This window comes from Nocardioides donggukensis, from assembly GCF_014842875.1.
GTDB classification, from domain to species: Bacteria; Actinomycetota; Actinomycetes; order Propionibacteriales; family Nocardioidaceae; genus Nocardioides; species Nocardioides donggukensis.
The window spans coordinates 677,331-734,023 of record NZ_JACYXZ010000003.1 but is presented as its reverse complement, the minus strand read 5'-3'; the positions used below and the strand labels follow the sequence as shown (position 1 = coordinate 734,023).

Genomic DNA, 56,693 nt, shown 5'->3' with positions numbered 1-56,693 from the left:
TTCGGGCTGTTCATCGACGGCCAGCAGGTCGACGCCCTGTCCGAGCGGACCTTCGAGTCCCAGAACCCCTACGCCGGCAAGCCGTGGGCGGTCATCGCGGACGGCGGACCGGAGGACGTCGACCGCGCGGTGGCCTCCAGCCGGGCGGCGTTCGAGGAGACCTGGCGGCCGATGTCGGGCTTCCAGCGCGCGGCGATCCTGCGCGACGTCGCCCAGGCGATCACCGCGAACGCCGAGCGACTGGCCCTGCTCGAGGTCCGCGACTCCGGAAAGCTCATGCGCGAGATGCGCGGCCAGCTCCAGGGTCTGGGCATCTGGTACTCCTACTTCGCCGGCCTGGCCGACAAGCTCGAGGGCCGAACGGTCCCGGCGCTGGCTCCCACGACGTACTTCGGGTACACCCTCCGCGAGCCCGTCGGTGTGGTCGGCGCGATCACCCCGTGGAACAGCCCGCTGCTCCTGCTGACCTTCAAGCTCGCCCCTCTGCTGGCCGCGGGTTGCACCTGCGTGGTCAAGCCGTCCGAGCACTCCCCGGCATCGACCGTGGCGTTCGCCGAGGTGCTGCACGAGGCCGGACTCCCCGCCGGAGTGCTCAACGTGGTGACCGGGTGGGACCGCTCCACCGGCGAGGCGCTCGCCGCCCACCGGGGGGTGGACAAGGTGGCCTTCACCGGCAGCACTGCCACGGGTGCCAAGGTGGCACAGGCGGCCGTGGCGAACATCAACCGGGTGACCCTGGAGCTGGGCGGCAAGTCACCCCAGGTGGTCTTCGCCGACGCCGACCTCGATGCCGCCGCCAACGGGTTGGTTGCCGGGGTGTTCGCCGCGACCGGCCAGACGTGCATGGCCGGGTCGCGCCTGATCGTCCACGAGGACGTGCGCGACGAGCTCGTGGCCAAGGTGGTCGCCCGGGCCGAGCAGATCAAGCAGGGTGACCCCACCGAGGCCGAGACCGAGATGGGACCGGTCGCCAACCGCCCGCAGTACGAGAAGGTGCTCGGCTACCTGCAAGGAGCCCGCGACGAGGGCTGGACGATCGCGACGGGCGGCGAGCCCAACGAGGACCTGGGTGGCCTGTTCGTCCGGCCCACCGTCGTCCTGGCCGAGCCCGACGCCACGATCGCGCGGGAGGAGGTGTTCGGCCCAGTGCTGACCGCCTACACCTTCCGCGACGAGGAGGAGGCCGTCCGGCTGGCCAACGACACGCCGTACGGCCTGGCCGGGGCGGTGTGGACCAAGGACGTGCACCGGGCGCACCGGATGGCCGCGGCCGTCCGGGCCGGCACGGTGTGGGTGAACGCCTACCGCGTCGTCGCCCCGAACATGCCGTTCGGAGGGTTCGGGCTCTCCGGCATCGGGCGCGAGAACGGCTCGTCCGCCGTCGACGAGTACCTCGAGAACAAGTCGGTGTTCGTGGAGCTCACCGGAGGCACGCGGGATCCGTTCAAGCTGGGGTGAGCGGCTCCGCGGTGCGGCCCTGGAACTCCAGGATCCGAGGATTGACCACCCGGCCGTCCCGGATCTCGATCGCGCGACTCAGGGTCTCGTCGGCGTCCCACGAGGCGGCGCCCTCGAGCACCGGCCGCAGGAACGGGATCAGTGCGTTGCTGTTCTCCCAGGTCGCCGAGCTCCACAGGTACGACGGGCTGTGGTCGACCGCGTAGTAGAGGACGTTGTCGCCCACGACGAAGGCCGGGTCGTCGAAGGTCGTCGGCCGAGCCCAGCTGAACCCCATGTCCAGGTCGCAGGACACGTCGACGATGACGCTGCCGGAGCGGAACGCCGCCAGGTGCTCCGAGCGCAGGTAGACCAGTGGCCGGGCGGTGTCCTGCAGGGTGCAGTTGACGACGATGTCGTTCTCGGCCAGGTAGGCGGCCAGCGGCTCGCGGCCCCGCTCGGTGATCACGTGGCTCAGGTGCTCGCCGTCCGGGTCGTGGTCGAACTGCCGGATCCGCACCGAGTGGATCGGTGAGCCCACGGCGGCCACGCCGCGGTTGGTCAGCACCGCCACCTCGTGCACGCCGTGGGCGTTGAGGGCGGTCACCGCGCCCCGTGCCGTCGCGCCGAACCCGATCACCACCGCGCTCAGGCGCCGGCCGTAGTCACCGGTCAGCCCCGCCAGCTCCATGGCGTGCAGCACCGAGCAGTAGCCGGCCAGCTCGTTGTTCTTGTGGAACACGTGCAGGCCGACCGCGCCGTCCCGGGTCCAGTGGTTCATGGCCTCGAAGGCGATCAGGGTCAGTCGACGGTCGATCGCGAGCTGTGTCAGCTCCGTGTCCTGGACGCAGTGCGGCCAGCCCCACAGCACCTGCCCGGGCCCCAGAGCCGCCACGTCCGAGTGCTGCGGCTTGGGGAGCAGGACGACATCGGAGTCCGCCAGGATCTGCGCACGCGAGGCGAACCCGGCGACGTGGGTGGCAAGGGAGTCGTCGCTGACGCCGAACCGGGCGCCGTACCCGTGCTCGAGGGTGATCCGCGCCCGCAGGTCGGCGTCCAGGTGCGGCAGGTGGTCGGGGTGCAGCGGCAGTCGGCGTTCGTTCTCCTTCGACGACGACCCGACCACACCGAGCCGCAGCAGCGTCACTTCTTCTTCGCCGGGTGGATCTTGTCCGAGAAGGTCTCCTCGGAACCCTTGTTGCGCTTCTCGGCGCGCTTCTCCTTGATGGACTTCCCGGCCTTCTTGGACATGCTCTGCCGTGGCGACTTGTCGCTCATGGGGATCTCTCTGAGAGGAAGCCTGAATGGCTCCGTGCTCCGAGACTACGCCCGTGCCGGCGCCGCGAGGTGGTCCGTGCGGCGGCGGACGCCGCACCGGAGGCCACGGGAGTCTGCGCCCGCGACCGTCGGGCGCTAGACTCGGGGCAGCACCGACTGCCGGTGACGTGTCCCGTCGGGTGACGGGCCCACGCCGACCGGCCCGGTGCCGCGGTCATCAGGGGGAGGCCGCGGGTCCACCGCGTGGACGGGCTGTCGGCCCGGCACACCGGTCCCGTGCGGACCGGGTGGACCGAGTCGCGACGTGGGGTGCCCTCCGGGCGCCGCACCGCGCGGCGTCACAACGTCTCCCGGGCCAGGACCGGGGACGGTGTCGCAGGACCCGCCACGGCCAGCCGCCGCGGCACTCCAGAGGAGGAGTTCTTTCTTGGCTCGACGAGGCCAGCGTCAGTCCGGTGCCACCCGGACCGCCCCCCGCAACCGTCGCCGCAACCGCGACTTCGACAACGAGGGGATCATCCCGGTCCTCGCCCGCGCGGTGCGCGAGGTGGAGAACGAGGTGCAGCGCGGCCCGGTGAGCCGCTCGGGTCGGACCAAGTTCCAGGTCGTCGCCCTGCTGGTCCGCGAGGAGCGGGCCCGGGTCAAGGCCGACCAGGAGAGCACCGAGGCGCAGCGCGCCGAGCAGCTCAAACGACTCGACGGCGTCGCCACCATCCTCGCCAAGACCGCCGCCCGCGACACCTCCCTGCTGATGCTGCTGGCCGAGGACGCCGAGGTCTCCGACGCCGCCAAGAGCCTCAAGCGCCAGATGCTCACCACCGCCGGGGCCGAGGTCCCGCCCGAGGAGGAGCCCGCACCCAGGACGGCCGCCGACCAGGCCACCACCGAGCGTCGCGTCGTGCCGCAGTCGGTGGTCTCCCGGCAGCTGGCGAACCCGTTCCTCGCACCCGACTTCTCCGTCGCCGAGCAGCGCCGCTCCACCCCGCGCCGGCTCGCGACCTGGGAGCTGCTCGGCCCGCTGCTGCGCTCCTTCGAGTACGGCGGCGACTCGTCGTGCCTGCCGCTGCCCGAGCCGGCGACCGTCAAGCTCCCCGACGACCTCGAGCTCATGCGGCACCAGGCCCAGGTGGTCGCGGCCGCCGCCGAGGGGCACCGGACCTTCCTGCTCGCCGACGAGCCCGGCCTCGGCAAGACCGCCCAGGCGCTGCTCGCCGCGGAGGCCGCCGACGCCTACCCGCTGCTCGTGGTGGTGCCCAACGTCGTCAAGACCAACTGGGCCCGCGAGGCCGAGCTCTGGACGCCCGGCCGCCCGGCCACCGTGATCCACGGCGACGGGCACACGATCGACGGCTTCGCCGACATCGTCATCGTCAACTACGAGGTGCTGGACCGGCACGTCGGCTGGCTCGGCGACTTCGGGTTCCGCGGCATGGTCGTCGACGAGGCGCACTTCATCAAGAACAAGACCTCGCAGCGCTCCCGGCACGCCCTGGAGCTCTCCGACCGGATCCGCAGCCGGACCGCGCGCCCGCTGCTGATGGCGCTCACCGGCACCCCGCTGATCAACGACATCGAGGACTTCCGCGCGATCTGGCAGTTCCTCGGGTGGATCGACGACAAGAAGCCACTCGGCGTACTCATGGAGGCGCTGGAGGACATCGGCCTCACCCCGGCCGACCCCGGCTTCTACGCCCATGCCCGCGGGGCGGTCATCAACCAGGGCATCGTGCGCCGCCGCAAGGTCGACGTGGCCGCGAACATCCCGGCCCGCCGGGTCGCGGACCTGCCCGTGGAGCTCGACGACGAGGCCGGCCGGTCGATCCGCGAGGCCGAGCGCGAGCTGGCCCGGCGGCTCGTGCACCGCTACCGGACCGCGCTCGAGACCCGCACCTCCGGCGTCGTCGTGGAGGGCATCGACCACGAGCTGGTACGCCGGGTGGCGACGTGGGAGCGCGAGGACACGACCACCACGAAGACCGGTGAGAACGTGTTCACGATGATGCGGCACATCGGGCAGGCCAAGGCCGGGCTGGCCGCCGACTACGCCGCCCAGCTGGCGCGCAACGTCGGCAAGGTCGTGTTCTTCGCCAAGCACGTCGACGTGATGGACGTCGCCGAGGAGACCTTCGCCAAGCGCGGCATCCGGTACTCCTCGATCCGCGGCGACCAGACCCCCAAGGCGCGGGAGAAGGCGATCGACGCCTTCGTCAACGACCCGGACGTGGCGATCGTGGTCTGCTCGCTGACCGCTGCGGGCGTCGGGCTGAACCTCCAGGTCGCCTCCAACATGGTGCTCGCCGAGCTCTCCTGGACCGACGCCGAGCAGACCCAGGCCATCGACCGGATCCACCGGATCGGCCAGGAGGAGCCGGTGACCGCGTGGCGGGTGATCGCCGCCCAGACGATCGACACCAGGATCGCCGAGCTCATCGACAGCAAGGCCGGGCTCGCCGCCCGGGCGCTCGACGGGTCCGACGAGGAGGTCGGCTCCTCGGCTGACGTCCAGCTCGAGGCGCTGGTGGCGCTGCTGACCGACGAACTGTCACAGTGGGAGGACGAGCCGGCTGGCTGACCTGGAGGGGGTCCGGCGATGGACACGGAGCTGTTGCGGTTGTCGGCCTTCGTCTCCGACGGCGCGCGGGGCGGCAACCCGGCCGGGGTCTGGCTCGGCGACGAGCTCCCGTCGCCCGAGGAGATGCTGCGGGTGGCCGCCGAGGTCGGCTACTCGGAGACCGCGTTCAACCAGCGCCTCGACGAGCGCCGCTGGCTGACCCGCTACTACAGCCCGCAGGCCGAGGTCACCTTCTGCGGGCACGCGACGATCGCAACGGGCGTCGCGCTGGGTGAGCGGTACGGCCCCGGGCGGTTCGTCCTCGAGACCGTGGGCGGCGAGGTGCCGGTCGACGTGGAGGAGACCGGCGACGGATCGTTCCGGGCGACCCTGACCTCGGTCGAGCCGGCGGGTCGGCCGCTGCCGGACGAGCTGCTGGCGGCCGTGCTCGGCGCCCTGAGCTGGCCCGCTGAGGTGCTGGACCGCGACCTCCCGCCCGGCCTGGCGTACGCCGGCGCCTGGCACCTCGTGCTGCCCGTCGAGTCGCGGTCCCGGCTGGCCGAGATGGCCTACGACTTCGACCGGATGCGGGCGGTGATGCTGGCCCACGACCTGACCACGATCCAGATCGTCCACCGCGAGGGCCCGTCGACGTACCACGCGCGGGACCCGTTCCCGGTCGGCGGCGTCGTCGAGGACCCCGCGACCGGTGCGGCCGCTGCCGCCTTCGGCGCCCACCTCCGCGCGCACGGCCTGCTCGACCCTCCGGCCCGGTTCACGATCCACCAGGGCTACGACCTGGGCCGACCGAGCGACCTGCTGGTGACCGTGCCGCCGGCCGGCGGCATCAGCGTCACCGGTGCGGCGGCACCGATCTCCGCCTAGCGGGGCCCGGGCGCTGGACTCGTGTGGACGTCCGAGCAAGACTCGGTCGGACACCCCGACGAAGGAGTTCCTGTGCGCACACCGCTGACCACGTCCCTCACGACCGCACTCGTCATGGCCCCGGCCGCCGTCCTCGGTGCCGTGCTCACGGCGGGTCCGGCCTCGGCGGAGCCGCCCCGGCCCGGGTGCGGCTACGGGGACGACAACCACGCGCACCAGGCCGCCCCGGGGCGGGACCCGCTGGGTCTGCGGCCGGGCAAGGGCGCCGGCGACGAACAGCACCCGCACACGGCGCCGCCCGGGCAGGCCCCGGCCGACGGCGGCGACCAGAGCGGGCCGATGCGCGGCTGCGGCCCGGACCCGCGCGAGTGAGCGCAGCCCGGAGGTGACCTCAGGCGGTCGACTCGAAGACCGCCGCCAGTCCCTGACCGCCGCCGATGCACATCGTCTCCAGGCCGAACCGGGCCTCCCGGCGACGCATCTCGTGGGCCATCGTCGCCAGGATCCGGCCGCCGGTCGCGCCGACCGGGTGGCCCAGTGAGATGCCCGAGCCGTTCGGGTTGAGGCGGGGGTCCGCGGGATCGACGTCCCAGGTCCGGAGGACGGCGAGCACCTGCGCGGCGAACGCCTCGTTGAGCTCGATCACGTCCAGTTCGGCCAGGGTGAGCCCGGCTCGCGCCAGCGCCGCCGACGTCGCCGGCACCGGCCCGATGCCCATGACCTCGGGCCCCACCCCGGCGACGGCCCAGGACCGCAGGGTCAGCATCGGGTCCAGACCCCGCTCCCGAGCGGTGCGGCGGGTGGTGACCACGCACATCGCGGCGCCGTCGTTCTGACCGCTGGCGTTCCCCGCGGTCACCGTCGCCTCCGGGTCCTGGGCGGCCCGGATCGGCGTCAGCCCGGCGAGTCGCTCGGCGGTGGTGTCCGGACGGGGGTGCTCGTCGACGTCCACCACGACGTCGCCCCGGCGGCCGCCGGGCACGGTCACCGGGACCAGCTCGTCGGCGAAGTCGCCGCGCTCGTGCGCCGCCTTCCACGCCTGCTGCGAGCGCAGGGCGAACGCGTTCTGGTCGGCGCGGGAGATCCGGTGCTCGCGGCGCAGGTTCTCGGCCGTCTCCAGCATGCCGCCGGGCACCGGGTGGTGCCGGCCGCCGGCCGTGACCCGGCCGCGGGCCAGTCGGTCCATCAGCTGTACGCCGTCGCCGCGGACCCCGGTGCGCAGCCCCAGGGCGTAGTGCTCGGCCTGGGACATCGACTCCACCCCGCCCGCGACCACCAGGTCGGCGGCGCCGGTGCCGACCTGCGCCGCGGCGTACAGCACGGCCTGGAGGCCGGAACCGCACCGTCTGTCGATCTGGAGGCCGGGCACGCCGGTGCCGAGGCCCGCGTCGAGGGCCGCGACCCGGCCGATCGCGGGGGCCTCGCCGTTCGGGTAGCACTGCCCGAGCACCACGTCGTCGACGTCGCCCTCGCCGAGGCCGGTGCGGGAGACCAGCTCGCTGAGCACGGTGCTGGCCAGCTCCGCGGCGCCGACCCGGGCCAGCACGCCGCCGAACGCCCCGACCGGGGTACGCAACGGTGAGCAGACGACGATGTCGTCGGGGGAGTCGGGGGAGTCGGACGAGCTGGACGAGCGGTGCCGGGCAGTCATGGGCTCAGGCTAGGACGGCACCCTGCGACGGGGTAGCCGCCCCCGCCCCGTCGGGTGGGCAGCCCGTCTGGAGGGGTGCCGGTCGGATTGTCCGTTTCGCTGACCCGGGAGCCGGTCGGTTCCTAGACTGTGCCGTCCTTGCCGTCGGGCCCGAACTCGGAGTCGAAGCTGTGCTGACCACGAAGCGACCACGCGCCGCCCTTGCCGCCGCCCTCGCGACCGCGCTGACCGCCACCCTGACCGCCGGGCTCGTGACCGTGACCGCCCCGGTCGGTGCGGCGGCGGAGGAGGCGCCCGGCACGCTGCGGATCGGCACCTACAACATCCGCTCCGACCGCACCCTCCAGCAGTTCTCCGCGGCCGTCGACGCGTTCAAGCCCCGGGTCGACGTCGCCGGCCTCCAGGAGATCGGCGCCAACGTCAAGAACCACTACCTCCAGGAGGACCGGGACTGGGGCTACTACCGGCCTCCGCAGATCCAGCAGAACCCGGTCATCTGGCGGCGCAGCGTCTTCGACCACCTCGGTTCCCCGGGTCGCAAGGGCTACTACCGGATCGCCCGGGCCCGCGAGATCGAGGGCAAGACCGGTGGTCTGGAGCGCAAGGACCCCACGTTCGCCACGGTGGTCCGGCTCCGGGACCGTGCGAGCGGCACCGCGATGTCGGTGATCAACGTCCACCTCATCAGCGGTGCGGTCAAGGGCGGCCGGCGCAACCCGGAGCGGCCGCGCCGCTTCGAGCTGTTCAAGCGGCAGATGAAGGGGCTGGCCCGGCTCACCCGCGACGAGCGGGCCAAGGGGTACGACGTCTACGCGCTCGGCGACTTCAACGCCGGCTACAAGGCCGACTTCAAGTGGCGGCGCCGGCCGCTGCCGTTCCGCCGGTTCAAGGCGATCGGCTTCAAATCGATGTGGCACCGGGTGAACCTCGACAACGGCGGCACCCGCAACGACGCCTACATCGACCAGGTCTGGAACGAGACCCGGCCCGAGGCCACGACGGTCGCCTACGACATCCGGAACTCCGACCACTTCCCGGCGATCGCGACCTACTCGATGCCGGAGCCTCCCGCGGGCTATGCCCCCGAGCGCGGCTCCATCGGCTTCCGGAGCGCGTCGGTGACCAGCGCGGAGTGCCACAAGCCCTGGCAGGTGAGGGACCGCCCCATGCGGTTCGAGCTGGAGGGGCGCACGCAGTACGGCTACGCCACCGTCGAGACCAGCGGCACCGCCAAGGAGGGGGTGGACTACACCGTCGACGACTCCTCGCTCTACGACGGCGACCCCGACACCAACCACATCGACGTGCTGCGGATCCCCGACGTCGACCGCGAGCCGCACGAGACGTTCACCCTGCGGCTGGTCGGGACCAACACCGACGTCATCGCCGACTCCGGGACCGCCACCGGCACCATCCGCAACGACGACGGCGACGGGATCCGCACCCCCGACGAGTGCCGGAAGTAGCGTCTCGCGCCTCCTAGGATGGCCGGCGTGAGCATCTCTCCCTCCGACGCCTCCGAACCGTCCGACGCCTCCGGCCCCTCCGACCGCTCCGGCCGGGTCGTCGACCTGCGCCGCTACCCCGTGAAGTCGCTGGCTGGCGAGCGGCTCGACGCTGTCGACGTCGAGACCCGCGGCGTCCGCGGCGACCGGCTCTGGGCGGTGCGCGAGCCCGACGGCAGGATCGGCAGCGGCAAGTCCAGCCGCCGGTTCCGCCGGATGGACGGCCTGCTCGAGCTGACCGCGCGCTACGACGGTGATGTGCCGGTCGTGGGGTTCCCCGACGGACGGGAGGTCGCCGGTGCCGACCCGGACGTCCACGCCGCGCTGACGGCGTACGTCGGCCGGCCGGTGACGCTGTCCCGGGAGGATGCGGTCTCACATTTCGACGACGGGCCGGTGCACCTGGTCACCACGTCGGGGCTGGCGGCGCTCTCCGAGGCGCGCGGAGGCGAGGTCGACGTGGCGCGGTTCCGCCCCAACCTGGTGCTCGACACCGGTGAGCTTGCCGGCTTCCCCGAGGACGAGTGGCTCGGGTGCCGGCTGCAGGTGGGCGAGGCGGTGCTCGAGGTCGTCTCGCCGATGCCGCGCTGCGTGATGGTCACGCTGCCGCAGGTGGGGCTGGACGGCGACGAGGCGCTGCTGCGGACGGTCACCGACCGGCACGACACCGACTTCGGGGTGCTGGCCGAGGTCCGCTCCCCGGGTCGTGTGTCCCTCGACGCGCCATGGCGCGTCCTCGGGCACACGACGGATCGGTGACGCCGGAGGATCAGATCCAGCGGGAGAACCAGATCCGGTCCAGCCACTCGTCGCGGGTGAGCAGCCCGTTGGTCCAGATCGGCCAGAACCACGCGAAGTTCAGCAGCACCAGCACGAAGAACGAGCCGGCCACGATGGTGCCGATCGTCCGTCGCGACGACGGCGCCCGGGCCCGGCCCAGCAGGTGGCCCATGATGAGGGTCAGCGCGACGATCGTGAACGGCAGCACCGCGGAGGCGTAGAAGAGGAAGATCGGCCGGTCGTCGTTGAGCTCCCACGGCAGCCACAGCGACACCGCCCCCACCAGCGCGAAGCCGAACCGCCAGTCCCGCATCCCCAGCCACGCCACCGCGGCGTAGGCCAGTGCCAGCGCGCCGCCCCACCACAGCACCGGCGTGCCGATGAGCAGCACCTCGCGCAGGCAGGTGCTCTCCGCCGGCGCCCGGCAGCCCTGGGTGCCGGGCGCGATGTCGCTCTCGACGTTCACCCCGACCGGGCGGGCCAGCAGCAGCCAGCCGGCCGGGTCGGAGGCGTAGACGTGGGTCGAGTCGTCGAGGTCCTCGGTGTGGAACTGGTAGACGTCGCGGTGGTAGTGGTAGAGCGAGCGCAGCGACTGCCAGGTCTCGCCCACGAACCCCTCGGCGTCCGGCTCGACGGAGGTCGGCCAAGGGTCACCGTCCAGGTGGACGGTGTACTGCGACTGCGAGAGGTGCTCCTCGTACTCCCCGGCGTGCAGCAGCCACCCGGTCCACGACACCGTGTAGACCAGCCCGGCCACCACCACCAGGTGCACGAACGCCGGTACGCCGTCCAGGACGGCCGACCTGAGCACCGGCCACCGGACCCCGATCGAGCGGCGGAAGCCGGAGTCCCACGCCCACACCAGCAGCCCGAACGCCGCCAGCGGGTAGATCGCGGACCACTTGGTGCCGAGGGCCAGCCCGAACCAGATCCCGGCGCCCAGCAGCCAGGGACGGAACCAGACCCGCGGTCCCCAGCGGGGGACCTCGCCGGCCGCCGACGCCAGCCGCGCGGACAGCCGGGCCCGGGTCCACTCCCGGTCGGCCACCAGGCAGGAGGCGGCCAGGACCAGGAACATCGCCAGGAAGACGTCGAGCAGCGCCAGCCGGGACAGCACCAGCTGCATGCCGTCGAAGCACAGCAGCAGGCCCGCGACGCAGCCGAGCATCGTCGACCCGGTGAGCCGGCGGACCAGCCGGACCAGCGCGAGCACCATCAGCGCCCCCGCCACCGCGGAGGCGAACCGCCAGCCGAACGGCTCGAAGCCGAACGCCTGCTCGCCCAGCGCGATCAGCCACTTGCCGACCTCGGGGTGGACGATCATCGACGGCTCGTCCTGGAACAGCCCGGTCAGGTCGCCCTCGAGGATCCTCTCGTTGGCGCCGTCGACGTAGTCGCGCACGTAGCCGTGCTGCAGCATCGACCAGGCGTCCTTGGCGTAGTAGGTCTCGTCGAAGGAGAACTCCCTCGGGTTCCCCAGCCGCCAGACCCGGAGGGCGAACGCCAGCACCGCCACGGCGGCCGCGGCCACCCAGCCGATCAGCGGGTCCTCCAGCCTGGCCAGTGGCCGGGCCCGGTCCCGCGCCGGCGGCACCGGCCCGCCCGGCTCGCCGGGCCCGCCCCGGTCGCCCGGGGCGGCCCGCGTCGGCTCTCGGGGACCGGCCCGCTCCTCGGGGGCGACGACGGGACTCACGTCGGCAGACTCTACGGCGGCTGCCATGATCGGGGGCGTGATGACCGACCGTGCCGGCGTACTCGTGCTGGCGGCGACGCCCATCGGGCGGCCCGACGACGCGCCGCCCCGGCTGGCCGGCGAGCTGGCCGGCGCCGACGTGGTGGCGGCCGAGGACACCCGGCGGCTCAAGCGGCTCACCACCGACCTCGACGTCACCCTGACCGGCCGGGTGGTGTCCTACTTCGAGGGCAACGAGGCCGGTCGCACCCCGCAGCTGCTCGAGGCGCTGCTGGCCGGGGACCGGGTGCTGCTCGTGACCGATGCCGGCATGCCCAGCGTCTCCGACCCCGGCTACCGCCTGGTGGCGGCGGCGGTGGAGGCCGGGATCGAGGTGACCGCGGTCCCCGGGCCCAGCGCCGTGCTCACCGCGCTGGCGGTCTCCGGTCTGCCGGTCGACCGGTTCTGCTTCGAGGGGTTCCTGCCCCGCAAGGCCGGGGAGCGCGGCCGACGGCTCGCGGCGCTCGCCGAGGAGCGGCGCACGATGGTCTTCTTCGAGGCGCCGCACCGCACGGCCGCGGCCTTGGCCGCGCTGGCCGAGGCGTTCGGCCCGGACCGGCCGGCGGCCGTGTGCCGGGAGCTGACGAAGACCCACGAGGAGGTGCGCCGCGGCCCGCTCGGCGAGCTCGTCGAGTGGGCGGCGGACGGGATCCGCGGCGAGGTCACCCTGGTCGTGCAGGGAGCCGAGGACCGTCCGGCCGTTCCGCACGACCCCGCCCTGTGGCGGGAGCTGGTGAGCGCGAACGAGGGGGACGGGATGACCCCCAAGGACGCGATCCGGGAGGTGGCGCAGCGCGCCGGCGTCCCCAAGCGCGAGGTGTACGACGCGGTGGTGGGGCGCCGATGACCGACCGCCCCACCCGCAGCCGGGCCGCCACCGAGGAGAAGACCGGGAGCCGCCGGGACCGGACGCCGCCACCGGCCCCCGAGCCGCTGCCGCACCCGGTCGCGGACAACCACTGCCACCTCGACATCGCCGACGGCGACGACTGGTTCGGCACCGAGGAGGCGATCGCGGCCGCGGCGCAGGTCGGGGTCACCCGGATCGTGCAGGTCGGCTGCGACCTGCCCGGCGCCCGGTGGGCGGTCGAGGCGGCCGGGCGGTACGACGCGCTGGTGGCGGCGGTCGCGCTGCACCCCAACGAGGCGCCCCGGCTCGCCGCGGCGGGCGAGCTCGACACGGCGATCGCGGAGATCGCCGAGCTCGCCCGGGACCCCCGGGTGCGGGCGGTGGGGGAGACCGGGCTGGACCACTACCGCACCGGTGCCGAGGGCCGCGACGCGCAGGTCGAGTCCTTCCGACGGCACATCGACCTGGCCAAGCGCCTCGACAAGGTGCTGATGATCCACGACCGCGACGCCCACGACGAGGTGCTGCGGGTCATCGACGAGGAGGGTGCCCCCGAGCGCTGGGTGATGCACTGCTTCTCCGGGGACGCCGACGTGGCCCGCGCCTGCCTCGACCGGGGGGCGCACCTCAGCTTCGCCGGGACGGTCACGTTCAAGAACGCCGATCCGCTGCGCGCGGCGCTGCGGGTCACCCCGGCGGACCGGGTCCTGGTCGAGACCGACGCGCCGTTCCTGACCCCCACGCCGTACCGCGGCCGGCCGAACGCCTCCTACCTGGTGCCGCTCACGATGCGCGCGATGGCGCAGGTGCGGGGGGACGACCTGGCCGGCCTGTGCGCGGCGGTGGACGCCAACACGAGCGCCCTCTACGGCCCCTGGTGAGTCCTCCTGGCCGTTGATCCACGTCACACCGGGGACGAGAGACGCCTCACAATCTCCTCAAGTCGGGGGTCGAGGAGTTGGCGTGTCCCCTTTGTCATGCCTATGGTCGAGCACTGTTGGCCGGGATCGGGATGAGATTCTGCGCCGGCGCAGAGGTGGCCGACCGGTCGCCGAAGCACGATGTTCCCGCATCGTCGGTCCAACAGGACTGTGTGCTGCGGTTTGCGCCGGCCCCCGTGGCCCGGGAAACCCGAAGTCTGGAGACCCGTGCGCAACCGCATCGATCTTCTCGGTAGGAGCACCTCGCTCCTCGCTGTCCTGGCGACCGCCGTCGTCCTCGCCCTCGTGGGCACGACGATGGGCTACGCCGCGCTCAACAAGGAGGTCACCCTGTCCGTGGACGGGGAGGCCCGCACCGTCAACGCCCTCGGCTCGACCGTCGGCGAGGTGCTGGAGAGCGAGGACATCGAGGTCGACGAGCGCGACGTCGTCGCCCCCGGCCTCGACCAGCAGGTGGACGACGGGACCCGCATCTCGGTCCAGTTCGCCCGCCCGCTCGAGCTGAGCGTCGACGGCAAGGAGAAGACCTACTGGGTCACCTCCACCGATGTCGACAGTGCCCTCGACGAGATCGGCCGCCGGTTCGTCGGCGCCGACCTCTCCGCCAGCCGTGGTGCCGACATCGACCGTGAGGGTATGAGCCTCACGGTGGTGACGCCCAAGAAGCTGAAGATCAAGATCGGTGCCGGCAAGCGCACGACGCGCACGATCGCCGGTCAGACCGTGGGCGACGTGCTCGACCAGCTCGACGTCGAGGTGGACAAGAACGACATCGTCAAGCCGCGCCGCAAGGCGACCGTGGAGAAGGGTGACTCGATCACCGTCACGAAGGTGCGCGTGGTGAAGAAGAAGGTCGACGGCGAGTCGATCGCGTTCGACACCGTCGAGCGCTCCGACGACTCGATGCTCGAGGGGAAGACCGACACCGTCCGCGAGGGCCGTGCCGGCGCCCGCGACGTGACCTACCGGATCGTCTTCCGCAACGGCGAGATGGTCGCCCGCAAGGTGGTCTCCGCGAACGTCGTGCGCCAGCCGGTCGACCGGATCGTCAAGGTCGGCACCAAGGAGGAGGCGCCCGCCCCGGCCGCCAACTTCGCCGGCGGCAGCACGGTGTGGGACCAGCTCGCGCAGTGCGAGTCCGGCGGCAACTGGGCCATCAACACCGGCAACGGCTACTACGGCGGCCTGCAGTTCAACCTGCAGACCTGGCGCGGCTACGGCGGCACCGGCTACCCGCACCAGAACAGCCGCGAGACGCAGATCGCGGTGGCGACCCGGCTCCGCGACGCGCGCGGTGGGTACGGCGCCTGGCCGTCCTGCAGCCAGAAGCTCGGCCTCCCCCAGTAGTCGCCGACCCGTCGCTTCTGTCGGCCTGAGCACCCTCGACCCGTCGCTTGTGTCCGGTCCCCACCGGACACGAGCGGCGGGTCGCGGTGTTGTCGGTCGACACTGGCGACGGGTCGCCGGGTGCGTGGAGTGGGGCCGTGCCGGGACCGTCGGCGCGGCGGCACTAGGGTGACGCGCATGCCCGCCGCGGATCCCGACCCGACCGCCGGACGCGACCGCCCGCGGCTGCTCGGGGCGGCCGACGTGCGGCAGATGGCCGCGGCCCTCGACCTGCGGCCGACCAAGCAGCGCGGGCAGAACTTCGTCATCGACGCGAACACGGTGCGCCGGATCGTCCGCGACTCCCGGATCACCGGCGACGACGTCGTGGTGGAGGTCGGACCGGGGCTCGGCTCGTTGACCCTCGGCCTGCTCGAGGTGGCCCGCCGGGTCGTCGCCCTGGAGCTCGACGAGGTGCTCGCCGCCGCGCTGCCGGCGACGATCGCCGAGCGCGCCCCGGCGTACGTCGACGCCGTCGAGGTGGTGCACGCGGACGCCATGCGGGTCGCCTCGGTGCCCGGTCCGGCGCCGACCGCGCTGGTCGCCAACCTGCCGTACAACGTCTCGGTGCCCGTGCTGCTGCACCTGCTCGCCCTGCTGCCGTCGCTGGAGCACGGGCTGGTGATGGTGCAGGCCGAGGTCGCCGACCGGCTGGCGGCCCCACCGGGCTCGAAGACCTACGGCGTGCCGTCGGCCAAGGCGGCCTGGTACGCCGACGTCCGTCGGGCCGGCGCCATCGGGCGCAACGTGTTCTGGCCGGCGCCGAACGTCGACTCCGGGCTGGTCGCCTGGACCCGGCGCGAGCCGCCGGCGACCACCGCGAGCCGGGAGCAGGTGTTCGCCGTCGTGGACGCCGCCTTCGCCCAGCGCCGCAAGACGCTCCGGGCGACGCTCGCGGGCCTGGCCGGGTCGGCCCCGGCGGCGGAGGCCGCGATCGTCCGCGCGGGGGTGGATCCGCGGGCCCGCGGCGAGGTGCTCGGGATCACTGAGTTCGCCCGGATCGCCGAGGGGCTGCAGGAGGAGCCGGGATGACGGCTCGGTCCGCGGGGTCCTCCGTGTCGGTGCGCGCCCCCGCGAAGATCAACCTGCACCTCGGCGTCGGCCCGGTCCGCCCGGACGGCTACCACCCGCTGGCCACCGCCTACCAGGCGATCTCGCTGTTCTCGACGGTCACCGCCACCGAGGCCGACGGCTGGTCGCTCACCTGCTCGGGCCGCGACGGCGTGGTGGTGGACGACGTGCCGCTCGACGACACGAACCTCGCGATGCGGGCGGCCCGGCTGCTGGCCGGGCACGCCGGCCGCGACCGACCCGGCGACCCGGGCGTCGCGCTGCACCTCGACAAGGGCATCCCGGTCGCCGGCGGCCTGGCCGGCGGATCGGCCGACGCCGCCGCCGCGCTGCTGGCCTGCGACGCGCTGTGGGGGCTCGGCACGCCGCTGTCCGAGCTGCTCGCGCTCGCCGGCCGACTGGGCTCCGACGTCCCCTTCGGCCTGCTCGGCGGCTCCGCGGCGGGGCACGGCCGCGGAGAGCTGGTCACCGCCCTCGCCGACGCCGGCCGCTACGACTGGGTGGTGCTCACCCGCGACGCCGGCATGTCCACGCCCGCGGTCTACGCCGAGTACGACGCCCTGCACGCCGGCTCGGTGGTACCGGACCCGGAGATCCCGGCCGCGCTCGTCGACGCCCTGGCCGCGGGCTCGGTGCGCGACCTCGCGGCCGCGGTCGGCAACGACCTCCAGCCGGCGTCGCTGCGGCTGCGACCGGAGCTGGGCGCCCCCCTCGAGGCCGGGCTCGCGGCCTCCGCGCTGGCCGCGCTCGTCTCCGGGTCCGGCCCGACCTGCCTGTTCCTCTGCGAGGACGGTCCCCACGCCGAGCAGGTGGCGGCCGCGCTGGCGCCGTACGGGCGGACGGTCCTCGCGCACGGCCCGGTCCCCGGAGCGGAAGTGATCTAGATGGTGAACCTGGTCAACCTGGAGAAGGTCTCGAAGGCGTACGGCGTCCGGCCGCTGCTCGCCGAGGTCTCGCTCGGCATCGCGCGCGGCGAGCGGGTCGGTGTCGTCGGTCGCAACGGCGACGGCAAGACCACCCTGCTCGAGGTGATCGCCGGCCTGGAGCCGCCGGACTCGGGTCGGGTCTCGCGCTCCCGCGGCCTGCACATCGGGCACCTGCACCAGGGCGACGCCCTCGACGACGACCACACGGTGCGCGAGGCGGTGCTGCGCGGCAAGCAGGACCACGAGTGGGCGGCGGACGCCACCACCCGCGAGGTCGTGGAGGTGCTGCTGGCCGGGGTCTCGCTGGACCGGCCGGTCTCCGGGCTGTCCGGTGGCGAGCGCCGCCGCTGCTCGCTGGCGGCGCTGCTGCTCGACGAGCACGACCTGGTGATCCTCGACGAGCCGACCAACCACCTCGACGTCGAGGCGGTGGCCTGGCTGGCCGGGCACGTGACGACGCTGTCGTCGGCGCTCGTCGTGGTCACTCACGACCGGTGGTTCCTGGACGCGGTCTGCCAGTACACCTGGGAGGTCCACGACGGCGTGGTTGACGCCTACGAGGGCGGGTACGCCGCGTTCGTGCTCGCCAAGGCCGAGCGGCAGCGCCAGGCGGCCGCCTCCGAGACCCGCCGGCAGAACCTGGTGCGCAAGGAGCTCGCCTGGCTGCGCCGCGGAGCGCCGGCACGGACCTCGAAGCCGAAGTTCCGGATCGACGCCGCCACGACCCTCATCGAGGACGAGCCGCCGCCCCGTGACCGGCTCGAGCTGCAGCGCTTCGCGACCCAACGGCTCGGCAAGGACGTCATCGACGTCGAGGACGTGGATCTCTCCCGCGGGCCCCGGCAGCTGCTCTCGCACGCGACCTGGCGGCTCGGACCCGGCGACCGGGTCGGGATCGTCGGGGTGAACGGCGCCGGCAAGACCTCGGTGCTGTCCCTGCTCGACGGCACGCTGCCGCCGGAGAAGGGTCGGGTCAAGCACGGCCGGACGGTGGCGCTGCAGCACCTGACCCAGCACCTCGACGAGCTGTCCGGGCGTGGCCGGGCGGCGGTGGAGGGGTCGCTCGACGCGGATGCCCGGGTGCTCGGGACGGTCGAGTCGATCCGGCGGGTGACGAGGACCGCCGACGGCGAGGTCACCGCGACCGCGCTGCTGGAGCGGTTCGGCTTCACCGGCGACAAGCTGACCGCTCGACTCGGGGATCTCTCCGGTGGGGAGCGGCGCCGGTTCCAGCTGCTGCGCCTGCTGCTCACCGAGCCCAACGTGCTGCTGCTGGACGAGCCGACCAACGACCTGGACATCGAGACGCTGACCGTGCTCGAGGACTTCCTGGACGGCTGGCCGGGGACGCTGGTCGTGGTCTCCCACGACCGGTACTTCCTCGAGCGGGTCTGCGACTCGGTCTGGGCGCTGCTCGGCGACGGGCAGATTTCGATGCTCCCTCGCGGCGTCGACGAGTACCTCGAGCGCCGACCCGTCGCCAGTGTCGGCGCCACAGCCGCCGACCCGTCGCTTGTGTCGGGGGCGGGGGCCGGCGCTGTGGACACGGGGCGGGCCGAGGCGGCCCCGGGGGCCTCGTCCGGAGCCGGAGCCGGAGCGGCGGGTGCCGGGGTGACAGACACCGGAGCGACTGGGGCGCGGGCCGGCAGCGCCGAGGAGCGGGCCGCCCGCAAGACACTGGCCCGGGTCGAGAAGCAGCTCGCCCGGCTGACCGAGCGTGAGGCCTCGCTCAACGCCCAGATCGCCGAGCACGCCCAGGACTACGACCGGCTCTCGTCCCTCGGCGCCGAGCTGCAGCAGGTGCTCGCCGAGAAGGACGAGGTCGAGCAGTCCTGGCTCGAGGCGGCGGAGATCCTCGAGGGATAGTCCCCGGACGTTCGATCCCCTCTCAGGCAGCCGGAGGGGTCCATTCCTCAGGGACTGTCGCGATCGAGCCGGGTTCGGGCCGACACAAGCGACGGGTCGAGGGTCGTGAGGCCTACACCAGCGACGGGTCGGCGGTCGTGAGGCCGACACCAGCGACGGGTCGGCGGTCGTGAGGCCGACACCAGCGACGGGTCGGCGGTCCTGGCGCCGACACAAGCGACGGGTCAGGTGAAGGGGGCCATGAGCCGGCGGAGCGTGGCGGCGAGCTGGGTGCGCTCGCGCGCCGGGAGGTCGGCCAGCAGGCCGCGCTCGGCGTCGAGAAGCGCCTCGAACGCACCGTCGACCCGGCGCCGGCCCTCGTCGGTCAGCCGGACCAGCACCCCACGCCGGTCGTGCGGGTCGGGCAGCCGCTCGACCAGCCCGCGGGCGGTGAGCCGGTCCACCCGGTTGGTCATGGTCCCGCTGGTCACGAGCGTCTCGCGGAGCAGGCGGCCGGGGGAGAGCGCGTAGTCGCCACCGGCCCGCCGCAGCGCCGCCAGCACGTCGAACTCCCACGACTCGACCTCGTGGTCGGTGAACGCCCGCCGCCGGGCCAGGTCCAGGTGCCGGGCCAGGCGGCTGATCCGGCTGAACACCTCGACCGGCCCCAGGTCCAGGTCGGCGCGCTCGCGCTGCCACGCCTCGACCAGGTCGTCCACTTCGTCGCGCATGGCACCACCCTAACCGCCCATCGAGAATCTTGACATCAAGATAAATAGTGCCGCACACTGGTCGGGTGGGGTGCCGACGGCAGCCAGCCGGGCCCCGACCTGACGACGAGGGAGTGGCATGGACTCGACACCCGGGCGGCCGGACCAGCGCGGCACCACCACGCCCCACACCTGGGACCCCGGCCTCTACTGCGAGTACGCCGGCGAGCGCGGCCGTCCGTTCGTCGACCTGGTCCAGCGGATCGCCGCCGAGGACCCCGAGACCGTGCTCGACCTCGGCTGCGGCCCCGGCAACCTCACCCGCCTGCTCACGAGCCGCTGGCCCGGCGCCGCCGTCTCCGGCCTGGACAGCAGCCCCGAGATGATCGAGGCCGCCCGCGCCGCCGACGACCGGATCGTCTGGGAGGTCGGCGACCTGCGCACCTGGGCGGGCGAGCCGCACCGGGTCGACGTGGTCGTCTCCAACGCCACCCTGCAGTGGGTGCCCGGCCACCTCGACCTGCTCGGCCCGCTCCTCGACAACATCACGCCGACCGGCTGGCTGGCCTTCCAGGTGCCCGGCAACGTCGACGAGCCGAGCCACACGCTGCGCCAGGAGATCGCCGAGCAGGACCGGTACGCCGCCCACCTCGCCGGAGTCGCCGTACCCTCCTCGCACGACCCGGCGACCTACCTCGAGCGGCTCGTCGAGCTGGGCTGCGAGGTCGACGCCTGGGAGACGACGTACCTCCACGTGCTCACCGGCGAGGACCCGGTCTTCACCTGGGTCTCCGGCACCGGCGCCCGCCCCACCCTGCAGGCACTGCCCGAGCCGCTCCGCACGGAGTTTGCGACCGAGCTCCGCGAGCGGCTCCGGGCGGCGTACCCAGCCGGCCCGCAGGGCGTCGTGATGCCGTTCCGACGGGTCTTCGTCGTGGCGCACAAGGGGACCGGCGCGTGAGGCTGCACCACGTCCAGCTCTCGTGCCCGCCCGGCGGAGAGGACGCCGCCCGCCGGTTCTGGCGGGACGGCCTCGGCCTGACCGAGGTGCCCAAGCCGACGGACCTGGCCGGCCGCGGCGGCTGCTGGTTCCGTGGGTACGCCGACTCCGGCGGCGAGGCCGCCACCGTGGAGGTGCACGTCGGGGTCGAGGAGGACTTCCGGCCGGCTCGCCGGGCACACCCGGCGCTGCTGCTGGACGACGTGGCGGCGCTGGAGTCCGTGGTGGACCGACTGGGCGACCTGGGCTTCGAGGCCGACTGGGCTGAGCGGCACACCTTCCCGGGCTTCGAGCGCGCGCACGTGCGCGACGCGCACGGCAACCGGGTCGAGCTGCTCGCCCCCTGATCCTGGCGAGGACCGAGGCCCCGGCCCGGGGCACCTGACACCCCGGTGTGGCGAAGGTGACATTCCGCGGACCGGTGTCGCGGCCCTAGGGTCGCAGCCATGCCTTCGGTCCTGGATCTGTGGAAGACGACCACCAAGCTGCCCCAGGGCAAGCGGCTGTTCTCGATCGCGTTCGCACGCCGGGCGCCGTACTTCGCGACGATCCGGCCCCGGTTCGTGGAGATCCGGCCGAACTACGCCGAGCTGGTGATCCCGAAGCGGCGCGCGGTGCACAACCACATCGGCACCGTGCACGCGATCGCCCTCTGCAACGGGCTCGAGGCCGCCATGGGCGCGCTCGCGGAGTCGACCATCCCGAAGGACCGGCGCTGGATCCCCAAGGGCATGGACATCGCCTACACGGCGAAGGCGACCAGCGACATCACCTGCATCGCCGAGACCGACGCCGCGCAGTGGGCCGGGGACGACCCGGACCTGCCGGTCCGGGTCCGCGGCGTCCGCGAGGACGGCGAGGTCGTCATCGAGGGCGTCATCAGGCTCTGGGTGACACCCAAGCCGCCGAGGGCCTGACCCGGCTCAGGTGGCCGGCACGACCGCCTCGGCCGCCGTGGGGTCGTCACCGGCCTGGCTGAGCCGCTTCTCGGTGTAGGTGGCGAGCCGGCTGAGCGCGTAGTTGATCAGGATGAACATCAGCCCGATCATGAACAGGCTCTGGATCGGGTTGTCGAGGATCTGGTAGATCTGGGCGCCGCGGCGGAGCAGCTCGAGGTAGCCCAGCCCGATGACCGCCGCCAGCGAGGTGTCCTTGAGGATCACCACGAGCTGGCTGATCAGGGCCGGCAGCATGATCCGGAAGGCCTGGGGGAGCAGCACGGTGCGCATCACCTGGCCCTCGGTCATCCCGACCGCGCGAGCGGCCTCGCCCTGGCCGCTCGGGAGGGACGCGACGCCGGCGCGCAGGATCTCGGCGATGATCACGGAGTTGTAGAGCGCGAGCCCGATCACGAGGTACCACAGCACGGGCTCGCCGGGCAGCGGGTCGAGGTTGATGCCGAGCTCGATGGTGGCCCGCCAGACGATCACGATCGTGATCACCACGGGCAGGCCGCGGAACAGCTCGATGAAACCGATGAGGGGGACCCGACCGACGCTGCCCAGCATCATCCGCCCGACGCCGAGCAGCACGCCCAGCACCATCGACAGGGCGATGGCGAGGGCGGCGGCGATCAGGGTGGCCAGCGCGCCGCGTCCGACCAGGGACCAGACCTGGCCGAACTCGTCGGTGGAGGGGTTCAGCCATGGACCCCAGAGGTCCGCGTCGAACTGGCCCTGGTCGGCCAGGCGGCGGATGGCGACGAAGGCGAGGAAGGCGAAGGCGAGCAGGGCGAGGATCGTGCCGATCCGGGCGCGACGGCGCGCGCGGGGGCCGGGGACGTCGTACAGGACGGACTGTGCGCTCATCGGGCGATCGCCACCTTCCGCTCGATGACGGCGAGGAGTGCCCCGGCCGACAGGGTGATGATGAGGTAGCCGATCGCCACCCCGGTCAGCACCGGGATGAACGCGAGCCCCTGGGCGCTGGTGAGGTTCCGCCCGACGCTGTAGAGGTCGCCGCCGATGCCGAAGGCACCGACGACCGCGGAGTTCTTGAACATCGCGATCTGGACGCTGCCCAGGGGCGGCACCGCGGAGCGGAACGCCTGCGGCAGCACGACCTGGCTCATGGTCTGGGTGAACGTCAGCCCGATCGCCCGGGCCGCCTCGGCCTGGCCGGTGTCGACGGAGTTGATGCCCGAGCGGATCGCCTCGCAGACGAACGCCGAGGTGTAGAGCACGAGCCCGGTGATGCCGAAGACGTAGAAGCTGGTGTTGATGCCGATCTCGGGCAGCCCGAACGCCATGAAGAAGAGCACGATCGTCAGCGGGCAGTTGCGGAAGATCGTCACCCACCCGGTGCCGAACGCCCGCAGCGAGGCGATCGGCGAGACCCGGAAGCCGGCGATGACGGTGCCCAGCGCCAGCGAGCCGAGCAGGCTCCACCCGATCAGGCTCAAAGACCGCAGGAAGCCGGACCAGTAGAGGTCCAGGTTCTCGGTGACCGCCTCCACGGCGACTCCTCTCGGCAGCCGGTGGGGGCGCTGGGCGCCCCCACCGGTCGGGAACGGCGGGTCAGACGCAGGCGTCGGGCTCGGGGAGCTCGGGGGTCTCGGTGCCCTCGACCTCTCCCGCGGTCCGCTCCCACGCGTCGACGTAGGCGTCCTCGTTCTCCTGCAGCGTCTCGTTGATGAACTCGCAGAACTCGGTGTCGCCCTTCTCGATGCCGATGCCGTAGGGCTCCTCGGTGAACTGCTCACCGACGAGCTTGAACTCGTCGTCGCTCTCGGAGACGAAGCCGAGCAGGATGACGTTGTCGGTGGTGACCACGTCGACCTGGCCGTTGCTCAGCGCGTCGGCGCACTTGTCGTAGATGTCGAAGAGCACCAGCTGGTCGTCGCTGGCGAGGTACTCCTTGATCTGCTCCGACGGGGTGGAGCCGGTGACCGAGCAGACCTTGCTGTCCGGGTTGTCCTTGAGGTCCTCGGGGCCCTCGATCGAGTCGTTGTCGGAGGCCACCATGAGCTGCTGGCCGGCCTGGTAGTACGGGCCGGCGAAGGTGATCCGCTCCGCCCGCTCCTCGTTGATCGTGTACGTCGCGACGACCATGTCGACCTCGCCGTCCTCGATCACCTGCTCGCGGATGTCGGAGGAGGCCTGCTTCCAGGTGATGGCGTCGTCCTCGATGCCCATAGCACCGGCGATGATCTTGGCGACCTCGACGTCGAAGCCCTCCGGCACGTCGTCCAGGCCGAGCAGTCCGAAGCCGGGCTGGTCGAACTTGGTGCCGACGGTCATCTCGCCGGCCTCCTGGAGCTCGGCCATGGTGGAGCCCGCCGGGAACTCGGCATCCTCGACGACCTCGACGTCGCCCCCACCGTCGCCACCGCAGGCGGCGAGCGCGAGGGACAGGCCGGCGGCCACAGCGACCGCCTTCGTCTTGTGGAATCGCATTGTCTCTCCTTCGTTGCCGGGAGGCCCCGGGCTGGGTGGGTCAGGGTGGTGCGTCAGTGCTTGAGGATCTTGCCCAGGAAGTCCTTGGCGCGGTCGGACTGGGGGTTGGTGAAGAACTCCTCGGGGGTGTTCTCCTCGACGATCGCGCCGTCGGCCATGAACAGCACCCGGTGCGCCGCGGTCCGGGCGAAGCCCATCTCGTGGGTGACCACGACCATCGTCATGCCCTGCTCGGCGAGGTCGACCATGACGTCGAGGACCTCCTTGATCATCTCGGGGTCCAGCGCCGAGGTCGGCTCGTCGAAGAGCATCACCTTGGGGTCCATGGCCAGCGCGCGGGCGATCGCGACCCGCTGCTGCTGGCCTCCCGAGAGCTGAGCGGGGTACTTCGCGGCCTGGTGGCCGATGCCGACCCGGTCCAGCAGTTCCTTCGCGCGCTTCTCCGCCGCGGCCTTGTCCTTCTTGCGGACCTTCATCGGGCCGAGCGTGACGTTCTCGAGGATCGTCTTGTGGGCGAAGAGGTTGAAGCTCTGGAAGACCATGCCGACCTCGGCGCGCAGCTTCGCCAGCTCCTTGCCCTCCTCGGGCAACGGGGTGCCGTCGAGCGAGATCGAGCCCTTGTCGATCGTCTCGAGCCGGTTGATCGCACGACACAGCGTGGACTTGCCGGAGCCGGACGGGCCGATGACGACCACGACCTCACCGCGATTGATCGTGACGTCGATGTCCTGCAGGACGTGCAGGTCCCCGAACCACTTGTTGACGTTGTCGAGGACCACCAGCGCTTCGCCGGGTGCCGCCGACGTGGACTCCTGCTCGGTCACCGTCATGGCAGCAACCTAACCGCATCCCCCGGGGTTCGGCCATCACCTAGGGGCGAGCGGCGCGATCTCGACCCAAATGTGACCCGACGGGGGCGGTGCCCCACTGGGGTTGGGGCCGGGGCCGGCCCGCGCCGTACCCTTGTCCGGTCATGACTGCCACACCTGAGACCGCATCGAGCTCGCCGGGTTTCGAGACGCTCGCTGGCGCTCGCTCCTCAACCAGCGGGGAGACGCTCGCTGGCGCTCGCTCCTCAACCAGCGGGGGGACGCTCGCTGGCGCTCGCTCCTCAACCAGCGGGGGCACGCTCGCTGGCGCTCGCTCCTCAACCAGCGGGGAGACGCTCGCGGGGGTTCGACCCTCGACGGGCGATGCCGCGCCGCGCACTTACGAGGTCCGCACCTACGGGTGCCAGATGAACGTCCACGACTCCGAGCGGCTGACCGGCCTGCTGGAGGACGCCGGCTACGTGCCGGCGCCGAAGGACGACACGGCCGACCCCGCTGACGTCGTCGTGTTCAACACCTGCGCGGTGCGCGAGAACGCCGACAACAAGCTCTACGGCAACCTCGGCCACCTCGCGCCCGTGAAGGCCCGGCGACCGGGCATGCAGATCGCGGTCGGCGGCTGCCTGGCGCAGAAGGACCGCGACGTGATCACCAGGAAGGCGCCCTGGGTCGACGTCGTCTTCGGGACCCACAACATCGGCTCGCTGCCGGTGCTGCTCGAGCGGGCGCGGGTCGCCGAGGAGGCGCAGGTCGAGATCCTCGAGTCGCTCGAGGTCTTCCCCTCGACGCTGCCGACCCGGCGCGAGTCGGCGTACGCCGCGTGGGTCTCGATCTCGGTCGGGTGCAACAACACCTGCACGTTCTGCATCGTCCCGAGCCTGCGCGGCAAGGAGAAGGACCGCCGCCCCGGCGAGATCCTCGCCGAGATCGAGGCGCTGGTCGCCGAGGGCGTCACCGAGGTGACCCTGCTGGGGCAGAACGTCAACGCGTACGGCGTGGAGTTCGGCGACCGTCAGGCGTTCTCGAAGCTGCTGCGCGCGTGCGGGGACATCGACGGCCTGGAGCGGGTGCGCTTCACCTCGCCGCACCCCGCGGAGTTCACCGACGACGTGATCGAGGCGATGGCGCAGACGCCCAACGTGATGCCGTCGCTGCACATGCCGTTGCAGTCCGGCTCCGACAAGGTGCTCAAGGACATGCGCCGGTCCTACCGGTCCTCGAAGTTCCTCGGGATCATCGACCGGGTCCGTGCCGCCATCCCGGACGCGGCGATCACCACCGACATCATCGTCGGCTTCCCCGGCGAGACCGAGGAGGACTTCGTCGCCACCCTCGAGGTGGTCCGCAGGTCGCGCTTCTCCGGGGCGTTCACGTTCCAGTACTCCAAGCGGCCCGGTACCCCGGCCGCCGACCTGCCCGACCAGGTGCCGCCCGACGTGGTCAAGGACCGCTACGGCCGGCTCACCGACCTCGTCAACGAGATCGCCTGGGAGGAGAACAAGGCGCTCGTCGGCCGCACCGTCGAGCTCATGGTCGCCGAGGGCGAGGGTCGCAAGGACGCCGCCACCCACCGGCTCTCCGGGCGCGGCCCGGACAACCGGCTGGTCCACTTCACGCCGGTCGGCGCGGACGACCTCCGGCCCGGAGACATGGTCACGGTCAAGATCACCTACGCCGCGCCGCACCACCTCGTGGCCGACGGGCCGGTGCTCGGCACCCGCCGGACCCGGGCCGGCGACGCCTGGGAGCGGCGCACCGGACGGGCGGCCCCGGCCGGCGTCGGTCTCGGCATGCCCACCGTCGGGGTCCCGGCGCCGTTGCCGGACGCGCCGGCCTGCGGGTAGCGGGCCGCGCTCAGCCCTTCGAGCGCGGGTCGGTGCGCGAGTAGCCGGACTTCGGCGGCAGGCCGGTCGGGTTCTCCTCCGGACCCCCGGAGGACTGCTCGGGCGCGACGTCCTCGCCCGGGTCGCGCTCCTGCGGGGTGGTGTCGCGGACCCCGTCCGTCACCGCCTCCTGCCCGGGGCCGGCGTCCCCCTGGCGCTCACTGCTGACGCCCATGTCGCCGGCGGCGCCGTCGGGCCCGTTGGCGTTGGGGATGGACTCGTCGTACTTGCTCATGGGAGGGGTGTACCCGTTCCGCGAGCGGCTCACACCGGAGGCTCGACCTCGTCGTCCTCGCCGGTCGCGCCGGGCTGCTGATCCTCGGCGTCCTCGTCGTCCGGCTCCTGCTGCTTGTCCTCCGGCTCGCTGATCTCCTCCGGTGCGTGATCCTCCACGGCGGGGTTGTCGGCCGGGTTCAGGTCCGGGACGGCGGGCACCTCGGGCGCCGCGCCGTACTTGTCGTCCTCGAGGGAGTCGGTCCCTCCGGGCAGTCTCTGCGGGGTGACGGTGTAGGGCTCGGGCTTGGGCCCCAGCCTGTCCTCGACCTCGTCGCTCATGTCGGCCTCCCTCTCTCGGTGTCGAACCTACTCCCCGGTGAATCCGTGGGTGGTGTACCCGGGCAGCGGCGCCTCACACAGGCCGGTCAGCACCTGCCGCTCGTGCGGCACGACCGGGTCCGGCAGCGCGTCGAGGGGGTACCACCCCAGGGCGGCGCTCTTGTCGGGCTCGGTGATCCGCGGCTCGCCGGTCCACCGACGGGCGGTGAAGAAGAAGTCGATCCGCTCGTCGATCGGCTCGCCACCCCGGGTGCGCTGCATGGCGGTCACGAACTCCAGCGTCAGGCCGGTGATGCCGAGCTCCTCGGCGGCCTCGCGGTGTGCCGCGTCGTACGCCGTCTCGCCGCGCTCGACGTGGCCGGCGGCCGCGGCCGCCCAGTGGCCGTCCATGAAGCCGGTGTTCTGCCGCAGCTGCAGCAGCACCTCGGTGCCGTCGGCGCCGTCGCGCAGCAGGAACACGTACGACGCCGGCACGACGACGAACCGTCCGTGGGTCACGGGATGTCGTCGTTCTTCCCGTCGAGCCTGTCGAGGGCGTCCTTGGCCTTGTCGCGACCCTTGGCGATCTTGTCCGCGTGCTTGCGGCCGGTCTTCTTGTCGACCGCCTCGGCGGCCTTGTCGACGCCCTGGGCGATCTTGTCGCCGTGCTGGTCGACGGCCTTGGTGAGCTTGCCCTTGGCCTTGTCCAGGAACCCCATCGTCGCGTCTCCTGACGGTCTCGTCGGTCGGTGTGGCCTCCGGCTGGAAGACTATCGGCCATGACCGGTCGACGTGCGCTGCCGCCCGTCGTGGCCGTCGTCGGCGCGACCGCCTCGGGCAAGACCGACCTCTCGCTGGACCTGGCCGAGCGGCTCGGCGGGCAGATCGTCAACACCGACGCGATGCAGGTCTACCGCGGCATGGACATCGGTACGGCGAAGCTGCCGCCGGCGCAGCGACGCGGGATCACCCACCACCTGCTCGACCTGATGGAGGTCACCGAGACGGCCTCGGTGGCGCAGTTCCAGACCATGGCGCGGTCGGTGATCGCCGATCTGCGGTCCCAGGGGATCGTGCCGGTGCTGGTCGGCGGGTCGGCGCTCTACACGCGGGCGGTGCTGGACCACTTCACCTTCCCCGGCACCGACCCCGACGTGCGCGGTGCGCTGGAGCAGGAGCTGGCCGAGGTCGGGTCCGGGGTGCTGCACCGCCGGCTCGCCGAGCGCGACCCCGCCGCCGCGTCCGGGATCCTGCCGTCGAACGGCAGGCGGGTGGTGCGGGCGCTGGAGGTGATCGAGCTGACCGGGCGCCCGTTCAGCGCCAGCCTGCCGCGCCTGGAGTACGCGCTGCCCCAGGCCCACCAGATCGGGGTGGCCGTCGACCGGGAGACGCTCGACCGGCGGATCGCCGCCCGGGTGGAGGCGATGTTCGACGCGGGGCTCGTGGCGGAGGTCGCCGACCTGCGCGAGCGCGGGCTGGCCGGGTCGCGCACCGCCTCCCGCGCGATCGGCTACGCGGAGGTGCTACGCCACCTCGCCGGCGAGATCGGCGAGGACGAGGCGCGCGAGGCGACCCGGGTCGCGACCCGTCGCTTCGCCCGCAAGCAGGACTCGTGGTTCCACAAGGACCCCCGGATCACCTGGGTGGACGGGCTTGACCCCTCCCGGCTGGCCGATGCCGTCGCCGCCCTCCCGGCCCTCCCGGCTCTCCCACCGGGGCCTCCCGGACCGCTCGCGGGATAGTCCCGGACGTCTGTGCCCCTCGGCGGGGCTGTTCGGGGTGCCGAACGTCAGGGACCATCGAGGAAGGGGAAGCGGCGAGGCACCGAGATCCGGGCTGGAGTGAGGGCGATGACGCGGACGATCTTCTACACGGCGACGACGCTGGACGGGTACCTGGCGGACGAGCAGGACTCGCTCGACTGGCTGTTCGTCCAGGACATCGACGCCGGGGGGCCGATGAACTACGACGAGTTCAGCGCCGGCGTCGGGGCGATCGTCATGGGGCGCACGACCTACGAGTGGGTCCGCGAGCACCTGCGCTCCAGCGGCGAGGGCTGGGGCTACACCGTGCCGACCTGGGTGGTCACCCACGCCGAGCTCGAGGGCATGGACGGCGCCGACATCAGGTTCGTCCAGGGGGACGTGACGCCGATCCACGCGGAGATGACCGAGGCGGCCGGCGGCAAGGACATCTGGGTGTGCGGCGGGGGAGACCTGGCCGCGCAGTTCGCCGAGGCGGGTCTGCTCGACGAGCTGATGCTCTCGATCGCGCCGGTCACGCTCGGCGCGGGACGGCCGCTGCTGCCGCGACCCTTCGACCTCCGGCTGGTCGAGCTGGCGCAGAACCGCGCCTTCGTCTGCGCCCGCTATGCGGTCGTCGGCCCGCGTGCCACCTAGGCTGGGACGGTGACCACCCCGGCGTACCCCTTCGTGAAGGGCCACGGCACCGAGAACGACTTCGTGCTGCTGCCCGACCACGACGGCTCCGTGCACGGCGACCTGCCGGCGGCGCGGGTGGCGGCGCTGTGCGACCGGCGGGCCGGGATCGGTGGCGACGGCGTGATCCGGGTGATCCGGACGGCGGCACTGGCCGACGCCGCCGCCGGCACCGAGTGGTTCATGGACTACCGCAACGCCGACGGGTCGGTCTCGGAGATGTGCGGCAACGGGGTGCGGGTGCTGGCGCGGCACCTGGCCGACGAGGGCCTGGTCGACCCCGCCGAGCCGCTGCCGCTGGGGACCCGGGACGGCGTCAAGACCGTGGTCTTCGAGGCGGACGGCACGATGACCGTCGACATGGGGAGCCCGCGGCTGCTCGGCGACTCCGAGGTCGCGGTCGGGGAGCGGGCCTGGAAGGCGACGCACGTCGACATGGGGAACCCGCACGCCGTGGCGTTCGTCGGCTCCCTCGACGACGCCGGGTCGCTGCTGGAGCCGCCGGAGCACGACCGCGCGACGTACCCGCACGGCGTCAACGTCGAGTTCGTCGTCCGCCGCGGCGCGCGGCACGTCGCGTTCCGGGTGCACGAGCGAGGCTCGGGGGAGACCCGCTCCTGCGGCACCGGCGCCTGCGCGGTGATGGTCGCGGCCGCCGTCGCGGACGGGGAGGCCGGCGGTGACGCGGGGCCGCCGGGACAGGACCTCGCCTACACCGTCGACGTGCCCGGTGGGCGGCTCACGGTCACCTGGACCGCCGGCGACCGGACCCTGCTGACCGGCCCGGCGGTGCTGGTCGCGCGGGGGACCAGCACGCTCTGACGGCCCTGGTCCGGCCGTCCGACGAGGCGCCGAACGGCCGCAATTGCGGCCCTTTGACAGTGTTTCGCCGGAAAACCATGTCAAACGGCCGCAATTGCGGCTGTTGGGCGGACCGGATAAGCCGTCGCGTCCCTCGACCCCGCGAACTACTCTGGTGGGCATATGACGAACGCACCTGACTTCAACCTCGACGCCGAGCTCGAGGCGACCACGGGCTGGGACGACGAGGACGCCTTCACCTCCGGCTACGCCGACGAGCCCGACCCCGAGGCCCCCTCGACCGGCGACCAGGACCTTGCCGAGCGGCACGCGCTGCGTCGCGTGGTCGGTCTGCGCACCGAGCTCGAGGACATCACCGAGGTCGAGTACCGCCAGCTCCGCCTCGAGCGGGTCGTGCTGGTGGGCGTGTGGACCGAGGGCACCGTGGCCGACGCGGAGAACTCGATGGCCGAGCTGGCCCTGCTGGCCGAGACGGCCGGCTCCGAGGTGCTCGAGGCGGTCTACCAGCGTCGCCAGAAGCCCGACCCCGCGACGTACGTCGGTCGCGGCAAGGTCGACGGCATCAAGGAGATCGTCGACGCCACGGGCGCCGACACGGTGATCCTCGACGGCGAGCTGGCCCCCAGCCAGCTGCGCAACCTCGAGGACAAGCTCAAGGTCAAGGCGGTCGACCGGACCGCGCTGATCCTCGACATCTTCGCCCAGCACGCGAAGTCCAAGGAGGGCCAGGCGCAGGTCGAGCTGGCGCAGCTGCAGTACATGAAGCAGCGGCTCCGCGGCTGGGGCGGCAACCTGTCCCGCCAGGCCGGTGGCCGGGTCGGCGCGGACGGCGGCGGCATCGGCGGCCGCGGCCCCGGTGAGACCAAGATCGAGACCGACCGGCGCCGGATCAACGACAAGATCGCCAAGCTGCGCCGCGACCTCAAGCACATGGTCGGCACCCGCGAGACCAAGCGCGCCGAGCGCCGGCGCAACGCGATCCCGAGCGTGGCGATCGCCGGCTACACCAACGCGGGCAAGTCCTCCCTGCTGAACCGGCTCACCGACGCCGGCGTCCTCGTCGAGGACTCGCTGTTCGCGACGCTGGACCCCACCACCCGCCGTACGACGACCGCCGACGGCCGGGTCTACACGATGAGCGACACGGTCGGCTTCGTCCGGCACCTGCCGCACCAGCTGGTCGAGGCGTTCCGCTCGACGCTGGAGGAGGTGGCCGACGCGGACCTGATCCTGCACGTCGTCGACGGCTCGCACAGCGACCCCGAGGGCCAGATCGCCGCGGTCCGCGAGGTGCTGGCCGAGATCGAGGCCGACAAGGTCCCGGAGCTGGTCGTCATCAACAAGGCCGACGCCGCCGACCCGATGGTGCTCGCGCGGCTGCGGCAGCGGGAGCCGCACTCGGTGGTCGTGAGCGCGCGGACCGGCGAGGGGATCGCCGAGGCGCTGGCGACCGTGGAGTCCGAGCTGCCCCGGCCGGAGGTCTCGTTCGAGGTGCTGTTGCCCTACGAGCGGGGCGACCTCATCAACCGGCTGCACCAGAAGGGTGAGATCGAGTCGCTCGAGCACACCGCCGACGGCACCCGGGTCACCGGTCGCGCCCACGAGGACCTGGCCGGGGAGCTCGCCGCCTACGCGCTCTGAGCCGTCCGGACCGGCGCCGGCGGGAGAGCGGAGGACTTCCGCTCGTCGCCGTGCGAGGATCGCCCCGTGCTGCACTCCCTCGCCGGCCGGGCCGAGAGCCCCATGCAGGCCCGGCTGCTCGCCCAGCTCCGTGACGACGGCCCCATGTCCCGGGTCCAGCTGGCCGATCGGCTGAACGTCTCGCGGACCACGATCGCCGCCGAGGTGACCCGACTGGCCGAGCTGGGCCTCGCCCAGGAGGTCGGACCCGCGGCCTCCCGGGGTGGGCGGCGATCGACCCTGGTCGACCTCGCGCCCGACATCCGCTTCGTCGGCATCTCGATCGGCGCGACCGGGCTGTCCGTCGGCGTGACCGACGGCCGGCTGGCGGTGCTCGCCACCCGGCACCGTGACTGCGACATCCGTCAGGGACCCGAGGTGGTGCTGGCCATCGCGCTCGAGGAGGTACACGCCCTGCTCGAGGAGCTCGGCGTCGAGCGCCCGCTGGGCGCGGGCATCGGCGTGCCCGGGCCGGTGGACTTCCACCGCGGCGTCTCCGTGTCGCCCCCGATCATGCCCGGCTGGGACGGCTACCCGGTCCGCGACGCGGTCTCGCGGGAGCTCGGCTGCCCGGCCGTGCTCGACAACGACGTGAACGTGCTCGCGATCGGCGAGCAGCACGCCGGGGTGGCCCGCACCGCCCGGGACTTCCTGTACGTCAAGCTCGGCACCGGGATCGGGTGCGGCATCGTCGTCGACGGCGAGCTCTACCGCGGCGTCGACGGGTGCGCCGGGGACATCGGCCACATCCGGGTCCAGGACTTCGGCCCGACCTGCGCGTGCGGCAACACCGGCTGCCTCGAGGCGTTCGCCGGTGGTGCCGCCCTGGCCCGCGACGCGACCGCCGCCGCCCGGGCGGGGCGCTCGCCGGTGCTGGCCGAGCTGCTGGAGGCCGGAGGGCAGCTGACCGCGGCCGACATCGGGGTGGCGGTGTCCCGCGGCGATGCCCAGGCGGTGCAGCTGATCCGGGACAGCGGCCACCGGATCGGCCAGGTGCTCGCCAGCCTGGTGTCCTTCTTCAACCCCGGGCTCATCGTCATCGGCGGCCGGGTCACGGGCCTCGGGCACGCCCTGCTGGCCGAGATCCGGGGGGTGACCTACCGCCGCTCCCTCCCGCTGGCCACCGGCAACCTGCCGATCGTGCTGAGCGAGCTCGGGGACGAGGGCGGCGTCGTCGGGGCCGCGCGGCTCATCTCCTCGTCGGTCTACGCGCCCCTCGGTGGCGACCTGACCTGACGCCGGTGGCGGGCGCCCGATGCCTGGCCCGGCAGTTGTACGTCGAGGGACCCTGCCCCCACGCGTCTCGACTTCTGAAATCAACTTGCGAAAGAACGCAGATTCCTTGACGGTTTACGCGGCCTGTGACTAGCGTCACGAACTGTCTCGCCTCTCCCGTGAGGCGAGGGAATCAGGAGAAGGATCGTGCGCAGACTCGCCCTCGGGGGCGCCGCGGCCACACTGGTCTCGGGCCTCTTCGCGCTGCCCGCCGCGTCACCCGGAACGGCCGCCCCGGCCCCGGACGACGCTCCCCCGGACAGTGCCTTCCAGAAGATCACCCTCAACGACCGACCCGGCGAGCCGATGGACCTCGCCGTGCTGCCCAACAGCGACGTGCTCCACACCACCAGGGTCGGCGACATCTGGCTCAACGAGGCCGACACCGGCGTCAACCGCAAGGTCGGCACCATCGACGTCTACCGCCACGACGAGGAGGGGTTGCAGAGCATCGCCCTGGACCCCGGCTTCGACGGCAAGAAGAACCGCTGGGTCTACCTCTACTACTCGCCGCCCCAGGACACCCCGGTCGACGACCCGACGACCCCGGGCACCAACGAGGGCGATGCGCCCACGACCGGGACGCCGGAGGACTTCGCCCCCTTCGAGGGCGTGATCCGGCTCTCGCGGTTCCAGTACACCGACGGCTCGATCGACGTCGGCTCCGAGCAGCAGATCCTCGACGTACCCGTCGACCGCGGGATCTGCTGCCACGTCGGCGGAGACATCGTGTTCGACTCCGACGGCAACCTGCTGCTCTCAACGGGGGACGACACCAACCCGTTCTCCTCGGCCGGCTACACGCCGATCGACGAGCGCCCGGACCGCAACCCGGCGTTCGACGCCCAGCGCAGCTCGGCGAACACCAACGACCTGCGCGGCAAGATCCTGCGGATCACCCCGAAGCAGGGCGGCGGCTACACGATCCCGGACGGCAACCTCTTCGAGCCCGGCACCGCGCGGACCCGCCCCGAGATCTACGTGATGGGTCTGCGCAACCCGTTCCGCATCGAGCTGGACCAGCGGAGCGACGCGCTGTTCGTCGCCGACTACTCCCCGGACGCCCGCAACGACAACCCGCAGCGGGGCCCGGCCGGTCAGGGCAAGTGGACGGTCGTGGAGGAGCCGTCGAACTACGGCTGGCCCTACTGCGCCACGGCCGAGAAGCCGTACGTCGACTACGACTTCGCCACCGGCACCTCGGGTGAGCCGTTCGACTGCGCGGCGCCGGTCAACGAGTCGCCGCACAACACCGGACTGCGCGAGCTGCCGCCGGTGGCCCAGCCCGACGTCTGGTACACCTACGGCCTGAGTGCGGAGTTCCCCGAGCTCGAGACCGGCGGGATCGGCCCGATGGCCGGCCCGGCGTACGACTTCGACGCCCGCGCCACCCGCGGCCGGCACCCGGTCGCCTGGCCCGAGTACTTCGACGGGATGCCGCTGTTCTACGAGTGGACCCGCGACTACGTGAAGGGCATGCGGCTCGACGCCGACAACGAGCTGGCCTCGATCGAGGCGGTGGTGGACAGCCTGGTGACCGACAACCCGATGGACATGGAGTTCGGCCCCGACGGTGCGCTCTACGTCCTCGAGTACGGCGACGGGTTCTTCGCCGAGAATCCGGACGCCCAGCTGGCCAGGATCGACTTCGTGGGCACCGGCAACCGCAGCCCGGAGCCGGTGATCTCGGCCGACCCCACGTCCGGGAGGCCGCCGCTGACGGTGGACTTCTCGAGTGAGGGGACCAGTGACCCCGAGGGGGACCGGCTGCGCTACCGCTGGGACTTCGACGGCGACGGGACGTTCGACAGCTCGGAGGAGAACCCGTCGTGGACCTACGAGGAGGCCGGCACGTTCCGCGCCACCCTCACCGTCACGGACGTCGGCGGCCGCCACCGCGGCCGGAGTGCCTCCGCGGACGTGGACGTCCTGGTGGGGGCGCAGGCCCCGGTCGTCACGCTGGTGAGCCCGGTCGCCGGGCAGCCGTTCCAGTTCGGTGACACCGTCGCCTACGAGGTGGCGGTCGAGGACGACCAGCCGGTCGACTGCGACCAGGTCACGGTGACCTACGTGCTCGGCCATGACCAGCACGGTCACCCGCAGACCACGGCCACCGGCTGCACCGGGACGATCACGACCACCGTGCCCGGTGGCCACGACCCGGACGCGGACAGCCTCAGCGCCGTGTTCGTCGCCGAGTACACCGATCCCGGCGAGGGCGGCGTCCCGCCGCAGACCGGCAGCGACACGGTGGTGCTCGAGCCGAACTGAGGTCGGCGTCGCTCAGGAGCACGGAGGGGCGTCCGGGGTCGAAACCCGGGCGCCCCTTCACTATGCCTGGATCTTTGTCCAATAACTTTGCAAAGTCAGATATGAAGTTTGCACGAATTGCCGTCAAAGGGTTGTGAAAGCGGTCATTCCGCCCTTAGTTTGTGTCTCAGCCAGACAAACCCGTGACCGCGGTCACTCCCGTCGACCGGGGGTCCGCCGGGTCCGAGCCGGAGAGGGAGAGACCGTTGCGCGACGCCGACGCCCCCTTCGTCCGGGTCACCACCGGCACCGACCAGGCCGCCCTGCGCCGGGCGCACCTGGGCCTGGTCCTGCGCAGCCTGCGTGACGAGGGAGGGCGCTCCCGCGCGCAGCTGGCCGCGGACCTCGGCCTGACCCGCGCCGTGGCCTCCGGCCTCGTCGGCGAGCTGGAGGCCCGAGGGCTGGTGTGCCCGGGCGCGCGGCAGCGCGGAGCGGTCGGGCGGCCCGGCACCACCGTCGAGCTGGACGCGGGTCTCGTGTGCGGTCTGGGCGCGGAGGTGAACGTCGACCACGTGTCCGCGCTGGCGGTCGACCTCGGCGGCGACGTCGTGGCCGAGCGGCGGGTCGGCCTGGCCACCCGCCGGCTCACGCCGGACGAGGTGCTCGACGAGCTGGCCGCGATCCTGCGCGACACCCTGGCCGAGCTCACCGTGGGACAGGGCCGCCACGTGGCCGGTGTGACCGTGGGCGTCGCGGGCCTCGTGGACGCCGCCCACGAGGTGGTCACGCTGGCGCCGAACCTGGGGTGGCGCGACCTGCCGGTCGCCCAAGGGCTGCGTGACCGCCTCACGTCCGCGCCGGCCCCCCTGAGCGTGGACAACGAGGCCAACCTCGCCGCCTCCGCCGAGATCGACCCCGCCGACCCGGACCGGAGCGACATGCTGGTCGTGTTCGGCGAAGTGGGCGTCGGCGGGGGCGTCGTCGCCGACGGGCGGCTGCGGCGCGGCCGCCACGGCTTCGCCGGCGAGTTCGGCCACATGATCGTCGATCCGCAGGGCCGGCCGTGCGCCTGCGGCCGGGTGGGCTGCTGGGAGACGGTCGTCGGGCTCCGGGCCCTCCTGGAGGCCGCCACGGACCCCGACGACCCGGTCCGCGACCCGGCCCTCACGCTGGAGGACCGGCTCGCCGGACTCGCGGAGCGGGCCCGGCGCGGCGACACCCGGACGCTCGCCGCCCTGCACGAGATCGGCTCCTGGCTGGGCACGGGCGCCGCGGTCCTCGTCAACGCGCTCGACCCGGGTGTGGTGGTGCTCGGCGGCTACTTCGCGGCACTCGGCCAGTGGCTGCGCCCCGCGGTGGAGGAGCAGCTGGCGGCGGGCGTCCTGGCGTCTCGGCTGGGCGAGACCGCCGTGGTGGTCTCCACGCTGGGTCCCACGGCCGCCGTGCGCGGCGCCGCCCTCGCCTCCCTGGAGCACGTCTTCCTCGACCCGACCGCGGTCCCGCGCCGTGCGGAGACCCTGAACGGAGCAGCCCGATGACCCACCAGACCGAGCCGCCGGACGCCATCCTCCACATGGAGGGGATCGTCAAGCGCTTCCCCGGCGTCCTCGCCCTGGGAGGCGTCGACCTCGACGTCCGCCCCGGCGAGGTGCACTGCCTCCTGGGCCAGAACGGCGCCGGCAAGTCCACGCTGATCAAGGTGCTCTCCGCCGCCTACCAGCCCGATGAGGGGACGATCACCTGGGACGGCGAGAAGGTCCGGCTCAGCACGCCGGTGGCGGCCATGAAGCTGGGGATCTCCACGATCTACCAGGAGCTCGACCTGGTCGACGGCCTCACCGTGACCGAGAACATCTACCTCGGCCACGAGCTCGCGCGCGGTGGCTTCACGCAGCGCTCGACGGCCACCGACCGGACCCGCCGGCTGCTCGCCCGGCTCGGCCACCCCGAGATCCAGCCGGGGCAGCTGGTCGGGCACCTCTCGCCCGCCGGGCAGCAGATCGTCAGCATGGCCCGGGCGCTCTCGCACGACACCCGCCTGCTGATCCTCGACGAGCCCTCGGCGGTGCTGGACCAGGAGGAGACCCACAACCTGTTCCGGGTGATGCGCGACCTCACCCGCGACGGGGTGGCCGTCGTCTACATCTCCCACCGACTCGAGGAGATCCGCGAGATCGGTGACCGGATCACCGTCCTCAAGGACGGCCGGACGGTGGCCACCGGCCTGCCGGCCCGGGAGACCCCCACCGCGGAGCTGATCACGCTCATGACCGGCCGCTCCATCGAGTACGTCTTCCCGCAGCGTCCCACCGAGCCCCGCGACCGCGGCGACGCGGTGCTGGAGGTGCGTGGCCTGTCGGGGTCCGGCCGGTTCCGCGACGTCGACCTGACCGTGCACGCGGGCGAGATCGTCGGGCTGGCCGGGCTGGTCGGCTCCGGGCGCTCGGAGATCCTGGAGACGGTGTACGGCGCCCGCCGGCCGTCCGCCGGCACGGTCTCCGTCAACGGCACCAGGCTGCGCAAGGGGTCGGTCCGGTCCGCGGTCGACGCCGGCCTCGGGCTCTGCCCGGAGGAGCGCAAGAGCCAGGGCCTGCTGCTGGACCAGGCGGTCTACCGCAACATCACCGTCTCGACGCTGAACCGCTTCGCCCGCGCCGGCTTCCTCGACGAGGCCGAGGAGCGACGCCGGGCCGAGGAGCTCACCACCTCCCTCGACGTGCGACCCACCGGCGTCGTACGCCCCGTGCGCACCCTGTCCGGGGGCAACCAGCAGAAGGTCGTCCTGGCCCGGTGGCTGCTGCGGGAGTGCCGCGTGCTGCTGCTCGACGAGCCCACCCGGGGCGTCGACGTCGGGGCCCGCAGCGAGATCTACACCCTGGTCCGCCGGCTCGCCGACGAAGGCGTCGCCGTGGTCGTGGTGTCCAGCGAGGTCGAGGAGGTGCTCGGTCTCGCCGACCGGGTCCTGGTCGTCCGCGAGGGCTCCGTCGTCCACGAAGGGCCGGCCACAGACATCGATGAGTCCGGGGTCCTCGACCTCGTCATGGAAGGAGACGTCGCATGAGCGACACCCCGACGCAGGCCCCACACCAGCACGCCGCTGCGACGCCCGGCCCGCCCCCCGCCTCGGAGAGCGAGCGGGTGGAGGCGGAGGCCGGCACCCCCGTCGACCGGAGGGGCGGGGCGATGGCCCTGCTCCGCAGCAGCGCCGGCCACAACCTCGGGCTGATCGTCGCCCTCGGCCTCCTGTGCGCCGTCGGCGTCGCCACCGCGGGCGACCGGTTCGCCGACGTCAGCAACATGATGACGATCCTGCGCCTGGCGGCGGTCATCGGCGTGGTCAGCATCGGGATGACGTTCGTCATCACCGGTGGTGGCATCGATCTCTCGGTCGGCGCGATCGTCGCCCTGTCCTCGGTGTGGGCCACCACGCTGGCCACCCAGACCATGGCCAACGAGCAGCACTGGCTGCTCATGGTGTTCGCCGCGGTGGCCGTCGGTGCCGGGTGCGGACTGGTCAACGGGGTGCTGATCTCGTACGGGCGCGTGGTGCCATTCATCGCGACGCTGGCGATGCTGGCCTCCGCACGCGGACTCGCCGAGATCATCTCCGACCGGCGCACCCAGATCGCCAACGTCCCGGCCTTCCGGGACGCCATGTCCACGGAGCCCCTGGGCATCCCGCTGCTGGTCTGGATCTTCGTGGTGGTCGCCGCCTCCGGGTGGGTCCTGCTGAACCGGACGACGTTCGGACGCCGGACCCTCGCGGTGGGCGGCAACCCGGAGGCCGCCCGGCTCGCGGGCATCGACGTCAAGCGGCACACGGTCATGCTCTACGTCCTGGTCGGCGTCTGCTGCGGCATCGCGGCGATCATGCTCGTCTCCCGCACCACCACCGGCAGCTCGACCCACGGCACCCTCTACGAGCTCGACGCGATCGCGGCGGTCGTGATCGGCGGCACGCTGCTCTCCGGTGGCCGCGGCACCATCGTCGGCACCGTCTTCGGGGTGCTGATCTTCACCACGCTGTCGAACGTGTTCACCCTCAACAACCTCTCGATCTCGGCCCAGTCGCTCGCCAAGGGCCTGATCATCGTCGTCGCCGTGCTGCTCCAGCAGCGGCTGGCCAAGCGCAGCACGGCCACCTAGCGCCCGCCCCCGAGGTCCGACCCGACGCCGACCCCAGCACTTCTCCACCATCACATCTCACCAAGGAGCACCACGATGAAGTCACTGTCCACCCGCACCCTCCGGACCCGCCTCGGCGCGGGCCTGGTCGCCGGGGCCACCTGCCTCTCGCTGGCCGCCTGCACCAGCAACGACCCTGAGCAGGCCTCCGACTCCGGTGGCGGCACGAGCGAGGCCGAGGCCGGGTCGAACGACGAGGCCGGGGACGAGGTCGTCATCGGGTTCTCCGCCCCGGCCGCGGACCACGGCTGGATGGCCGCCATCACGAACGCCGCCAGGGCAGAGGCCGACAAGTACGAGGACGTCGAGCTGCGCGTCGCCGACGGCACCAACGACGTCAACCTGCAGATCAGCCAGGTCGAGACGTTCATCAACGAGGGTGTCGACGCGATCGTGCTGCTGCCGTTCGACGGCGCCGCGATGACCCGGACCGCGCTGAAGGCCATGGAGGCGGGCATCCCGGTCATCAACGTGGACCGCGAGTTCAACGACCCGAACGCGGCCCGGGCCACGGTCCTGGGCGACAACTACGGCATGGGCGTCTCCGCCGGCAGCTACGTGTGCGAGCAGGCCGACGGCAACGAGAACGCCGTCGTGGCCGAGATCGCGGGCATCGACTCGCTCCCGCTGACCCAGGACCGAAGCCAGGGCTTCGAGGACGCGCTGTCCGAGTGCGGCCTCGACGTCGACAACCGGGTGGCGGCCGACTTCACCGTGGAGGGCGGCGAGCGGGCCGCCTCCAACCTGCTCCAGGCGGCCCCGGAGATCGACTACCTCTGGAACCACGACGACGACCAGGGAGTCGGTGTGATGGCGGCCATCCAGAACGCCGGTCGCGACGAGTTCGTCATGGTCGGCGGCGCCGGCTCGGCGAACGCGATGCGTGAGATCCAGTCCGGCGACAGCGTCCTCAAGGCCACGGTCGTCTACCCCTCCACCCAGGGCGCCGACGGCATCAAGCTGGCCAGGCTCGTGGTTCAGGACAAGGCGCTGGGCGACCTCGTTGAGGTCTCGGTGCCCCGGACGATCCAGCTCTACGCGCCGGTGGTCACCGAGGAGAACGTGGACGAGTTCCTGCCCTCCGCCTTCGAGTCCTGACCGACGCCCGTCTCCGTCCCCCTGTGCGCTCGGGCGCAGGGGGGCACCTCCTCAGAACAAGGATCGAGGTCTCATGACCCAGAAGAAGCCCTCGCTGGCGATCGGGATGATCGGCCACGCGTTCATGGGCGCCGCCCACTCGCAGGCCTGGCGCACGGCACCGCACTTCTTCGACCTCCCGCTCGACCCCGCGATGCGGGTCGTCTGCGGGCGGGATCCGGCCCGCACCGCGGCGGCGGCCGAGCGCCTCGGCTGGGCCGAGAGCGCCACGTCGTGGCGCGAGGTGATCGGCCGCGACGACGTCGACCTCGTCGACATCTGCACGCCCGGTGACACCCACGCCGAGATCGCGATCGCCGCGCTGGAGGCAGGCAAGCACGTCCTCTGCGAGAAGCCGTTGGCCAACACCGTCGCCGAGGCCGAGGAGATGGCGTCAGCCGCCGACCGTGCCGCCGTCCACGGAGTGCGTGCCATGGTCGGCTTCACCTACCGGAGGGTGCCGGCCATCGTGCTGGCCCGGAGGCTGGTCGCCGACGGACGGCTCGGCGAGATCCGACACGTGCGAGCCCACTACCTGCAGGACTGGCTCGCCGACCCCGACGCCCCCCTCTCGTGGCGCCTCGACAAGGACCAGGCCGGGTCCGGCGCCCTGGGCGACATCGGCGCCCACGTCGTGGACCTGACCCAGTTCGTCCTCGGCGAGCAGATCCGGGAGGTCTCGGGACAGCTCGAGACCTTCGTCAAGGAGCGGCCGGTGGCCTCCGGTGCCGCCGGACTCACCGGCGGCACCACCGGCAGCGAGCGCGGCGCGGTCACCGTGGACGACGCCGCGGTGTTCCTGGCCAGGTTCGCCGGCGGTGCCCTCGGCGTCTTCGAGGCGACCCGCTTCGCCACCGGCCGCAAGAACGCCATCCGGATCGAGATCAACGGCGCGAAGGGCAGCCTGTCCTTCGACTTCGAGGACATGAACGTGCTGCACTTCCACGACGCCTCCGCCGACGACCTCGAGGCGGGGTTCCGGCGGATCGTGGTCACCGAGCCCGGCCACCCGTACATCGCTGCCTGGTGGCCACCGGGTCACGGCCTGGGCTACGAGCACGGGTTCACCCACCAGGTGGTCGACCTGATCGGTGCCCTGGGTGCGGGTGAGGAGCCGACGCCGACGTTCGCCGACGGGCTGCGCGTGCAGCGCGTGCTCGCGGCGGTCGAGACCAGCTCCGACACCCGGTCCTGGCAGGAGATCCCGGCATGACGACCTACCAGCCCACCCGCGAGGACAGGTTCTCCTTCGGTCTGTGGACCGTCGGCTGGCAGGGCGTCGACGTCTTCGGGCCGGCCAGCCGGGCGCCGCTCGACCCGGTCGAGGCGACCGAGCGGCTGGCCGACCTCGGCGCCGCGGCGGTGACCTTCCACGACGACGACCTGGTGCCCGACGACGCCACTCGGGCCGCCACGCTCGAGCGGTTCGGCAAGGCCCTGGCCGCCACCGGGCTGGGCGTGGAGATGGTGACCACGAACCTGTTCGGGCACCCGGTGTTCAAGGAGGGCGCGTTCACCGCCAACAACCGGGAGGTACGCCGCCTGGCGTTGGCCAAGGCGGTCCGCAACGTCGACCTGGCGGCCGAGCTCGGGGCCGAGACGTTCGTGCTGTGGGGCGGCCGCGAGGGCGCCGAGCACGGCGCCGGCAAGAACGTGCGATCCGCCCTGGACCGCTACGCCGAGTCCCTCGACCTGCTCTGCGGTCACATCCGCGAGCAGGGCTACTCGCTGCGACTGGCGCTGGAGCCCAAGCCCAACGAGCCGCGCGGCGACATCCTGCTGCCGACGATCGGGCACGCGATCGCCTTCATCAACGAGCTCGAGCACGCCGACATGGTGGGCGTGAACCCGGAGACCGGGCACGAGGAGATGGCCGGCCTGAACTTCGCGCAGGGGATCACCCAGGCGATGTGGCACGGCAAGCTGTTCCACGTCGACCTCAACGGCCAGCACGGTCCGCGGTTCGACCAGGACCTGCGCTTCGGCGCCGGGAACCTGCGTGGCGCCTTCTGGACCGTCGACGCCCTCGAGGGCGGCGGCACCGGCGCGGCCTACGACGGCTACCGGCACTTCGACTTCAAGCCGCCGCGGGTGGAGGCCGAGGACGGGGTGTGGGAGTCGGCCCGGGCCTGCATGCGCAACTACCTGATCCTGCGCGAGCGGGCCCGCGCCTTCCGGGCCGACCCCGACGTCGCGGCGGCCCTCGAGGCGGCCGAGGTCGCCGTGCTCGACCGACCGACCCTGGGCCCCGGCGAGTCGCTGGCCGACCTCGGCGCGGAGACCCACGACCTTGAGGCGCTCGGCGCCCGCAGCGTGGGTCTGGAGGCCCTCGACCAGCTCGCCATGGAGCACCTGCTCGGCGTGCGCTGAGCCCCTGCACAGCAGTCCGGCCGCCCGGCCGGGCGCACCCCAGAAAGGAACAGAAACCATGAGGCTCCGCTCGATTCTCGGGACGGCGGGCACGCTCACCGGTGCACTCGTCCTCGCCGGCACCGCAGCTCTGGTCCCCACACAGGCGGTGGTGCCCGACGGCTCGGACACCTCGACCGCCGAGGCGTCCTACGACGTCCTGGTCTTCACCAAGACCGCCGGCTTCCGGCACGGCTCCATCCCGAAGGGCATCGCCGCCGTCCGGCAGCTGGGGGCGGCCCACGGCTTCACCGTCACCGCCACCGAGGACGCGGGGGTCTTCAACGACGCCGACCTGGCGGACTACGAGGCGGTGCTGTGGCTCTCGACCACCGGTGACGTGCTCGACGCGGGCCAGCAGGACGCGTTCGAGCGCTACATCCGGGCCGGCGGCGGCTACGTCGGGGTGCACGCGGCCTCCGACACCGAGTACGACTGGCCCTGGTACGGCGGCCTCGTCGGCGCCTACTTCAACGGGCACCCGGCGCAGCAGACCGCGACCATCAAGGTCAACGGCGGCAGCAACCCCGCCACCGCCGGGCTGCCGAGGCGCTGGGTGCGCTTCGACGAGTGGTACAACTTCCGCAACTACAGCGAGGGATCCGTCCGGGTCCTGGCCCGCCTCGACGAGTCGTCGTACGACGCCGGGCGGACCGCCATGGGCGACCACCACCCGATCGCGTGGTGCCACCCGTACGACGGCGGGCGGGCGTTCTACACCGGCCTGGGTCACACGGATGCGTCGTACTCGGAGCCCGAGTTCCTCGACCACCTGCTCGGCGGCATCCAGCAGGTGGCCGGCGTCGCCAAGTTCAACTGTGGGCAGGACTGAGGCCGGCATGACTGACTCGGGCAGGACGAACCCCGCGCGCGGGCAGGGCCGCCTCGGCATTTGGCTGGTCGGCGCCCGCGGCTCCGTGGGCGCCACCACCGTGGTGGGGGTGCTGGCGGTCCGGGCCCGACTGGCCCCGAGCACGGGCCTGGTCTCCGAGCTTCCGGAGGTCGCGTGCGCCGGGCTCCCGGGACTGGACCGCGTGGTCCTGGGCGGGCACGACCTCGGCGACGAGTCGCTCGCCAAGCGCGCCGAGCGGCTGGCCTCCGGCGGCGTGCTGCCGGCCGGGCTGCTGCCCCTGGTCGCCGAGGAGCTCGCCGCCGTCGACGGCCGGCTCCGTCCCGGCTACCACCGCGAGACCGGCGAGCCCCAGGCCGCCGCCGTCGACCGGCTGCAACGGGACCTCGAGGAGTTCCGGGCCGAGAACGGGCTCGCCCACGTCGTGGTCGTGGACGTCGCCAGCACCGAGGCGCCGGTGCCCACCGAGGCGCTGACCGAGGGACCGCTGGTGGACGTCGAGGCCCTGGACCGGGCGCTGGCCGCCGGCGAGGCGCCGCTGCCGGCCAGCTCGGCGTACGTGCTGGCTGCCTACCGGGCCGGCTGCCCGGTCGTGTCCTTCACGCCGAGCCCCGGGCCGCGGCTGCCGGTGCTCGAGGAGGTCGCCCGCCGCCAGGGGCTTCCCTGGGCGGGGTCGGACGGCAAGACCGGCGAGACGCTGCTCAAGGCCACGCTGGCGCCGATGTTCGCCACCCGCGCCCTGCACGTGGGGTCGTGGGCCTCCTACAACATGCTCGGCGGTGGCGACGGCGCGACCCTGGCCGACCCGGAGCGGGCCGCCAGCAAGCTGGCCACCAAGGCCCGCGGCCTCGAGGCCATCCTCGGCCACCCGGTGGAGGGGCCGATGCACATCGACTACGTCGCCGACCACGGCGAGGTGAAGACGGCCGTCGACCACGTGTCGTTCGAGGGCTTCCTCGGCGCCAGGATGTCGCTGCAGTTCACCTGGACCGGCTACGACTCGGCGTTGGCCGCCCCGCTCGTCGTCGACCTGGCCCGGCTGGTGCTGCGTGCCCGCGAGGTGGGTGAGACCGGGCCGCTGCCGCTCGGCTTCTTCTTCAAGGACCCGGCCGGCTCGACCGAGCACCGGCTCTCCGCGCAGTGGGACGCCCTGGTGGCCTGGTGCGCACGGCTGGGGGAGGGCGCATGAGCCACCTCACGACCGGGCTCGTCCACCCGGCTCCTGCCGGCCCGCGGCTAGCCGACCTCGCCGAGCTGGTCCGCCTGCCCGCCGCCCTGACCGTCCCCGGGGACACCCTGGCCGGCGCGGCGGCCGCCGGCGTCCCCGGTGCCCGCTCGCTGTCGACCCCACTGGCCTCGGTGTGCCTGTACTGGGCCGGGATGGCGCTCAACGACTACGCGGACCGGGAGCTCGACCGGACCGAGCGGCCGGAGCGGCCGATCCCGTCCGGTCGGGTGCGCCCGCGCCAGGCGCTCGCCGTGGCCGGCGTCCTGAGCGCCACCGGCGTCGGGCTGGCGTCCCTGAGCGGCAGGTCGGCGGCCGCCACGGCCACGGTCCTGGCGGGGGTGGTGTGGTCCTACGACCTGGCGCTCAAGCGGGGCCCGCTCGGCCCGGCCGCGATGGCGGCCGCGCGCGGCCTCGACGTCGTCCTCGGCGCGGCCGGACAGGGAGCCCGGCCCCGGGCAGCGCTCGCCCCGGCGGCTCTGATGGCGGCGCACACGGCTGCCGTGACGGTGCTCAGCCGCGGTGAGGTGCACGGTGCCTCCCCGGCCGCCGGACGGGCGGCGCTGGCCACCACCGTCGGCACCGCCGTCGCGGCCACGACCCTCGGCGGCCGTCGCGCGCTCCCGGCGGCGCTCGCGGCGACGTACGCCGCCGGAGTGGGTCGAGGCCAGGCGGCGGCCGCCGCGTCGCCCGACGCCGGCACGGTCCGCCGGGCGACCGGTGCCGGCATCCGCGGCATGATCCCGCTCCAGGCGTCCCTGGTCGCCGGCCGTGGCGCCCCGCGGACGGCGCTCGCGCTGCTGGCCGTGGGCCCGCTGGTCCGCGCCGCGTCGAAGGTGGTCTCGCCGACATGACCACCGACCGACACCTGCGCTTCGGCTACGGCACCAACGGGATGACCAGCCACCGGCTCGAGGACGCCCTCGCCGTGCTGGCCGGGCTCGGCTACGACGGGGTGGCGCTCACCCTCGACCACCTGCACCTGGACCCCTTCGCGCCGGGCCTGCCGGCACGGACCGCGGCCGTGCGCCGCCGCCTCGAGGACCTCGGCCTGGCCGTCGTGGTGGAGACCGGGGCCCGCTACCTGCTGGACCCCCTCCGCAAGCACCACCCGACGCTGCTGCACACGGGCGGCGACGCCGACCGGCGGGTGGACTACCTGCACCGGGCGGTGGAGGTCGCCGCGGACCTGGGTGCCGAGGCGATGTCCTTCTGGTCCGGGACCCTGCCCGCGGGGGTCGACCCCGCCACCGCCCACGGCCGGCTCGCCGACGGGGTCGGGCGCGTCCTCGAGCTGGCCGACCGCCGTGACGTGGTGTGCGCCTTCGAGCCCGAGCCGGGCATGCTCGTGGACACCCTCGACGGAGTGCTGGCCCTGCGCGCCAGGCTCGGTGACCCACCACGGCTGGGCGTCACCCTGGACCTGGGCCACGTCGTCTGCAACGAGCCCCGGGACCTCCCCGACACCATCCGGCTGGCCGGCGACCTGATCGCGAACGTCCAGGTCGACGACATGGTCGAAGGGGTCCACGAGCACCTCGAGCTCGGCACCGGCGAGGTCGACTTCCCCGCCGCCCTCGGCGCGCTGCTCGAGGTCGGCTACACCGGCCTGTGCGCCCTCGAGCTGCCCCGCCAGTCCCACGCCGCGCCACGCGTCGCCGAGCGCTCGCTGGCCCACCTCCGGCAGGCGCTGGACCGGATCCCGGAGGCGGTGCGCCCGTGAGGCCGACCACGCTGGACCCCGCCGCCGAGCAGGCCCTGGCCGAGCGCTGCCGCGAGGTGGTCGCCGACCCCGCGCGGATCCGGGTCCGCTTCCCGGCCGCCGCCCGCGAGATCGCCCGGACCCCGGGCACCTCACCGGCCCCCGGCGGCGACCGGATCGAGGACCGGGTCCGGGTGCGCCTCCTCGACGCCCTCGCCCAGGGGCTCCCCGACCCGGACGCCCGCGCGGCCGAGGTACGCGACCTCTACCGCTACGGCGACGCCGACGAGCGCCGGGCGGTGCTCCTGGCCCTGCCCCGGCTCGGCCTCCACGGTCGCGTGGTCGACCTGCTCCACGACGCCCTCCGGACCAACGACCCGCGGCTCGTGGCCGCGGCGCTCGGTCCCTACGCCGCGACGTACCTCGACGACGAGGCGTGGCGCCAGGGCGTGCTCAAGTGCCTCTTCGTCGGGGTCCCGCTCCGGCTCGTCGACGGCGTGGACCAGCGCGCCGACGACGAGCTGCGTCGCATGGTCGCCGACTACGCCGACGAGCGTCGGGCCGCCGGACGACCGGTGCCCGACGACGCCCTGCCCCTGCTCACCTCTCGGGAGACCTGATGCGCATCTTCGACCCGCACATCCACATGTCGTCGCGGACCACCGACGACTACCAGGCGATGTACGACGCCGGCGTCCGCGCCGTCGTGGAACCGGCGTTCTGGCTCGGCCAGCCGCGCAGCAGCGTGGAGTCCTTCGTCGACTACTTCGACTCCCTCGTGGGCTTCGAGCGCTTCCGGGCCTCCCAGTTCCAGATCGCGCACCACTGCACGATCGCGCTCAACCCCAAGGAGGCCAACGACCCCCGGTGCGCTCCGGTGCTGGACCTGCTGCCGCGCTACCTGGCCAAGGACGGCGTGGTCGCGGTCGGCGAGGTCGGCTTCGACTCGATGACCGCGGAGGAGGAGAAGGCCTTCGCCCGCCAGCTCGAGATGGCCGTCGAGTTCGGGCTGCCCGCCCTCGTGCACACCCCGCACCGCGACAAGCTGGCCGGCACCCGGCGGACGCTGGAGCTGGTCCGGGCGGCCGGGCTGCCGATGGCGCACGCCCTGGTCGACCACCTCAACGAGGTCACCGTCGACCTGGTCGACGACGCGGGCGCCTGGCTCGGGTTCTCGATCTACCCCGACACCAAGATGGACCCCGACCGGATGGTCGCGATCCTGCAGCGCCGTGGCCTGGACCGGGTGCTGGTCAACAGCGCCGCCGACTGGGGTCGCAGCGACCCGCTCACCACGCGTCGTACCGGAGAGGCGATGCTCGCCTCCGGCTTCTCCGAGGACGACGTGGACCGGGTGCTGTGGCGCAACCCCGTCGAGTTCTTCGCCCAGAGCGGCCGGCTGCTCCTCGACGTCCCCGACGTGGACGCCGGCGCGACGTTCGCCGGCAACTCGCTGCTGCGAGGTGAGCGGGCATGAGGTTCCGGCACCCCGACGGCCAGGTCGTCCACCTGGCCTACGGCAGCAACGTCCACCCGGCCGAGTCGCTCGACGGCATCCTCGACCAGCTGCGCCGCTACGCCGGCGAGGTCCGGGCCCGCCTCGGCGTCGACCGGCTCGGGATCGGCCTGTGGCTGCCCGCGCCCACCGCGCACGAGCTCGCCACCCACCCCGGGGCGCTGGAGCGGCTCCGGGGCACCCTGGCAACCCATGGGCTCGAGGTCGTCACCCTCAACGCCTTCCCCTACCGCGGCTTCCACGCACCGGTCGTGAAGCGCGACGTCTACACCCCGGACTGGTCGAGCGACCAGCGCCTCGACTACACCCTGGACTGCGCCCGGGTGCTCGCCGCGCTGCTCCCCGACGACGCGGCCCGTGGCAGCATCTCCACGCTCCCGCTGGGGTGGCGCACTCCGTGGTTCGGCGACCGCGACAGCGCGGCCCGGGTCCGCCTCGACCGGCTGGCCGAGGGGCTGGCCAAGACCACCGCCGACTGCGGACGCCCGATCCGGGTCGGCCTCGAACCGGAGCCGGGCTGTGTCGTGGAGACCACCCGGGACGCGGTCCGACGGCTGTCCGGCCTCGACCCGGACCACGTCGGAGTGTGCCTGGACACCTGTCACCTCGCCACCGCGTTCGAGGACGGTGCGGAGGCGCTCGACCGGCTCGACGCAGCCGGCCTCTCCGTCGTCAAGGTGCAGGCCTCCGCCGCCCTGCACGCCGACGACCCCGGTGACCCGGACACCCGGGCCGCGCTGGCGGCGTACGCCGAGGACCGCTTCCTGCACCAGACCCGGGAGTGTCGCGGGCCCCGGGTGGACGGGCGCGACGACCTCTCGGACGCGCTCGCCGGCCCGCGACCGCTCCCGGCCGAGCGGGCCTGGCGGGTGCACTTCCACGTGCCGGTGCACGCCGACCCCGCGCCGCCGCTGCGCAGCACCCGGGACCACCTGGCCGACTCCCTCCGGGCACTGGTCGGCGGCGCCGAGGCCCGGGTCGACCACCTCGAGGTCGAGACCTACACGTGGGGCGTGCTCCCGCCCGGCCAGCGTCCGGACGGTGACGGCCAGCTGGTCGACGGCATCGCCGCCGAGGTGGCCTGGGTGCGCGACCGTCTGGTGGAGTGCGGGCTCGAGCCGCTGGGAGCGGCCGCATGAGCGCCGTCCGCCCGGGCCGGACGGGCGAGCCCGGCCTGCTCGTGGTCGACGTCGTCGGCATGACCCCCGACCTGCTCGCGCACATGCCGCGCGTGCGGCGCGTCGCGGAGTCCGGCTTCAGCGCCCGGCTGGGCACGGTGCTGCCGGCGGTGACCTGCAGCGTCCAGTCGACCTTCCTCACCGGCGCGCTGCCCCGCGACCACGGGATCGTCGGCAACGGCTGGTACTTCCGGGACCTCGGCGAGGTCCTGCTCTGGCGCCAGCACAACGCGCTCGTCCAGGGGGAGAAGCTCTGGGACGTCGTCCGCCGCACCCGGCCCGACCTGCGGGTCGCCAACATCTGCTGGTGGTACGCCATGGGGGCCGACGTCGACACCACGGTGACACCGCGGCCCGTCTACCACGCGGACGGCCGGAAGTCCCCCGACTGCTGGACCTGGCCGCCGGCGCTGCACGACCGGCTCACCGCGGAGCTCGGGCCGTTCCCGCTCTTCAGCTACTGGGGACCGACCGCGTCGATCGCCAGCTCCCGCTGGATCGTGGAGGCGGCCCGCCGGGTCCTGCCCGACCACGACCTGACCCTGGTCTACGTCCCGCACCTGGACTACGACCTCCAGAGGCACGGCCCGGACGCTCCGGAGGCGGCGCAGGCCGCCCGGGACGTCGACGCGGCGCTCACCCCGCTGCTCGACGATGCCGAGGCCGCCGGGGTCCGGGTCGTCCTGCTCAGCGAGTACGGCATCACCGCCGCCCGGCGGCCGGTCGACGTCAACCGGCTCCTGCGCCGCGAGGGCCTGCTCCACGTGCACCGCAACGCCACCGGCGAGCTGCTCGACCCGTGGACCTCCCGGGCGTTCGCGGTCGCCGACCACCAGGTGGCACACGTCTACGTCCGGGATCCCGGAGACCTCGACCGGGTCGCGGAGCTCCTGCGCGGCCTCGACGGGGTCGATGAGGTGCTCGACCGCGCCGGCCAGGCGGCGTACGGGCTGGACCACGAACGGGCGGGCGAGCTGGTGCTGGTGGCCGAGCCCGATGCCTGGTTCACCTACTACTACTGGCTCGACGACGACCACGCCCCGGACTTCGCGAGGGCCGTCGAGATCCACAAGAAGCCCGGCTACGACCCGGCCGAGCTGTTCCTCGACCCCGAGGACCGGTGGGTGAGGCTGCGCGCGGCGGCCACCCTGGCCCGCAAGAAGGTGGGCCTGCGCTACGCCATGTCGGTGGTCCCCCTCGACCCGTCGCCAGTGTCGGGCACGCACGGGAGGCTCCCCGACCGGCCCGAGCAGGGGCCGGTGCTCGTCTGCTCCGACCCGGTCGCCAAGCGCGACCACGTCGACGCCGTCGAGGTGCGCGACCTGCTCGCCGACCTGCTGACCGGCCCACCCGGCTGACCGACCGAGCCGCCCCCCCGTCCGCGACCCGACACCCGAAGGGACACCCCATGACACGTCCGATCACGTTGTTCACCGGCCAGTGGGCCGACCTGCCGTTCGAGGAGGTGTGCCGGCTCGCCTCGGGGTGGGGGTACGACGGGGTGGAGATCGCCTGCTGGGGTGACCACCTCGACCCGTGGCAGGCCGCGGAGGACGACGCGTACGTGAAGGCGAAGCTCGAGGTGCTGGAGCGGCACGGCCTGCAGCTGTTCGCGATCTCCAACCACCTCAAGGGTCAGGCGGTGTGCGATGACCCGATCGACGCGCGGCACCAGGGGATCCTGTCGGCACGGGTGTGGGGTGACGGGGACCCCGAGGGGGTGCGGCAGCGCGCGGCGGAGGAGATGAAGCTGACTGCCCGGTCCGCGCAGCGGCTCGGGGTCGACGTCGTGGTGGGGTTCACCGGGTCCTCGATCTGGAAGTACGTGGCGATGTTCCCGCCGGCGACCGAGGAGATGGTCGAGGCCGGCTATCGGGACTTCGCGGACCGGTGGAACCCGATCCTGGACGTGTTCGACGAGTGCGGGGTGCGGTTCGCGCACGAGGTGCACCCCTCGGAGATCGCCTACGACTACTGGACCACGGTGCGCACCCTGGAGGCGATCGGTCACCGCGAGGCGTTCGGGTTGAACTGGGACCCCAGCCACTTCGTGTGGCAGGACCTGGACCCGGTGGGGTTCCTGTGGGACTTCCGGGACCGGATCTACCACGTGGACTGCAAGGACGCGAAGCGGTTGACCGGCAACGGCCGCAACGGGCGGTTGGGCTCGCACCTGCCGTGGGCGGACCCGCGGCGCGGGTGGGACTTCGTCTCCACCGGTCACGGTGACGTGCCGTGGGAGCAGTGCTTCCGGATGCTGAACACGATCGACTACCAGGGCCCGATCTCGATCGAGTGGGAGGACGCCGGGATGGACCGGCTCGTCGGCGCCCCCGAGGCCCTGGAGTTCGTCCGCCGCCTGGCCTTCGACGCACCCGAGGCGGCCTTCGACGCCGCGTTCGCCACCAAGGACTGACCGGCCACACCGGTCGGGGAACCCACAAGGAGAGGAAACAGCATGTGCTACGGCTATGACGGAGAAGGAGCGCTGCAGCGCTCGATGGAGAAGCGGGGGATGAGCCGTCGCTCGTTGCTCCGCAACACGGTCGCCACGGCGGCCGGTGCCGCGGCGTTCGCGACGACCGGGGTGGGGGCCGCTGCGTCGGCGCACCCCGGTCGCGGGAACGCGAAGGGACGTCCGGTGCCGCCGGGCAAGATCAGCATCCAGCTCTACACGCTCCGGGCGATCATGCGGGGCGAGGGCGTCGACACCACGCTCGCGCACCTCGCGGAGACCGGCTACCCGCGTGTCGAGCTGGCCGGCTACTACGGTCGGACCGCGGCGGAGATGCGGGCCACGCTCGACGGCCTCGGCATCCGGGCCTCCTCGAGCCACGACGGCATCAGCTCCAGCGCCCAGGCCCTGGAGGCCAAGCTCGACAACGCCGAGACCATGGGACAGAAGTTCATGGTCGTGCCCTTCCTGGCCTCGAGCGACCGGGCGGCCTGGCAGGGCTGGGCGGAGCGGATGAACGTCGAGGCCGCCGCCGCGAAGCAGCGGGGGATCCGGTACGGCTACCACAACCACGCCCACGAGTTCACGACCGACCTCGGGGGTGGTGTCACCCCGTGGGACGTGCTCACCGACGAGCTCGACCCGCGGCTGGTGCACCTGGAGGTGGACCTCTACTGGGCGGTCACCGGCGGCAAGGGTCTCGGCCTGAGCGATGACGACTCCATCGACTTCGCGATCGACGTCATCCAGGACGCCCCGCAGCAGGTCCGTCAGTACCACGTGAAGGACCGGAACCCGGCCAACGGGGACCACGCCGATCTCGGCACCGGCTACATCGACTTCGCGCGGATCTTCGACGCCCACAGGGTGGAGGAGTACATCGTCGAGAACGACACCCCCGACGTGACGCCGATCCAGACGGCCGACGTGGGCTACGCCTACCTGCGGAACCTGCGCTTCTGAGTCCGCCGGGTGCGGCGCCGGGCCTCCCCTCTCCCGACGCCGCACCCGGTCACGACTCGGCAACTGTCCCCCGGCACGATGTGAAGATCGTGACCGTCTGACGCAGGATGGACGGCATGGGTGTCCCGGGTCGTCGTCTGCTGCCGCTGCGCATCGCCGTCGTGGTGCTGGTCGTGGTCGGCACCCTCTCCGCGCTCGTGGTCACCAGTGCGGTCAGCGGCGACGTGTCCCGCTGCGAGCGGTTCGCCGCCGAGTCATCGGCCCGTGAGGCCCAGGTGAGCGGCTCGGGCGAGCGGGTGGCGGTCATCGGCGACTCCTACTCGGCCGGGCTGGGCCTGGCCGACCCGACCGGGTCGTGGCCCTCGCGGCTGCCCGGGGAGGTGCACGTGTACGGCTTCTCCGGGTCGGGCTTCAGCGCCCGGGCCAGCTCGTGCGGCGCGGTGTCCTTCGCCGACCGGGCCGAGCGGGCGACCCGTGCGCTGCGCGGCGACAACGGTCTGGTCGTCGTCCAGGGTGGGCTCAACGACCACGACCAGAGCGACCGGGCCGTGCGCCTCGGCGTACGTCGCCTGCTCGAGGGTCTGGCCGGCCGTCCCGTGCTGCTCGTGGGGCCGCCACCGGCACCGGCCCGGGCCCGGGCGGCCGCGCACGTCGACGCCCTCCTCGCCGAGGAGGCCGCGCTGGCCGGCGTGCCGTACGTCGGCACCTACGAGCTGGACCTGCCCTACCTCGACGACCAGCTGCACCTGACCCCCGAGGGGCACCGGGCCTTCGGTGACGCGGTCGCGGCGGCGTTCGCCGGCTGAGCCGGGGGCGTCCTCGCCGGCGCCAGCGGCCGGCACTGTCAAAGCGCCGCAATTGCGGCCGTGTGACAGTGCGCAGGGCAGATTCACTGTCATTCGGGCGCAATTGCGGCCGTTGGGCACCTCCGCCGCACCGACACGCCATCCGCCGCGACCCACCCGGGTGCGGTGACCGACCGCACATCGGCGAAGATGTGCCCCATGTCGCGCGGTGCCCTCATTCGTCTGCTCCTCGTCCTCGGCCTCCTCGCCGGGTGCGTCGCCCTCGGTCTCAACAAGGAGCCGCGGCTCGGACTGGACCTCCGGGGCGGGGCGCAGTTCATCCTGCAGGCCGAGAGCACCGAGGACGTCGAGGCCAACGCGGAGAACGTCGACAAGGCGGTCGAGGTGCTCCGAGGCCGGGTGGACGCCCTGGGCGTCTCCGAGTCCACCCTGATCCGCCAGGGCGAGGACCGGATCCTCGTCGAGCTGCCCGGCGTCGACAACGCGGACGACGCGGAGGAGGCGCTCGGCCAGACCGCCCAGCTGACGATCCACCCCGTGATCGGGCAGGCGGCCTCGCTCGACGCCGAGACGAACAAGAAGAACAACGTGATCTACGAGGACGCCGAGACCGGCGAGATCCTCGAGCTCGGCCCGACCGCCCTGACCGGCGACAACATCAACTCCGCCGACGCGGTCCAGCCCCAGCAGGGGGTCGGCTGGGAGGTCAGCGTCGACTTCGACGGGGAGGGCTCCGACGCCTTCGGCGACCTGAGCGGTACGGCGGCCTGCGAGACCGGCGACCCGGGCCGGATCGCGATCGTCCTGGACGAGAAGATCATCTCCTCGCCCGACGTCTCGGTCCCGTGCGGCAGCCGGATCGAGAACGGCACCAACATCTCCGGCAACTTCAACGCCGAGTCGGCCCGCGACCTGGCGATCCTCATCGAGGGCGGCGCCCTGCCGCTGCCGGTGACGATCATCTCCGACCGCCTGGTCGGGCCCACCCTCGGCGCCGCCGCCATCGACGCCTCCATCGAGGCCGGCATCATCGGCCTGATCCTCACCGGCCTGTTCATCTTCGTGATCTACCGGCTCGTGGGCGGGCTCGCGACGATCGCGCTGGCGTCGTACGCGCTGCTCTCCTACGCCATGCTGCTCGCCCTGGGCTCGACGCTGACCCTGCCCGGTCTGGCCGGCTTCGTGCTCGCGATCGGCCTGGCGATCGATGCCAACGTGCTGGTCTTCGAGCGCGCCCGGGAGGAGTACGCCGAGAACCCGCGCGCCGGCATGCGACGAGCGCTGCAGACCGGGTTCAACAAGGCGTGGACGGCGATCATCGACTCCAACGTCACCACGCTGCTGGCCGCGGCGCTGCTGTTCCTGCTCGCTTCGGGCCCGGTCAAGGGCTTCGGCGTCACGCTGTCCATCGGTGTCATCGCCTCGATGATCTCCGCGCTGGTGATCGCCCGGGTGCTCACCGAGATCGGCGTCTCGACCAAGGTGGCCTCGCGCAAGCCCGGCATCACGGGACTGTCGAACATCGGCCGGGTCCGCACCTGGCTGAACCGCAAGGACCCGGACCTGATGTCGAGGCGGCGCAGCTGGCTGGGCATCTCCGGCGCGGCCATGGTGCTGGCGCTGATCGGGATCTTCGGGGTCGGGCTGAACCTCGGCGTCGAGTTCACCGGCGGCCGGACCATGGACTACTCGCTGTCCCAGGACGTCTCGATCGACGACGCCCGTGACGCCGTCGCCGGAGCCGGCTACCCCGAGGCCGTCGTCCAGACCGCCGACACCGGTGACATCACGGTGCGCACCAGCCGGATCTCCGACGCGGAGGAGCAGTCGATCCAGGACGCCCTCGGTGAGATCGGCGGGACCGTGACCAAGGAGGACGACCAGCAGATCGGCGCCAGCCTGGGCACCGAGCTGCGCAACAAGGCACTGATCGCGTTCGGGATCGCGCTCGCGGTGCAGATGCTCTACCTCGCGGTGCGGTTCAAGTGGACCTTCGGTGTCGCGGCGGTGATCGCGATGTTCCACGACGTGATCATCGTGACCGGTGTCTTCGCCTGGTTGGGCAAGCCGATCGACGGCGTCTTCCTGGCCGCCGCGCTGACGATCATCGGTCTGTCCGTCAACGACACCGTGGTCGTCTTCGACCGCATCCGAGAACGCTGGACCGGCACCAGCACCGGCACGTTCCCCGAGGTGGCGAACCGCGCCTCGATCGAGACGATGCCGCGCACGGTCAACACCGGCCTCGGCGCGATGTTCATCCTCGCCGCGCTCGCCGTGCTCGGCGGCGACTCGCTGCGGGACTTCGCGATCGCACTGTTGATCGGTCTCGCCATCGGCACCTACTCCTCGGTGTTCACCGCCACGCCGCTGCTCACCTACTTCCAGGAGCGGGCGCCGTTCTCGCGGGAGAGGCGGGAGCGCAAGGAGCGCGACCCGGAGGACTCCGGCGCCGTCGTCTGATCCCCCTGTCCCGAGCGGGTTCGAGGGCTCAGGTGGCTGCCCCGGCCACCAGGTGTGCACGCGACCCGGGCGGGAGGGGTGGGTGCTTGTAGGGTTCTGCGGTGCCCGAAGCCGATCCGCCCGCCGAGGAGACCCGGCGCGTGCGCGAG

At 72.7% G+C, this 56,693-nt stretch carries 53 protein-coding genes and 1 pseudogene (2 of these 54 cut by a window edge); 41 read left to right on the top strand and 13 right to left on the bottom strand.

The genetic code is table 11. The features are described from left to right. Positions 1-1,458 carry the 3' portion of an aldehyde dehydrogenase gene (locus tag IE331_RS13685; RefSeq protein ID WP_201931782.1) on the top strand. The gene continues 39 nt to the left of window position 1, outside the view, so the window shows 1,458 of its 1,497 coding nt (coding positions 40-1,497); the start codon falls outside the window, past its left edge; its stop codon occupies positions 1,456-1,458. Here IE331_RS13685 and IE331_RS13680 read toward each other — a convergent pair. Further along, positions 1,445-2,584, bottom strand: a complete 1,140-nt coding sequence (locus IE331_RS13680; RefSeq protein WP_192143954.1) for a N(5)-(carboxyethyl)ornithine synthase — start codon at positions 2,582-2,584, stop codon at positions 1,445-1,447. The two genes, IE331_RS13685 and IE331_RS13680, sit on opposite strands and share 14 nt — an antisense overlap. Further along, positions 2,581-2,715: a hypothetical protein gene (locus IE331_RS16800; RefSeq protein WP_263863366.1), complete on the bottom strand. Its 135-nt coding sequence runs from the start codon at positions 2,713-2,715 to the stop codon at positions 2,581-2,583. The genes IE331_RS13680 and IE331_RS16800 overlap by 4 nt, the downstream gene beginning before the upstream one ends. A gap of 427 nt (positions 2,716-3,142) precedes the next feature. Between IE331_RS16800 and IE331_RS13675 the strand changes: the two genes are divergently transcribed. The 3 genes from IE331_RS13675 (at position 3,143) to IE331_RS13665 (ending at position 6,523) form a co-directional block, all read left to right on the top strand. Then, a complete protein-coding gene (locus tag IE331_RS13675; protein WP_192143953.1) occupies positions 3,143-5,287 on the top strand; it encodes a DEAD/DEAH box helicase in 2,145 nt (714 codons plus the stop codon). An 18-nt stretch (positions 5,288-5,305) separates the two neighbouring features. Continuing rightward, positions 5,306-6,151 (top strand): PhzF family phenazine biosynthesis protein, encoded by an 846-nt coding sequence (locus IE331_RS13670; protein ID WP_192143952.1) that lies wholly within the window; start codon positions 5,306-5,308, stop codon positions 6,149-6,151. 72 nt (positions 6,152-6,223) lie between these two features. Then, positions 6,224-6,523, top strand: a complete 300-nt coding sequence (locus IE331_RS13665; RefSeq protein ID WP_192143951.1) for a hypothetical protein — start codon at positions 6,224-6,226, stop codon at positions 6,521-6,523. A 19-nt stretch (positions 6,524-6,542) separates the two neighbouring features. On the opposite strand, the gene IE331_RS13660 is transcribed toward IE331_RS13665, so the two are convergent. Beyond that, positions 6,543-7,802: an acetyl-CoA C-acetyltransferase gene (locus IE331_RS13660; RefSeq protein WP_192143950.1), complete on the bottom strand. Its 1,260-nt coding sequence runs from the start codon at positions 7,800-7,802 to the stop codon at positions 6,543-6,545. Positions 7,803-7,972: 170 nt separating this feature from the next. On the opposite strand from IE331_RS13660, the gene IE331_RS13655 reads away from it, so the two are divergent. Beyond that, positions 7,973-9,268, top strand: coding sequence for an endonuclease/exonuclease/phosphatase family protein (locus IE331_RS13655; RefSeq protein ID WP_192143949.1), 1,296 nt, complete (start codon positions 7,973-7,975; stop codon positions 9,266-9,268). A 27-nt stretch (positions 9,269-9,295) separates the two neighbouring features. Then, on the top strand, positions 9,296-10,066 hold the full coding sequence (locus tag IE331_RS13650; RefSeq protein ID WP_201931781.1) for an MOSC domain-containing protein: 771 nt from the start codon (positions 9,296-9,298) through the stop codon (positions 10,064-10,066). Between the two features lie 10 nt (positions 10,067-10,076). Here the strand turns inward: IE331_RS13650 and IE331_RS13645 are convergent, their stop codons facing one another. Beyond that, positions 10,077-11,780, bottom strand: coding sequence for a dolichyl-phosphate-mannose--protein mannosyltransferase (locus IE331_RS13645; RefSeq protein ID WP_201931780.1), 1,704 nt, complete (start codon positions 11,778-11,780; stop codon positions 10,077-10,079). Positions 11,781-11,820: 40 nt separating this feature from the next. On the opposite strand from IE331_RS13645, the gene rsmI reads away from it, so the two are divergent. From rsmI to IE331_RS13615, 6 genes are all read left to right on the top strand, one after another. Continuing rightward, entirely contained in the window at positions 11,821-12,666 is an 846-nt protein-coding gene (gene rsmI / locus IE331_RS13640) for a 16S rRNA (cytidine(1402)-2'-O)-methyltransferase (RefSeq protein WP_192144035.1), read from the top strand. After that, positions 12,663-13,550: a TatD family hydrolase gene (locus IE331_RS13635; protein WP_192143946.1), complete on the top strand. Its 888-nt coding sequence runs from the start codon at positions 12,663-12,665 to the stop codon at positions 13,548-13,550. Before rsmI ends, IE331_RS13635 begins: the two co-directional genes overlap by 4 nt. Before the next feature lie 267 nt (positions 13,551-13,817). Continuing rightward, the gene (locus tag IE331_RS13630; RefSeq protein WP_201931778.1) at positions 13,818-14,957 is read left to right on the top strand and encodes a transglycosylase family protein; all 1,140 of its coding nucleotides are present in this window, start codon (positions 13,818-13,820) and stop codon (positions 14,955-14,957) included. 177 nt (positions 14,958-15,134) lie between these two features. Next, complete coding sequence (gene rsmA, locus IE331_RS13625) at positions 15,135-16,028, top strand: 16S rRNA (adenine(1518)-N(6)/adenine(1519)-N(6))-dimethyltransferase RsmA (protein WP_192143945.1); 894 nt, start codon at positions 15,135-15,137, stop codon at positions 16,026-16,028. Continuing rightward, positions 16,025-16,951 carry a 4-(cytidine 5'-diphospho)-2-C-methyl-D-erythritol kinase gene (locus IE331_RS13620; protein ID WP_192143944.1) on the top strand — a complete coding sequence of 309 codons (927 nt, stop codon included), beginning with the start codon at positions 16,025-16,027 and terminating at the stop codon, positions 16,949-16,951. Before rsmA ends, IE331_RS13620 begins: the two co-directional genes overlap by 4 nt. Further along, positions 16,952-18,859, top strand: a complete 1,908-nt coding sequence (locus tag IE331_RS13615; protein WP_192143943.1) for an ABC-F family ATP-binding cassette domain-containing protein — start codon at positions 16,952-16,954, stop codon at positions 18,857-18,859. Positions 18,860-19,083: 224 nt separating this feature from the next. On the opposite strand, the gene IE331_RS13610 is transcribed toward IE331_RS13615, so the two are convergent. Next, the gene (locus tag IE331_RS13610) at positions 19,084-19,569 is read right to left on the bottom strand and encodes a MarR family winged helix-turn-helix transcriptional regulator (RefSeq protein ID WP_192143942.1); all 486 of its coding nucleotides are present in this window, start codon (positions 19,567-19,569) and stop codon (positions 19,084-19,086) included. Between the two features lie 118 nt (positions 19,570-19,687). On the opposite strand from IE331_RS13610, the gene IE331_RS13605 reads away from it, so the two are divergent. The 3 genes from IE331_RS13605 (at position 19,688) to IE331_RS13595 (ending at position 21,465) form a co-directional block, all read left to right on the top strand. After that, complete coding sequence (locus IE331_RS13605) at positions 19,688-20,509, top strand: methyltransferase domain-containing protein (RefSeq protein ID WP_192143941.1); 822 nt, start codon at positions 19,688-19,690, stop codon at positions 20,507-20,509. Then, positions 20,506-20,895 carry a VOC family protein gene (locus IE331_RS13600; RefSeq protein WP_192143940.1) on the top strand — a complete coding sequence of 130 codons (390 nt, stop codon included), beginning with the start codon at positions 20,506-20,508 and terminating at the stop codon, positions 20,893-20,895. The genes IE331_RS13605 and IE331_RS13600 overlap by 4 nt, the downstream gene beginning before the upstream one ends. Before the next feature lie 99 nt (positions 20,896-20,994). Further along, a complete protein-coding gene (locus IE331_RS13595; RefSeq protein WP_192143939.1) occupies positions 20,995-21,465 on the top strand; it encodes a hotdog fold domain-containing protein in 471 nt (156 codons plus the stop codon). A gap of 6 nt (positions 21,466-21,471) precedes the next feature. Here IE331_RS13595 and IE331_RS13590 read toward each other — a convergent pair whose 3' ends face one another. The 4 genes from IE331_RS13590 to IE331_RS13575 form a co-directional block, all read right to left on the bottom strand. Then, positions 21,472-22,356, bottom strand: a complete 885-nt coding sequence (locus tag IE331_RS13590; protein ID WP_192143938.1) for an amino acid ABC transporter permease — start codon at positions 22,354-22,356, stop codon at positions 21,472-21,474. Beyond that, positions 22,353-23,003: an amino acid ABC transporter permease gene (locus IE331_RS13585; protein ID WP_192143937.1), complete on the bottom strand. Its 651-nt coding sequence runs from the start codon at positions 23,001-23,003 to the stop codon at positions 22,353-22,355. The genes IE331_RS13590 and IE331_RS13585 overlap by 4 nt, the downstream gene beginning before the upstream one ends. A 61-nt stretch (positions 23,004-23,064) precedes the next feature. Then, complete coding sequence (locus tag IE331_RS13580) at positions 23,065-23,943, bottom strand: glutamate ABC transporter substrate-binding protein (protein WP_192143936.1); 879 nt, start codon at positions 23,941-23,943, stop codon at positions 23,065-23,067. Positions 23,944-23,996: 53 nt separating this feature from the next. Continuing rightward, positions 23,997-24,773, bottom strand: a complete 777-nt coding sequence (locus tag IE331_RS13575) for an amino acid ABC transporter ATP-binding protein (RefSeq protein ID WP_192143935.1) — start codon at positions 24,771-24,773, stop codon at positions 23,997-23,999. 377 nt (positions 24,774-25,150) lie between these two features. On the opposite strand from IE331_RS13575, the pseudogene miaB reads away from it, so the two are divergent. Next, positions 25,151-26,617, top strand: a pseudogene (miaB, locus tag IE331_RS13570) (tRNA (N6-isopentenyl adenosine(37)-C2)-methylthiotransferase MiaB); the annotation flags it as partial. A gap of 10 nt (positions 26,618-26,627) precedes the next feature. On the opposite strand, the gene IE331_RS13565 reads toward miaB, so the two are convergent. The 4 genes from IE331_RS13565 to IE331_RS13550 are packed head-to-tail and all read right to left on the bottom strand — an operon-like array spanning position 26,628 to position 27,909. After that, positions 26,628-26,891 (bottom strand): hypothetical protein, encoded by a 264-nt coding sequence (locus tag IE331_RS13565; protein WP_192143934.1) that lies wholly within the window; start codon positions 26,889-26,891, stop codon positions 26,628-26,630. 29 nt (positions 26,892-26,920) lie between these two features. After that, positions 26,921-27,211 (bottom strand): hypothetical protein, encoded by a 291-nt coding sequence (locus tag IE331_RS13560; RefSeq protein WP_192143933.1) that lies wholly within the window; start codon positions 27,209-27,211, stop codon positions 26,921-26,923. A 27-nt stretch (positions 27,212-27,238) separates the two neighbouring features. Further along, the gene (locus tag IE331_RS13555; protein WP_192143932.1) at positions 27,239-27,709 is read right to left on the bottom strand and encodes an NUDIX hydrolase; all 471 of its coding nucleotides are present in this window, start codon (positions 27,707-27,709) and stop codon (positions 27,239-27,241) included. Continuing rightward, on the bottom strand, positions 27,706-27,909 hold the full coding sequence (locus tag IE331_RS13550; RefSeq protein ID WP_192143931.1) for an antitoxin: 204 nt from the start codon (positions 27,907-27,909) through the stop codon (positions 27,706-27,708). Before IE331_RS13550 ends, IE331_RS13555 begins: the two co-directional genes overlap by 4 nt. A 60-nt stretch (positions 27,910-27,969) precedes the next feature. Between IE331_RS13550 and miaA the strand changes: the two genes are divergently transcribed. From miaA to IE331_RS13425, 25 genes are all read left to right on the top strand, one after another. Further along, a complete protein-coding gene (gene miaA / locus IE331_RS13545; protein WP_192143930.1) occupies positions 27,970-28,932 on the top strand; it encodes a tRNA (adenosine(37)-N6)-dimethylallyltransferase MiaA in 963 nt (320 codons plus the stop codon). Positions 28,933-29,040: 108 nt separating this feature from the next. Next, a complete protein-coding gene (locus IE331_RS13540; protein WP_192143929.1) occupies positions 29,041-29,589 on the top strand; it encodes a dihydrofolate reductase family protein in 549 nt (182 codons plus the stop codon). Positions 29,590-29,598: 9 nt separating this feature from the next. Further along, entirely contained in the window at positions 29,599-30,450 is an 852-nt protein-coding gene (gene dapF / locus IE331_RS13535; RefSeq protein WP_192143928.1) for a diaminopimelate epimerase, read from the top strand. Positions 30,451-30,612: 162 nt separating this feature from the next. Continuing rightward, complete coding sequence (gene hflX / locus IE331_RS13530) at positions 30,613-32,091, top strand: GTPase HflX (RefSeq protein WP_192143927.1); 1,479 nt, start codon at positions 30,613-30,615, stop codon at positions 32,089-32,091. A gap of 66 nt (positions 32,092-32,157) precedes the next feature. After that, a complete protein-coding gene (locus tag IE331_RS13525; RefSeq protein ID WP_201931776.1) occupies positions 32,158-33,366 on the top strand; it encodes an ROK family transcriptional regulator in 1,209 nt (402 codons plus the stop codon). 186 nt (positions 33,367-33,552) lie between these two features. Further along, positions 33,553-35,676: a PQQ-dependent sugar dehydrogenase gene (locus IE331_RS13520; RefSeq protein ID WP_201931775.1), complete on the top strand. Its 2,124-nt coding sequence runs from the start codon at positions 33,553-33,555 to the stop codon at positions 35,674-35,676. Positions 35,677-35,921: 245 nt separating this feature from the next. Continuing rightward, on the top strand, positions 35,922-37,193 hold the full coding sequence (locus IE331_RS13515) for an ROK family transcriptional regulator (protein WP_192143926.1): 1,272 nt from the start codon (positions 35,922-35,924) through the stop codon (positions 37,191-37,193). Next, positions 37,190-38,716, top strand: a complete 1,527-nt coding sequence (locus IE331_RS13510) for a sugar ABC transporter ATP-binding protein (RefSeq protein WP_201931774.1) — start codon at positions 37,190-37,192, stop codon at positions 38,714-38,716. Before IE331_RS13515 ends, IE331_RS13510 begins: the two co-directional genes overlap by 4 nt. Beyond that, a complete protein-coding gene (locus IE331_RS13505; RefSeq protein ID WP_192143925.1) occupies positions 38,713-39,801 on the top strand; it encodes an ABC transporter permease in 1,089 nt (362 codons plus the stop codon). The genes IE331_RS13510 and IE331_RS13505 overlap by 4 nt, the downstream gene beginning before the upstream one ends. Before the next feature lie 75 nt (positions 39,802-39,876). After that, positions 39,877-40,938 carry a substrate-binding domain-containing protein gene (locus IE331_RS13500; RefSeq protein WP_192143924.1) on the top strand — a complete coding sequence of 354 codons (1,062 nt, stop codon included), beginning with the start codon at positions 39,877-39,879 and terminating at the stop codon, positions 40,936-40,938. A gap of 73 nt (positions 40,939-41,011) precedes the next feature. Next, complete coding sequence (locus IE331_RS13495) at positions 41,012-42,190, top strand: Gfo/Idh/MocA family protein (RefSeq protein ID WP_192143923.1); 1,179 nt, start codon at positions 41,012-41,014, stop codon at positions 42,188-42,190. Beyond that, on the top strand, positions 42,187-43,347 hold the full coding sequence (gene xylA / locus IE331_RS13490; protein ID WP_192143922.1) for a xylose isomerase: 1,161 nt from the start codon (positions 42,187-42,189) through the stop codon (positions 43,345-43,347). The genes IE331_RS13495 and xylA overlap by 4 nt, the downstream gene beginning before the upstream one ends. 58 nt (positions 43,348-43,405) lie before the next feature. Further along, positions 43,406-44,218 (top strand): ThuA domain-containing protein, encoded by an 813-nt coding sequence (locus IE331_RS13485; protein WP_192143921.1) that lies wholly within the window; start codon positions 43,406-43,408, stop codon positions 44,216-44,218. 7 nt (positions 44,219-44,225) lie between these two features. Beyond that, complete coding sequence (locus IE331_RS13480; RefSeq protein ID WP_192143920.1) at positions 44,226-45,425, top strand: inositol-3-phosphate synthase; 1,200 nt, start codon at positions 44,226-44,228, stop codon at positions 45,423-45,425. Next, entirely contained in the window at positions 45,422-46,315 is an 894-nt protein-coding gene (locus IE331_RS13475; protein ID WP_192143919.1) for an SCO3242 family prenyltransferase, read from the top strand. Before IE331_RS13480 ends, IE331_RS13475 begins: the two co-directional genes overlap by 4 nt. Further along, positions 46,312-47,184 carry a sugar phosphate isomerase/epimerase family protein gene (locus IE331_RS13470; protein WP_192143918.1) on the top strand — a complete coding sequence of 291 codons (873 nt, stop codon included), beginning with the start codon at positions 46,312-46,314 and terminating at the stop codon, positions 47,182-47,184. The genes IE331_RS13475 and IE331_RS13470 overlap by 4 nt, the downstream gene beginning before the upstream one ends. Further along, complete coding sequence (locus IE331_RS13465; RefSeq protein WP_192143917.1) at positions 47,181-47,783, top strand: EboA domain-containing protein; 603 nt, start codon at positions 47,181-47,183, stop codon at positions 47,781-47,783. The genes IE331_RS13470 and IE331_RS13465 overlap by 4 nt, the downstream gene beginning before the upstream one ends. Beyond that, positions 47,783-48,640 carry a TatD family hydrolase gene (locus tag IE331_RS13460; protein WP_192143916.1) on the top strand — a complete coding sequence of 286 codons (858 nt, stop codon included), beginning with the start codon at positions 47,783-47,785 and terminating at the stop codon, positions 48,638-48,640. Before IE331_RS13465 ends, IE331_RS13460 begins: the two co-directional genes overlap by 1 nt. Beyond that, the gene (gene eboE / locus IE331_RS13455) at positions 48,637-49,818 is read left to right on the top strand and encodes a metabolite traffic protein EboE (RefSeq protein WP_192143915.1); all 1,182 of its coding nucleotides are present in this window, start codon (positions 48,637-48,639) and stop codon (positions 49,816-49,818) included. The genes IE331_RS13460 and eboE overlap by 4 nt, the downstream gene beginning before the upstream one ends. Further along, on the top strand, positions 49,815-51,215 hold the full coding sequence (locus IE331_RS13450; RefSeq protein ID WP_192143914.1) for an alkaline phosphatase family protein: 1,401 nt from the start codon (positions 49,815-49,817) through the stop codon (positions 51,213-51,215). The genes eboE and IE331_RS13450 overlap by 4 nt, the downstream gene beginning before the upstream one ends. Positions 51,216-51,265: 50 nt before the next feature. Beyond that, complete coding sequence (locus tag IE331_RS13445) at positions 51,266-52,273, top strand: sugar phosphate isomerase/epimerase family protein (protein WP_192143913.1); 1,008 nt, start codon at positions 51,266-51,268, stop codon at positions 52,271-52,273. Between the two features lie 42 nt (positions 52,274-52,315). After that, entirely contained in the window at positions 52,316-53,275 is a 960-nt protein-coding gene (locus tag IE331_RS13440) for a sugar phosphate isomerase/epimerase family protein (RefSeq protein WP_192143912.1), read from the top strand. A gap of 116 nt (positions 53,276-53,391) precedes the next feature. Beyond that, positions 53,392-54,081, top strand: a complete 690-nt coding sequence (locus IE331_RS13435) for an SGNH/GDSL hydrolase family protein (RefSeq protein ID WP_192143911.1) — start codon at positions 53,392-53,394, stop codon at positions 54,079-54,081. 198 nt (positions 54,082-54,279) lie between these two features. After that, positions 54,280-56,544 carry a protein translocase subunit SecD gene (gene secD, locus IE331_RS13430; RefSeq protein ID WP_192143910.1) on the top strand — a complete coding sequence of 755 codons (2,265 nt, stop codon included), beginning with the start codon at positions 54,280-54,282 and terminating at the stop codon, positions 56,542-56,544. Between the two features lie 101 nt (positions 56,545-56,645). Further along, on the top strand, positions 56,646-56,693 hold the start of the coding sequence (locus IE331_RS13425; protein WP_318646824.1) for an ATP-dependent DNA helicase. It continues 2,022 nt past the right edge of the window; only the first 48 of its 2,070 coding nucleotides appear in the window; it begins with the start codon at positions 56,646-56,648; its stop codon lies off the right edge, out of view.

What these genes read in the sequence shown, in the direction of transcription:
- IE331_RS13440 (WP_192143912.1), top strand. Translation starts at nt 52,316, where the DNA reads ATGTGCTACGGCTATGACGGAGAAGGAGCGCTGCAGCGCTCGATGGAG.
- IE331_RS13660 (WP_192143950.1), bottom strand. Translation starts at nt 7,802, where the DNA reads ATGACTGCCCGGCACCGCTCGTCCAGCTCGTCCGACTCCCCCGACTCC.
- IE331_RS13575 (WP_192143935.1), bottom strand. Translation starts at nt 24,773, where the DNA reads ATGACGGTGACCGAGCAGGAGTCCACGTCGGCGGCACCCGGCGAAGCG.
- rsmA (WP_192143945.1), top strand. Translation starts at nt 15,135, where the DNA reads ATGCCCGCCGCGGATCCCGACCCGACCGCCGGACGCGACCGCCCGCGG.
- IE331_RS13635 (WP_192143946.1), top strand. Translation starts at nt 12,663, where the DNA reads ATGACCGACCGCCCCACCCGCAGCCGGGCCGCCACCGAGGAGAAGACC.
- IE331_RS16800 (WP_263863366.1), bottom strand. Translation starts at nt 2,715, where the DNA reads ATGAGCGACAAGTCGCCACGGCAGAGCATGTCCAAGAAGGCCGGGAAG.
- rsmI (WP_192144035.1), top strand. Translation starts at nt 11,821, where the DNA reads ATGACCGACCGTGCCGGCGTACTCGTGCTGGCGGCGACGCCCATCGGG.
- IE331_RS13495 (WP_192143923.1), top strand. Translation starts at nt 41,012, where the DNA reads ATGACCCAGAAGAAGCCCTCGCTGGCGATCGGGATGATCGGCCACGCG.
- IE331_RS13460 (WP_192143916.1), top strand. Translation starts at nt 47,783, where the DNA reads ATGCGCATCTTCGACCCGCACATCCACATGTCGTCGCGGACCACCGAC.
- IE331_RS13485 (WP_192143921.1), top strand. Translation starts at nt 43,406, where the DNA reads ATGAGGCTCCGCTCGATTCTCGGGACGGCGGGCACGCTCACCGGTGCA.
- eboE (WP_192143915.1), top strand. Translation starts at nt 48,637, where the DNA reads ATGAGGTTCCGGCACCCCGACGGCCAGGTCGTCCACCTGGCCTACGGC.
- IE331_RS13470 (WP_192143918.1), top strand. Translation starts at nt 46,312, where the DNA reads ATGACCACCGACCGACACCTGCGCTTCGGCTACGGCACCAACGGGATG.
- IE331_RS13510 (WP_201931774.1), top strand. Translation starts at nt 37,190, where the DNA reads ATGACCCACCAGACCGAGCCGCCGGACGCCATCCTCCACATGGAGGGG.
- IE331_RS13615 (WP_192143943.1), top strand. Translation starts at nt 16,952, where the DNA reads ATGGTGAACCTGGTCAACCTGGAGAAGGTCTCGAAGGCGTACGGCGTC.
- IE331_RS13500 (WP_192143924.1), top strand. Translation starts at nt 39,877, where the DNA reads ATGAAGTCACTGTCCACCCGCACCCTCCGGACCCGCCTCGGCGCGGGC.
- IE331_RS13590 (WP_192143938.1), bottom strand. Translation starts at nt 22,356, where the DNA reads ATGAGCGCACAGTCCGTCCTGTACGACGTCCCCGGCCCCCGCGCGCGC.
- IE331_RS13505 (WP_192143925.1), top strand. Translation starts at nt 38,713, where the DNA reads ATGAGCGACACCCCGACGCAGGCCCCACACCAGCACGCCGCTGCGACG.
- secD (WP_192143910.1), top strand. Translation starts at nt 54,280, where the DNA reads ATGTCGCGCGGTGCCCTCATTCGTCTGCTCCTCGTCCTCGGCCTCCTC.
- hflX (WP_192143927.1), top strand. Translation starts at nt 30,613, where the DNA reads ATGACGAACGCACCTGACTTCAACCTCGACGCCGAGCTCGAGGCGACC.
- IE331_RS13595 (WP_192143939.1), top strand. Translation starts at nt 20,995, where the DNA reads ATGCCTTCGGTCCTGGATCTGTGGAAGACGACCACCAAGCTGCCCCAG.
- IE331_RS13580 (WP_192143936.1), bottom strand. Translation starts at nt 23,943, where the DNA reads ATGCGATTCCACAAGACGAAGGCGGTCGCTGTGGCCGCCGGCCTGTCC.
- IE331_RS13605 (WP_192143941.1), top strand. Translation starts at nt 19,688, where the DNA reads ATGGACTCGACACCCGGGCGGCCGGACCAGCGCGGCACCACCACGCCC.
- IE331_RS13620 (WP_192143944.1), top strand. Translation starts at nt 16,025, where the DNA reads ATGACGGCTCGGTCCGCGGGGTCCTCCGTGTCGGTGCGCGCCCCCGCG.
- IE331_RS13565 (WP_192143934.1), bottom strand. Translation starts at nt 26,891, where the DNA reads ATGAGCAAGTACGACGAGTCCATCCCCAACGCCAACGGGCCCGACGGC.
- IE331_RS13450 (WP_192143914.1), top strand. Translation starts at nt 49,815, where the DNA reads ATGAGCGCCGTCCGCCCGGGCCGGACGGGCGAGCCCGGCCTGCTCGTG.
- IE331_RS13445 (WP_192143913.1), top strand. Translation starts at nt 51,266, where the DNA reads ATGACACGTCCGATCACGTTGTTCACCGGCCAGTGGGCCGACCTGCCG.
- IE331_RS13540 (WP_192143929.1), top strand. Translation starts at nt 29,041, where the DNA reads ATGACGCGGACGATCTTCTACACGGCGACGACGCTGGACGGGTACCTG.
- IE331_RS13475 (WP_192143919.1), top strand. Translation starts at nt 45,422, where the DNA reads ATGAGCCACCTCACGACCGGGCTCGTCCACCCGGCTCCTGCCGGCCCG.
- IE331_RS13480 (WP_192143920.1), top strand. Translation starts at nt 44,226, where the DNA reads ATGACTGACTCGGGCAGGACGAACCCCGCGCGCGGGCAGGGCCGCCTC.
- IE331_RS13435 (WP_192143911.1), top strand. Translation starts at nt 53,392, where the DNA reads ATGGGTGTCCCGGGTCGTCGTCTGCTGCCGCTGCGCATCGCCGTCGTG.
- miaA (WP_192143930.1), top strand. Translation starts at nt 27,970, where the DNA reads ATGACCGGTCGACGTGCGCTGCCGCCCGTCGTGGCCGTCGTCGGCGCG.
- IE331_RS13610 (WP_192143942.1), bottom strand. Translation starts at nt 19,569, where the DNA reads ATGCGCGACGAAGTGGACGACCTGGTCGAGGCGTGGCAGCGCGAGCGC.
- IE331_RS13550 (WP_192143931.1), bottom strand. Translation starts at nt 27,909, where the DNA reads ATGGGGTTCCTGGACAAGGCCAAGGGCAAGCTCACCAAGGCCGTCGAC.
- IE331_RS13670 (WP_192143952.1), top strand. Translation starts at nt 5,306, where the DNA reads ATGGACACGGAGCTGTTGCGGTTGTCGGCCTTCGTCTCCGACGGCGCG.
- IE331_RS13560 (WP_192143933.1), bottom strand. Translation starts at nt 27,211, where the DNA reads ATGAGCGACGAGGTCGAGGACAGGCTGGGGCCCAAGCCCGAGCCCTAC.
- xylA (WP_192143922.1), top strand. Translation starts at nt 42,187, where the DNA reads ATGACGACCTACCAGCCCACCCGCGAGGACAGGTTCTCCTTCGGTCTG.